The following is a 40,402-nucleotide window of genomic DNA, read 5'->3' on the forward strand; positions in this document are numbered from 1 at the left end:
GACAAACTGTTCGCCGAAGGTGCGGTCGCAACCCCGGACTCCAAGCGCAAGGAGTTGTACGAGAAGGCGCAGAAAATTCTGGTCGAGGACGTTCCGGTGGCGTGGATGCTGGAGCTGCAGTTCCCGACCATTACCAACTGCAAGATCAAGAACCTGATCACCACCGGCATCGGCGTCAATGACGGCTTCCGTGACGCCTGGATCGACAAGTAGGGCGATATGCGTGGCTTCCTGCAATGACGGGCGAGGATCTCTCCCCCGTCATTGCGTGGAGCCACTTGGCGACGAAGCAATCCAGGGGCCGCAAGTTCGGCAAGTCTGGATTGCTTCGTCGCTTCGCTCCTCGCAATGACGGGTAGAGGCCCGTTAAAATCCTGACAAAAATATTGGACCTCTGATGCTGTCATTTATTGCCCAGAGGATGGTGAAGGGCGTGTTCGTCCTGCTGGCGATCATCGTCATGAATTTTTTCCTGATCCGGCTCGCGCCGGGCGATCCCGCCGTGGTGATGGCCGGCGAAGCCGGCGCCAGCGATCCGGTATTCGTGGCGCAGTTGCGCGAGAAATTCTCGCTCGACAAGCCGCTGCCGGAACAGCTTTTGTCCTACGTCAAGGGCGTTGTTACGCTCGATCTCGGCTTCTCGTTCCGCCAGCAGATGCCGGTATCGACGCTGATCGCCGAGCGGCTGCCGGCGACTTTGCTGCTGACGCTGACGGCCTTCGCGATCTCGCTTTTGCTGGGCATCACCTTCGGCACGCTGGCGGCGCGGTTCGCCGGCACCTGGGCGGATACCGGGATCACGGTGATGGCGTTGCTGTTCTACGCGACGCCGATCTTCTGGGTCGCGCTGATGGCGATCCTGCTGTTCTCGGTGGTGCTGGGCTGGCTGCCGAGCTTCGGCTACGAGACCATTGGCGGCAACTACACCGGGTTCGACCGCGTGCTCGACATCGGCGCGCATCTGATCATGCCGGCGATGACCATCGGGCTGTTCTTCATGGCGACCTATGCCCGGATGACACGGGCTTCGATGCTCGAGGTGAAGCGGCTCGACTTCGTCAAGACCGCGCGTGCCAAGGGGCTGCGCGACAATGTCATTCAGCGCCGCCACGTGTTGCGCAACGCGCTACTGCCGGTAGTGACTCTGGCCGGCGTGCATTCCGGCACGCTGATCGGTGGCGCGGTGCTGACCGAGACGGTGTTCGCCTGGCCCGGCATTGGCCGGCTGCTGTACGAAGCCCTGCTGCAGCGCGACTACAACCTCCTGCTCGGCGTCTTCGTGGTTTGCTCCGCGATAGTGCTGATCTTCAATCTTATCACCGATCTGGTCTATCGGCTGGTCGATCCGCGGATTGAGTTCACGTCATGAAGAATTTCTGGAAGGCCATGCTGCGGCATCCGGGTGGGATGATCGGCCTGGTCATCGTCACGGTTGCGATCTTCATCGCGGTGTTCGGCCCGACCCTGTTCCCGACCTCGCCCTGGCGCATGGTGCAGCGGCCGTTCCTGCCGCCATTCGCCTCGCCCGCGGTGACGCTCGGCACCGACGCGCTTGGCCGCGACGTGTTTGCCGGGCTGATCTATGGTGCGCGGGTATCGTTGCTGGTCGGCATGGTGTCGACGCTGGTGGCGCTGATCGTGGGCGTACCGCTCGGCGCCATCGCCGGCTATTTCGGCGGTCGTATCGATGACGCCTTGATGCGCTTCACCGAATTCTTCCAGACCATTCCCAGCTTCGCGCTGGCCATCGTGCTGGTCGCGATCCTGCAGCCGTCGATCTATTCGATTGTGACCTCGATCGCGATCGTCAGCTGGCCGCCGGTAGCGCGGCTGGTGCGCGGCGAGGTGCTATCGCTGCGATCACGCGAATATGTCCAGGCCGCGATCGTCACCGGCCAGAGCAACTCCTGGATCATCTGGCGCGAAATCCTTCCCAATGCGATGTCGCCGGTGATCGTGCTGGCTTCGCTGATGGTGGCCAATGCGATCCTGCTGGAATCCTCGCTGTCGTTCCTCGGCCTTGGCGATCCCAATCTGATGTCGTGGGGCTACATGGTCGGCGCCGGCCGCACCGTGATCCGGCAGGCGTGGTGGATCACCGTGTTCCCCGGCGTCGCGATCCTGATCTCGGTGCTTGGCATGAACCTGGTCGGCGAAGGTCTCAACGACGCTCTCAATCCGCGCCTCGCCAAGGATGGCCGCTGATGACCGCGAACCCTGCCATTTCCATCCAAAATCTGAAAATCGCGCTGCCGAAAGGGGCCGAGCGGCCCTACGCGGTCGATGGCATCTCGATCGACCTGATCCCCGGCGAGATTGTCTGCGTGGTCGGCGAATCCGGCTCCGGCAAGTCGATGTGCGCGCATGCGCTGATGGGCCTCCTGCCCGACACCGTCTCGACCGAAACCGGGGCGATCCTGTTCGAGGGCCGCGACCTGCTGAAGCTCGACGAGGACGGCTGGCGCGATATCCGCGGCCGCCGGATCGCGATGGTGTTTCAGGAGCCGATGACCGCACTCAATCCGCTGATGCGGATCGGCGAGCAGATGATGGAGATGTTCGAGGCGCATGATCTGCTGACGCCGAAGGAGCGCCGTGCCAAGGCGCTGAGCCTGGCGCGCGAGGTCGGCCTGCCGGATCCCGAGCGCATCGTGCGCGCCTATCCGCACCAATTGTCCGGCGGCCAGCGTCAGCGCGCGATGATCGCGATGGCGCTGGCGCTGGAGCCGACCGTGCTGGTGGCCGATGAGCCGACCACCGCGCTCGACGTCACCACGCAGGCGCAGATCCTGAAACTGATCCGCGACCTGCAGCGCCGCCGCAACATGGCGGTGATGTTCATCACCCATGACTTTGGCGTGGTCGCCGATATCGCCGACCGCGTCGTGGTGTTGCGTCACGGCAAGGTGGTGGAGGAGGGGACGGCGGCAGAAGTTCTGACGCGGCCGCGGCACGACTACACCAAGGCGCTGCTCGCCGCGGTGCCGTCGATGCATCCGCCGCAGCGCGCGCCGCTGGATGGCCGGGCCAAGGCGGTCGAGGTCGTCGGCCTCGACAAGACCTATGTGACCTCCGGCGGCTGGTTCAAGCCGGATCGCTCGGTGCGTGCCGCCAATGAAGTCAGCTTTGATATTTTGCAGGGAGAGACGCTGGGTCTGGTCGGTGAATCCGGCTCCGGAAAATCCTCGGTGGCGCGGCTGGTGATGCAGCTGATCAAACCCGATCGCGGCACTGTTCGGATCGGCGATTCCGATCTGACCAAGCTGACGGGCAAGGCGCTGCGCGAGCAGCGCCACCGCATCCAGATGATCTTTCAGGATCCGTTCGCCTCGCTGAACCCGCGGCGCAAGGTTGGCCATATCATCAGCGACGGCCCGATCGCGCATGGCACCGAGCCGAAGCTGGCCATGCAGCGCGCGCGCGAGCTGCTTGGCCTCGTCGGCCTCGACGCCGGCGCGATGGAGCGCTATCCGCATGAATTCTCCGGCGGCCAGCGCCAGCGCATCGGCATTGCGCGGGCGCTCGCGCTCGATCCGGAAATCATTGTCGCCGACGAGGCGGTGTCGGCACTCGACGTCTCGGTGCAGGCGCAGGTGCTGCGGCTGCTCGAAGACCTCAAGGCGCGGCTTGGCCTGTCAATGCTGTTCATCACCCACGACCTTCGCGTCGCCGCCCAGATCTGCGACCGCATCGCGGTGATGCAGCGCGGCGTCATCGTCGAACTGAAACCGACGGCGCAGCTGTTCGCGTCGCCCGAACATCCCTATACGCGCGAACTGCTGGCGGCGGTGCCCGGCCAGAGCGCGCCACCGCGGGCCGCCTGAATCCATGAAGTGCGTTCTTCTCAGCGGAGGGTTTGACCTCCGCAAATATCTCGCCTCGGAAATCAAGCGCCTCGAGGGCCGCATCAGTTTCGTCGATCATCTCGACGGCAGTGATCCCGCCGAAATCCGGATGGCGGTGGGCTGGCATCCGCCGGCCGACGCGTTTGACCACTACCCCAATCTCGAAGTGGCCTGTTCGATCGGCGCCGGGGCCGACAACATCCTGAACTGTCCGAGCCTGCGCGAGGACATTCGGGTGGTGCGCATCGTCGAGCCGGCGCAGGCGCAGATGATGGCGGGCTTCGTGATCTTTCATGCGATCTGGCACCAGCGCCATTTTGCGACCTATTTCGCCAACCAGCGCGAGCGGGTCTGGAAGCGGATCGGTCAGCGCACCATGCAGGAAGTCCCTGTCGGCATTTTGGGGTATGGCGCGATCGGCGCCCGCGTCGCAGCCGATCTGGCGATGCTCGGTTTTCCGGTCAATGTCTGGAGCCGGAGCGCCAAACCAACACCTGCCGGTATCACCGGTTTTCATGGCGCTGACGGCCTTGATGCGATGCTGGCCGGCACTGAAATCCTGGTCAATTTGCTGCCGCTGACGGCGGAGACGAAAGGCATTCTGAACGGTGTATTGTTCGGCAAGCTGCGTCGCGGTGGCTATCTGATCCAGGTCGGCCGCGGCCCGCATCTGGTCGAGCAGGATCTGCTCGAGGCGCTTGACAGCGGCCAGCTCGCTGGCGCCGCGCTCGACGTCTTTCATGTCGAGCCACTGCCACCAGAGCATCCGTTCTGGGTCCACCCGAAGATCGTGCTGACACCGCATGACGCCAGCGACGTCAGCCTCGTCGCCACCGGCCAGACCATTCTGGCGACCGCCGAAGCGCTGCGGGCGGGGCTGCCGCCGAAGGATGCGGTGGATCGTAGTCGCGGGTATTGAACGAAGCCGGCATTGTGAGGAGCACTTGCGAGACCGGGCGGGCAAGTCACTCCACCGCGAGCCCGACCGCTGCTGCCGATGCTTCCAGCCAGTGCAGGAAGCTGCCGGCGTAGCTGCGCGCCACCGCGATGTGAATGGTCGGCACCTCGTCCACCTTCCACAGCGTCACGCCGATATGCGCGATCTGAGTCACCGCGACGCTACCGGCCGGAAACGAAGGTGCGGCGAGATCGATTGCGACGCCCTTGGCCAGTACTTCCAGCAACGCCGGGCCGGACAGCCGCAGCACCCCATAGCTGTCGGACTGGTCGACCACCGACGCCAGCCCGTCGAGCTGTATCGACAGGTCGTCGATGAAGCGCGGCGTGCGCGCATCATGGGTGACCAGCCAGCGGCCTGGCCCGGTGCCGAGGAATGACAGCAAATCATGGCCGGAGCCATGCGGCCCCGATGGCAGGGTGATGTCGAACTGCGCTTTTACAGCGGCCATCAGCGCCGCGGTCTGGCCCTTGCGGGCCATCACGGTGGCGATGGCGAGGCCGCTGCGTTCGCGCGCGACCACGCCACGGCCGCGGCCGACCGGGCGGAGAGCCGCGAAGGCGGAGAGGTGATTTAGATCAAGCACGCAGCCGCACCCCTTCCGAATCGACGAACACTGGCGACACCACTTCGAGCTCCAGATCGGCGCCGCGGATCGGATCCCAGCCGCGGATGATTTCGCCGATCCGCTCCGGCCCGCGTGCCAGCAGGCCAAGCCCGATCCAGTATCCCGCCGACGGACTGAACGCCGTCGAGGTGACGTGGCCGGCATGGTTGTCGGGCGACGGCGTGACGTCGCGTGCAAACAGCAGCGCGCCATTGCGCAGGCGCTGGCCGCGATCCACCGGTCGCAGTCCGACCAGCGTCGGGCGCGCCGGATCGACCAGCGCCTCGCGCGCCGCCATCGCGCGGCCGATATAGTCCTTTTTTTGTGACATCATCCCGCCGAGGCCGAGGTCGCGCGCCACGGTCTGGCCGTTGAGCTCGGAGCCGGCGACATGGCCCTTCTCGATCCGCATCACGCTGAGCGCCTCGGTGCCGTACAGCGTCGCGCCAAAGGCCTCGCCGGCGGCCATCAGCGCGCGCAGCAGCGCCTCGCCATAGCCCGCGGGCGCGGCGATCTCAAAGGCCAATTCGCCGGAGAACGAGACGCGGAACAGCCGCAGCGGAATCTCGCCAAACCATTTAAATGTCGCGCAGCCCATATAGGGAAACGCCTCGTTGGAAAGTTCGATGGCGTCGCCGAGTAGGGCCCGCAGCAATTCACGCGCGCGCGGACCGGCGACGGCATATTGCGCCCATTGCTCGGTCACCGAGACCATCTGCACGTCGAGCTCCGGCCACAGCACCTGATGGCCATATTCCAGATGCTGCATCACCCGGCCGGCGTTCACCGTGGTGGTGGTCATGACGTAGTGAAGCGGCGACAGCCGCGCCACGGTGCCGTCATCCAGCACAAAGCCATCCTCGCGCAGCATCACGCCGTAGCGCGTCTTGCCGACCGCCAGCGTCGAGAAGGTGTTGATGTAGATTCGATCGAGAAACGCGCCGACATCGGAGCCCAGAAGCGCGATCTTGCCCAGGGTCGAGACGTCGCAGATGCCGACGCTGGAGCGCACCGCCTTGACCTCGCGGGTCACGCTGGTCAGCCAGTCGCTCTCGCCCGGCGCATTGAACCATTGCGCCCGCATCCACGGACCCGCTTCGACGAAATTGGCGCCGGCGCCGGCGGCATAGACATGGCTCGCCGTCTGCCGGGTCGGCTTGAAATGTGTTCCGCGGTGCAGCCCGGCAAAGGCGCCGATCGCTACCGGCACGTGCGGCGGCCGCACGCGGGTGGTGCCGGTCTCTGCGATGGTCTTCTGAATCGCGCCGGCCAGAATGGCGAGGCCGTTGACGCTCGAGGTCTTGCCCTGGTCGGTGGCCATGCCGAGCGTGGTGTAGCGCTTCAGCTGCTCGACCGAGCGAAACCCTTCCTGCGCGGCCAGCGCGACGTCGGCGGCGGTGACGTCGTTCTGCAGGTCGACAAAGGCCTTGGCGCGCGATCCTGCGAACAGCCAGGTCGGCGTGACGCCGTAGGCCTCATCGCTGGCGGCGATCTGTTTCGGCGGCTGTGGCTCAAATCCCGCGCGCGTCGCGGCTTCAGCTCCGGCACGTGCGCCGTCGCGCAGCGCTTCGCCCAGCGTCCAGCGTGCCGACGCGGCGCCCGCGATCTGCAGGCCTGTTGGCGTGGTGTCACAAAGAAACGCCGAGGCTGCTTGAGACCAATTGCCCTTGCTGCCGAGGTGGGTGGCGATGCCGATGTTCGGCGTCCAACCGCCGCTGACGCCGAGTGTGTCGGCATGGATGCTCCGCGTTCTGCCGCTGCTATCGATGATGCTGATCGTGTTCAGCCGGCGATAGCCGGATGTGTCGGTGACATGCGCGCCACAGAATTGCGGGGCGTCGCCGGCGAGGTTTCGCACCCCGGACGAGACGTCGCCGCGCGCATCGATCACGGCGGCGATCTCGATGCCGGCCTGTCGCAGGTCGAAGGCGCTGCGCCAGCCGTCATCCGACGTCGTGAAGATCGCCACGCGCCGTCCGGCGGCGACGCCAAAACGGTTGGCATAGGTCCGCAGCGCCGAGGCGAGCAGAATGCCGGGCCGGTCATTGCCGGGAAACACCAGCGGTCGTTCCGTCGCACCCGCGGCGAGCACGCATTGGCGGGCGACGATCTTCCACAACCGCTGCCGCGGCGTGAATTCCGCCGGCACGGGCAGATGATCCGATACCCGCTCGATGGCGCCATATTCGCCGTCATAGGCGCCGAATACCGCCGTGCGTTTCAGGATACGCAGATTGGGCATCGAGCCCAGTTCGGCCTCTGCCAGCGCGGCCCACGAGGCTGCCGTGACGTCGTCGATGTGCGCCGTCTCGCTCAGCAACCGTCCGCCGAGTACAAAATCCTCTTCCGCCAGAATCACCCGCGCACCGGCACGGCCGGCGGCGAGCGCACTGGCCAGGCCCGCGGGGCCGGCGCCGATCACCAGCAGGTCGCAGAACGCGTGCGACTTCTCGTAACAGTCGGGATCGTCCTGTCCGCTCAGCGCGCCCAGCCCGGCGGAGGCCCGGATTGCCGGCTCGTAGTACTTTTCCCAGAACGACGCCGGCCACATGAATGTCTTGTAGTAGAAGCCGGCATTGAGCAGCGGCCCGGCCAGTTGATGCACGGCGCGCAGGTCGAAATTCGGCGACGGCCAGCAATTCTGGCTGCTGGCTTCCAGCCCGTCGAACAACTCGACAGTTGTGGACTTGGTGTTGGGTTCGGCGCGCGCGCCGGCGCGCAGCGTGACCAGCGCATTCGGCTCTTCTGGGCCGGCCGAGAAAATGCCGCGCGGGCGATGATATTTGAATGAGCGGCCGACCAGCATGACCTCGTTGGCGAGCAGCGCCGAGGCCAGCGTGTCGCCGGCATGGCCGCTGTAGTCCTTGCCGTCGAAGCGGAACGATTGTTTCCGTGTGCGGTCGATCAGCCCGCCGGCGGCAAGGCGGCTCATGACGTCGCCTCGCCATGCGCGAGTTCCGCGGCCAGAATTTCGTGGGTAGTCGTGTTGCGCGTCACGGTGAGCCAGGCATGGCAGCCGGCGGAATGGTACCAGTGCTCGCTGTGCTCGCCGGCCTTGTTATCGCGCAGATAGACATAGTCGTACATGCCGTCGACGCCGGGCGCCGGACGCGTCAGCGTGGCGTCGCCCTGATAGGCGAATTCGGTGATGTCGCGGAGACCGCAGAAAGGGCAGGGGATGCGCATATCAGCTCAATGCAAATTGGGTTGGGCGCCCTGGCCCTTTTCGTCGAGAATGGCGCCGATCCGAAAACGGTCGAAGCGCAGCCCGGCGGCGGCGGGATGCAGCGCATCCGTCGCCAGCAGATGTGCGAACACCAGCCCGGAGCCCGGCGTCGCCTTGAAGCCGCCATAGCACCAGCCAGCATTGAGATAGAGCCCGTCGACCGGGGTGCGGTCGATGATCGGCGAGCCGTCCATCGACATGTCGACCAGGCCGCCCCAGCTGCGCAGCATCCGCGCCCGGCCGATCGACGGCATCAAGGCCATGCCGCCCTCGCAGACATCCTCGGCCACTGGCAGGTTACCGCGCTGGGCGTAGGAGTTGTAGCCGTCGATATCGCCACCGAACACCAGCCCGCCCTTGTCGGACTGGCTGATATAGAAGTGCCCGGCGCCGAAGGTGATGACCCCGGGGATCACCGGCTTCAGCCCCTCGGACACGAAGGCCTGCAGCACATGGCTCTCGATCGGCAGCCGCAGCCCGGCCATCTCGGCGACCCGCGAACTGGACCCGGCAACGGCGAGGCCGATTTTCTTCGCTCGGATTTTTCCGCGCGTCGTCGTCACGCCGCTGACGCTACCATCGACGATATCAATGCCGGTCACCTCGCAGTTCTGGATCACGTCGACGCCGCGGCTGGAGGCTGCGCGCGCAAACCCCCAGGCGACGGCGTCATGGCGCACGGTGCCGCCGCGCTTCTGCAGTAGCCCGCCCTGGATCGGGAACCGGGCGGCGTCGAAATTCAGGAATGGATAGAGCTGGCGGACGCCGTCGCGGTCGAGCAGTTCGGCATCGACGCCGTTCAGCCGCATCATGTTGCCGCGCCTTGCATAGGCGTCGCGCTGGCCGTCGGAATGGAACAAATTGAGCACGCCGCGCTGGCTGACCATGGCGTTGTAGTTAATATCCTGCTCGAGCCCCTCCCACAATTTCAGCGACAATTCGTACAGCGAGATGTTCGGCGACAGCAGATAGTTGGAGCGGATGATGGTGGTGTTGCGGCCGATATTGCCTGACCCGATCCAGCTCTTTTCCAGCACCGCGATATTCTTCAGGCCATATTCCCTGGCGAGGTAATAGGCCGTCGCCAGGCCATGGCCGCCGCCGCCGACGATCACGATGTCATATTCGGCTTTTGGCGCGGCATCGCGCCATTGCGGCGCCCAGCCGCGGTGGCCGGACAGTGTCTGTGTGATGAGGGAGGTCAGCGAATAGCGCATCAGGGGATCCGGCGGCGGCAAGGTGCTCAATGTTGCCCGAAACGGCGGCGATGACTAGGCCCAAGGCCACATAGAGCAGTCCGTCCAGGCCATGCCTGCTATGGCCTGGCGAGCCAAAAACCGCCGACGACAAGAATCATGGCCAGGGCGACGATGATGCCGAGCACCGTGGCGCTGATGGCGAGCAGGCCGTGGGCTTCGAGCCAGCCGCGTAACGCTTTTTCCATGGTCCGATGAACCTCCCGCCGAATTGAATGTTGCTTTTGGCCTGCGCAGCGTATCAAACGGCCGCCGCGCCGTCCCCCTCGTCGAGACATTATCCGGAGATCATTATGGACCATCTGCACACCCAGGGCATCGACATGCCCAAACTCGGCCTCGGTACCTTTCGCCTGCAGGGTGATGCCTGCCGCGCGGCGGTGGAGAGCGCGCTGGGCCTCGGCTATCGCCACATCGACACCGCCGAGATGTATGGCAATGAGGACGGCGTCGGCGCCAGTATTGCTGCCTCGGGCGTCAAGCGCGACGATATCCACCTCACGACAAAAGTCTGGCACGAGAACCTGGCGCCGGATGCGATCCGGCGCGCCTTCGATGCCAGCCTGAAGAAGCTCAGGCTCGATTATGTCGATCTCTATCTGGTGCACTGGCCGTCGAAGGGCATGAACCTGCCCGCGATGTTCGAGACGCTGGTAAAACTGAAGGAGCAGGGCCGCACCCGCGCCATCGGCGTCGCCAATTTCACCGTGCCGCTGCTGAGGCAGGTGGTGGAAGAGATCGGCGCGCCGATCGCCTGCAATCAGGTCGAGTATCATGTGCTGCTCGACCAGTCGAAGGTGCTGGACTATCTGCGCAGCCATTCGATCCCGCTGGTCGCCTATTGCCCGCTGGCGCAGGGCAAGGTGGTCGACAACGCCGTATTGCGGAAGATCGGCGCCAAGCACCACGCCAGCGCGGCGCAGGTGGCGCTGAAATGGCTGCTCGACCAGGATGGCGTCGCGGCGATTCCGAAGGCGTCGCGTGCCGAGAGCCAGCAGGCCAATCTCGACGCATTGAAAGTGCCGCTCGACGATGAGGACCGGGCCGCGATCGCCGCGCTGCCGAAAGACCAGCGTCTGGTCAATCCGGCGGCCTTCGCGCCCGACTGGGACTAGGCTTTTCCCCTCCCCCTGCGTCTTCGCGGTGGGGAGGGTGGCCGGCCGTCAGGCTGGTTGGGGGGCTCGTGCCGCTTGCGCAACCCGAATTGACCGACCATCATCTTCCTAAAAGCAAAGCCTAGGGAGATGTTGATGCCCGCTTCCTCGCGTTCCGCGATGCGTCTTTCGCTGATCATTCGTGCCGGCCGATTTGGCGCGGCTGCGGTCCAGGCCGGCATCATTGTAGCAATGGGAGTGCTCATGTCGTCGGCCCATGCCGCCAGCTTCGTCTATGTCGGCAATGCCGACAGCCAGGATATCACTGTCCTCGAACTGAAACCGGACGGCGCGATGATTGCGTCGGAGACCGTGGCGGTGCCGGGACCGGCCAAGCCCGGCGGATCGCTGCCGCTCGTGATCAGCCCGGAAAAGGACCGGCTCTATGCCGGGCTGCGAAATGAGCCCTATTCGGCGGTTGCCTTCGGCATCGACGCGAAGTCCGGAAGGCTGACGTTCATTGGCGCGGGCCCGCTGACGGATTCGATGGCCTATCTGTCGATCGATCGCACCGGCCGCTTCCTGCTGGGGGCGTCGTATGGCGGCAACAAGGTCGCGATACATCCGATCGGGCCGAATGGCGTGCTCGCGTCGGCGCTGCAGGTCATCGCCACCGAGCCCAACGCGCATTGCATCATCTTCGATCCCACCAATCGCTACGTGCTGCACACCAGCCTCGGCGGCGACGTCATCTATCAGCAGAAATTCGATGCCGCGAAGGGCACGCTGTCGCCGAACGATCCGCCGACCGTCAGCGTCAAGGCCAAAGGCGGTCCGCGCCATCTACTGTTTTCGCCGGATCGCCGGTTTGTCTATCTGCTGAACGAGCTCGATGCCGCGATCTACGTGTTCCCGTGGAATGCAGCCACCGGCACGCTGAAGAAGGAAACCCAGATCGCCTCCGCCTTGCCGAAAGGCTTTGATGGCAAGCCGTGGGCGGCGGACATCCACCTCACGCCGGATGGCAAGTTCCTCTACGCCTCGGAGCGGACGTCGAGTACGCTGGCGGCGTTCGCCGTCGATGCCACGACCGGCGCGCTAGCGCCGATCGACTCTTACCCGACCGAAAAGCAGCCGCGCGGTTTTGCGATCGACCCGTCCGGCCGCTATCTGCTGGCGGTTGGGCAGCTCTCCAACAGCCTGACCAGCTACGCGATCGACAGAGCGAGCGGCAAGCTGACCGCGCTGGGGCAGTACCCGACCGGCAAGAACCCGAACTGGGTGGAGATCGTGAATCTGCCATAGCGGTAGTGGCAAGGGATCTCTTTATCCCGTCATTGCGAGGAGCCGTTGCGACGAAGCAATCCTGTTCTTCCGTGCCTAGAGTCTTGTGGATTGCCGCTTCGCAAGGGCTCCTCGCAATGACGGTGAGCTGGCGGCTTCCAGCAGGCGCCGTCCGCGCCACGCCAGTAATTTCCGCTTTGTCCGGGCTGGCCGCGCCCTTACAGTGCCGCCCGAACCGGACACTGGCAAAGCATGCACGATCTCATTCGCGATATCACGCTGTGTATTCTGTTTGCGTGGGGCATCGGGCTGCTGGCGCATTTCTTCAAGCAACCGCTGATCCTTGCCTATCTCGTCGCCGGCTTCTTTATCGGGCCGTACGGCGCCGGCTGGGTCAAGTCCGAGGAATCGATCAGCACGATCTCCGAGCTTGGCCTGATCTTCATGCTGTTCATGATCGGGCTCGAGATCGACCTCAAGAAGATCGTGCGCGCCGGCCGCGTCATTCTGTTCGCCGCCGGCGGGCAGCTGATCGGTGGCTGTGTGCTGGGCGCGCTGTTCTTCATGGCGATCGGCCTGCCGCTGGCCAATGGCAAGTTCGACGCGCTGTATCTGTGCATCGCCTGCGCGCTGTCCTCCACGGTGGTGATCGTCAAGGTGTTGTACGAGAAGCGCGAGCTCGACACGCTGCCCGGCCGCATCACGCTCGGCATCCTGGTGCTGCAGGATATTTTTGCGATCCTGTTTTTGGCGGTGCAGCCCAGCCTTGCCGACCTGCAGCTCACCGTCATCCTGCTGTCGATCGCCCGGGTCGGCGCGCTGGTGGCGACCGCGCTGATGCTGAGCCGCTACATTCTGCCGCATCTGTTTCACCAGATCGCGCGGCGGCCGGAATTGGTGCTGCTGGGCGCGCTGGCGTGGTGCTTTTTGATCGGCGAGATCGCCGAGCGGCTGCATCTGTCGCGCGAGATGGGCTCGCTGGTCGCCGGCGTATCGCTGTCCACCTTCCCCTATGCGCTCGATGTCACCGCGAAGGTGACAACGTTGCGCGATTTCTTCATCACGCTGTTTTTCGTCGCCGTCGGCATGACGATTCCGGTTCCCAATTTGTCGGTGATCGGGCTGGCGCTGATCATCGCCCTGTTCACCGTTGCCAGCCGTATCCTCACCACCTTCATACCGCTGTATCTGATGAAGCAGGGGCTGCGCGCCAGCCTGCTGCCGGCGCTCAACCTGGCCCAGATCAGCGAGTTTTCGCTAGTGGTGCTGCAGACCGGCATCGCGGCTGGCCACATCACCACCCGGACCTCCAGCGCCACCTCGTTTGCCTTCGTGATCCTGGCGGTACTCTCGACCTTTGCGATGCTGCGCAGCGACCAGATCACCCGGTGGCTGATAGGTCCGCTGAAGCGGATCGGGCTGCGCGATCTCGACCATGGCCAGGGGGCGGGCGGTGAGGCCGGACAAGCGGGTGACCACGGCGCCCGCCGCATCGTCATTCTCGGCTTTTACCGCGCGGCGTCGGCGCTGCTCAGCGAAATCCAGCGCCAGAACGAGTCGCTGCTCGAGCAGATCAGCGTGGTCGACTTCAACCCCCAGGTGTTCCGCACGTTGGTCGAGCGCGGCCAGCACGTGATCTATGGCGACATCAGCCATGTCGACACGCTGGTGCATGCCGGCGTCGGCCATGCCGAGATCATCATCCTCAGCGTGCCGGATTCGCTGCTGAAGGGGGCCACCAATGAGCGGCTGGTTCGCCATGTCCGCTCCATCAATCCGACCGCTCGGATCATTGCCTGTGCCGACCTGCTGAGCGACGTCCCGGACATTTATGCCGCTGGCGCCGATTACGTCACGGTGACGAGGCTCAGCGACGCCCATGCGCTGTATGAGGTGATCGACGCCGCCGATCAGGGCCTGCTGCCCGCCAAGCGCGCCGAACTGGACGCCCAGCTCGCGGAGCGGAGGGAAGTGCTGCCTTAGGGTTCTTCCTGCTTCCCCTTGCCCGTCCAGCAAAGCTTCGCTTCGCCGGTGGGCGAGGGAAAAAGGGCCTGAGCTGCATCCATATTCCGCACAGCGATCCCGCATGGCCCCATCCGGAACCGCGGGTTGCGTCCCCACCCGCTCTGCGCCATATGGACCATACCCGTTCACAGAGTGCGCGCCATGGCCGACCCGATTCCCGAAGTCCTGCAAGCCTTTGCCCTTGGCGAGATGGTTGTGGTTACCGATGATGACGACCGCGAGGGCGAGGGCGACCTGATCGTCGCGGCGTCGTTCTGTACCGCCGAGAAGATGGCCTTCATCATCCGCCACACTTCCGGCATCGTCTGCGCGCCGATCACGATCGACGACGCACGCCGTTTCCGGCTCGATCCGATGGTGACGAACAATGATTCCAACCATACCACGGCCTTCACCGTATCGATCGACTACAAGCCCGACAATGGCACCGGCATCTCCGCCGACGAGCGCGCCTCGTGCTGCCGCGCGCTGGCCAATCCCAATGCCGGCGCCAGCGACTTTTCGCGTCCGGGTCACATCTTCCCGCTGATCGCCCGGGAGGGCGGCGTGCTGATGCGCTCCGGCCATACCGAGGCCGCGGTCGACCTGTGCAAGCTCGCCAATCTCGCGCCAGTCGGCGTCATCAGCGAATTGATGAACGACGATGGCACCGTGATGAAGGGGCAGCAGGTCGTCGATTTCGCGGCCAGGCACAAGCTCAAGCACGTCACCATCGCCGACATGATCGCCTATCGCCAGGCGCGCGAGAAACTGATCGAGCGCGTCTCCAGCTTCATCACCGAAAGCCCGATCGGTCCGCTGCAGGGCTATTCCTATCGCTCGCCGTTCGATCCGATCCACCATGCCGCTTTCGTCTACGGCACGGTTGGGGACGGCAAGAATGTGCTGACCCGGTTCCATAAGCCGAACATCGTCAAGGACATTTTCTTCGGCCCGAAGAATATGCAGAGCGTTCTGCGGCACTTCGAAAAGGCCGGTAGCGGTGTGCTCGTTTATCTGCGCGATGGTGCCGCGGGTGTTCCCGTGGAACCGCTCGACGTTCCGAAATCGGCGGAAGCCGACCGCAACCGGCAATGGCGCGAAATCGGCGTCGGCGCGCAGATCCTGCGCGATCTCGGCGTCACCTCGATCCGCCATCTGACGTCATCGACGCATGACTACAAGGGGCTTTCCGGTTTCGGCATCGAGATCGCCTGCAATGAACAGCTTGATGGCGATCCGCCAAAGTCATAATGTGCCCGCCGGCGTCAGAGCGCCCGCGATTTGATCTGAAAAGGATATTTTGATGAGCGTTGCCACCAAGGCAAAGGACAAGCCGGCCGCCGCTGCGAATTTCCAGTGGGACGACGCGTTCCTGCTCGACGACCAGCTCACCGAAGACGAGCGCATGATCCGCGACACCGCGCGCGCTTACGCCCAGGACAAGCTGCTGCCGCGTGTCACCGATGCGTATCTTAACGAACATACCGACCGCGAAATCTTCAACGAGATGGGCGAGCTCGGCCTGATCGGCGTGACGCTGCCCGAGGACTATGGCTGCGCCAATGCCAGCTATGTCGCCTACGGCCTGGTGGCGCGCGAGATCGAGCGTGTCGATTCCGGCTATCGCTCGATGAACTCGGTGCAGTCGTCATTGGTGATGTATCCGATCTACGCCTATGGCGACGACAATCAGCGCAAGAAGTATCTGCCCAAGCTTGCCACTGGCGAATGGGTCGGCTGCTTTGGCCTCACCGAGCCCGATGCCGGTTCCGATCCCAGTGGCATGAAGACCCGCGCCGAGAAGGTGGCCGACGGCTACCGTCTCACCGGCTCGAAAATGTGGATCTCCAACGCGCCGATCGCCGACGTGTTCGTGGTGTGGGCGAAGTCCGCCGCGCATGACAACCAGATCCGCGGCTTCATCCTCGAGAAGGGTATGAAGGGCCTGTCGGCGCCAAAGATCGGCGGCAAGCTGAGCTTGCGCGCCTCGATCACCGGCGAGATCGTGATGGACGGCGTGGTGGTTGGCGAAGAGGCGCTGTTGCCCAATGTCTCCGGCCTGAAGGGCCCGTTCGGCTGCCTCAACCGCGCCCGTTACGGCATCTCCTGGGGCGTGCTCGGCGCCGCCGAGGACTGCATGGCGCGCGCGCGGCAGTACACGCTGGACCGCAAGCAGTTCAACCGTCCGCTCGCCGCCACCCAGCTGGTACAAAAGAAGCTCGCGGACATGCTGACCGAGATCACGCTCGGCCTGCAGGGCAGCTTGCGCGTTGGCCGGCTGATGGATGAAGGCAATTTTCATCCCGACATGATCTCGGTGATGAAGCGCAATAATTGCGGTAAGGCGCTGGATATCGCCCGCATGGCCCGCGACATGCACGGCGGTAATGGCATTCAGATCGAATACCATGTGATGCGCCACGCCCAGAACCTCGAGACGGTCAACACTTACGAGGGCACGCACGACGTCCATGCGCTGATCCTCGGCCGCGCCATCACCGGCATTCAGGCGTTCGGGTAACAAACGTCATTCCGGGGCGGGAGCGGCGCGAGCCGCGACCGAACCCGGAATCCCGCAATGGCCTGGCGCCATCGGATACTCCCATATCGGGATTCCGGATTTGCGATCGCCTGACGGCGCTCGCGCCCCGGAATGGCGAGTGACGCGGAACTGATCAAGCATGAGCGACAATGACGACGTCCCGTTCAACCGCGACTATCCGCTGCAGCCGGGCGTCGTCGACCATGTCCGGCCGGGCGTGCGCCGCATCCTGTGCAACAACCCGTCGCCCTTCACCTTCACCGGGACGAACAGCTACATTGTCGGCGAAGGCCGCGTCGCGATCATCGATCCCGGCCCGCTCAACGCGGCGCATGCGCAGGCGCTGCTCGATGCGGTCAAGGGCGAGACCGTCACCCACATCATCGTCACCCACACCCATAACGACCATTCGCCGAACACCGCGGCGATCAAGGCGGCCACCGGTGCCACCGTCTATGCCGAAGGCCCGCACCGCGCCTCGCGGCCACGCTTCGAGAGCGAGCAGCATTCGCCGGAATCCGGCGCCGACCGCGATTTCATGCCGGACGTGCGGGTCGCCGACGGCGAGGTGATCGAGGGCGATGGCTGGGCGCTGCGGGCGGTGGCGACTCCTGGCCACACCGCCAACCACATGGCGTTTTCCTGGGTGGAGAGGAAATATCTGTTCGTCGCCGATCACGTGATGGGCTGGTCAACCTCGATCGTGGCGCCGCCCGACGGCTCGATGATCGACTACATGGCGAGCCTGCATCGGCTAGCGGCGCGCCCCGAGGATCTTTACTTCTCCGGTCACGGTCCGGAAATTCCCGACGCGCCAAAATTCGTGCGCTTTCTGATCCGGCATCGGCAGGCCCGCGAGCAGTCGATCCTGCATCGCCTCGCCAAGGGCGAAGCCGACATCCCGACCCTGGTGCGCGCGATCTATATCGGCATCGACCCGCGCCTCACCGGTGCCGCCGGCTATTCGGTGCTGGCGCATCTGGAAGATCTCGTCGCGCGCGGCGTGGTGGCAACCTCCGGCGATCCGGTGATTTCGGGCAGCTACAGGCTGGCTAATTAAATACTCCGACCTATCTTCGTCATTGCGAGGAGCGAAGCGACGCGGCAATCCAGTCTTTGCTTCTGGATTGCTTCATCGCAAGGGCTCCTCGCAATGACGGCTGAGGGGACGCGCGCCTTACTTTTTCACAGCCTTCGGCAACGCCTTCGCCGGCGTCGGCGTTTTCTTCTGCGCCGGTGTGCTGTCGGCGGCCGTGTTGATATCCGCGATCAGCTTGGCGATACGCGCGGCATTGCTGCCGAGGTCGCCCTCGAAATAGCGCGACGACGATCGGATATCGACGCGTGAGCCTTCGCCGTCCGCCGTCACCCGGATCGTGACGTCCTCGCGAAATCCCATGATCGGCGTTCGCGCCACCGCCTCGATGCGGCCGACCAGGCGCGGCGGCTGCGGCGGGCGCTCGTCGATGATCAGCCACTTCCGCTTGGTGACGATGGCATGGGTCAGATCATAGGCGCGCTGCACTGGCACGTCCAAATCGACCGGCTCGATGTCGGGATAGGCGGCGCGCTGCAGTTCGGCGGAATACAGTCCGGCATAGACAGCGGAGTTAGCGCCGTCGCCATTGCGCAGCCGGGCCAGCGCCTCGAAGCGTGGCGGGTCGATCGGGTCGGTGGTGATGTCATGGATCGCAGGCAGCTTGCGGGACCGCAGCCCGAGATAGCCCGGGTAGGCGAGGATCACGATGTCCAGCATCAGTGCCAGCAGGATCAGGCTCATGCCGCGCGAACCGTTGCGCCAGATCGCAATGAAGCCGCACAAAGCCACCAGGATCGAAAGCCCGGCAAAACCAAGCGCGCCAAAAAACGTCATCAGCGCCGGTTTGACGTCGAGAAAGCCGAACCGCACGATGAAGATCGAGACGAGGGCTGCGATAGCGGCGAACACCGCCAGCCGCCGCGCCCACAGCGCCAGGCTGGACACCGGCTCCGACTGGTAGGCGGCGGAAAACCTGCGGGCCATGGTGGATTTCTGTCGAATTCGAGGTCAGCGGGGCGCGGGGCCGGGCGGCAATCCCTGTTTGAGACCATGAAGGCGCCGGAAATTCAAGGGACTTTGGCGGGCTGCCGGCATCGTCTAAGAAGGGCACGCTGGCCTGCAACCTCTCCGCATTCCAAGAAAGAGGTGAAGGCCGCAGGGAGCTGCCATGCTGACCGAAACCGCCGATTACGACAGCCTCTACCGCGATTTCCGCTGGCAGGTGCCGGCGCGCTTCAACATCGCGACGTCAGCCTGCGACCGCCATGCCGACGGCTCTGGGCGCCTGGCGCTGATCTATGTCGACGAGGATGGCGCCACCTCCCGCTTCTCCTTCGACCAGATGCAGTCCTTCTCGCGCCGTTTCGCGAATGTGCTCGCGGCCGACGGCCTCTTGCGCGGCGACCGGGTTGCGGTGTTCCTGTCGCAATCGGTGGAATTGCCGGTGGTGCATCTCGCCGCGTTCCGCTCGGGCCTGGTCTCGGTGCCGCTGTTCACTCTGTTCGGCCAGGACGCGCTGCAATTCCGGCTCGAAAATTCCGGCGCCCGTGCGGTGGTCACCGACGCCTCGGGCTGGGAGAAGCTGCGAAAGATCCGCGACCGGCTACCTGACCTCGCGCAGGTCTATGTCATCGCCGGCACCCCACCGGCTGGCACGCAATCGTTCTGGACGGCGATCAACGCCGCCTCGGAAGACTTCTGCACCGTCGACACCTCCTGCGACGATCCCGCCATCATCATCTACACTTCCGGTACGACGGGAAATCCCAAGGGCGCGCTGCATGCGCACCGGGTGCTGCTCGGCCATCTGCCCAATGTCGAGATGGTGCACGGCTTCTTCCCGAAACCGGACGATATCTACTGGACGCCGGCCGATTGGGCGTGGATCGGCGGGTTGTTCGACGCGCTGTTTCCGGCCTGGTATTTTGGCGTGCCCGTGGTCGGGCACCGTGCGAAAAAGTTCGATCCGGCCGCGGCGATGCAGCTGATGGCGGACCACCATGTGCGCAACGTGTTCCTGCCGCCGACCGCGCTGAAACTGATGCGCCAGGCCGACGTCAAACATCCCGGGGTGAAGCTGCGCAGCATGCTGACCGGCGGCGAGTCACTCGGCGCGGAACTGCTCGGTTGGGTGCGCTCGACCTTCGGCATCGACGCCCACGAGATCTATGGCCAGACCGAATGCAACCTGGTGATCGGCAACAATTCGGCGCTGTTTGCGATCCGGCCGGGCTCGATGGGCCGGCCGACGCCGGGGTTCGACGTCCGCATCGTCGACGAGCAGGGCGCAGAACTGCCGCGCGGCGAGCGCGGTATCGTCGGCGTGCGCCAGCCCAATCCCTGCACCATGCTGGAGTACTGGAGAAATCCGCAAGGCACCGTGAAGAAATTCGCCGGCGATTTCCTGCTCACCGGCGATCTCGGCGTGCAGGATGAGGATGGCTACTTCTGGTATGTCAGCCGCGAGGATGATGTGATCACGTCAGCCGGCTATCGTATCGGCCCGTCGGAAATCGAGCATACGCTGCTGAAACATCCCGCGGTCGCCAATGCCGCGGTGGTCGGCATCCCTGATCCGATCCGCACCGAGGCGATCAAGGCGTGGATCGTGCTGCGCCCGGGTTTTTCGCCCGATGACGCGCTGGCCCGCGAAATCCAGGATTTCGTCAAGGTTCAGCTCGCCGCGCATGAATATCCCCGCCACGTGCAGTTCGCCGAAACCCTGCCAATGACGGCGACGGGAAAAGTGTTGCGCCGGGAACTGCGCGCGCTGGGATAGGGCGCTGCTTCGTTACGCCGCCCGTACTTCCCGCAAAAATGTATCGACCTGGGTCTTCAGGTCGTCGCCGTTGCGCGCGAGATCGGCCGCCGACTCCACGACGCGGGTGGCGGCGATGCCAGTTTCGCGAGCGGCTTGATCGACGCCCACAATGTTCTCGGAGACCTCGCTGGTGCCGCGCGCGGCCTCGGCGACATTGCGGGCGATCTCCAAGGTAGCTGCGCCCTGCTGCTCGACCGCGGCGGCGATCGCGCTGGCGATCTCGCTGACCCGTCCGATCGTTGAGGTAATGCCGAGGATCGAGCCGACCGATGACCGGGTGGCGTCCTGGATCGCGCCGACCTGCGCCGAGATTTCGTCGGTTGCCCGCGAGGTCTGGGTTGCCAGCGCCTTGACCTCGGAGGCAACCACGGCGAAGCCGCGTCCGGCTTCACCGGCGCGCGCGGCCTCGATGGTCGCGTTAAGCGCCAGCAAGTTGGTCTGCGCCGCGATTTCGCTGATCAGCTTGACCACGTCACCGATTTTCTGCGCGGCTTCGGCGAGACTCTGGACTTCCGAATAGGTGGTGTTGGCTTGGGAGACGGCATCGCTGGCTATGCGGGCGGATTCGTTGACCTGCTGGGCGATCTCGCGGATCGAGGCGTTGAGTTGTTCGACGGCGGCCGCGACCGCCTGCGCGCTCTGCGTCGATTCGCCGGACGCCGCGGCGACGGCCGCGGTCTGGCGGGTGGCCTCCACGGCAGTGGTAGCCATCGTGTGCGCGGTGCTGCGCAACTCGCCGGCCGCTGAGCCGACGGCGCCGACGACGCTGCCGACGCCATTTTCAAAACGGCTGGCAAGCGCGTTCATGGTGTCGCGGCGCTCCAGCAGGGCCCGTTCCCGCTGTTGCTCCTGACCGGCGCGCATCTGCTCGGTCTCGATCAGGCCGTTCTTGAAAATCTCGACGGCGCCGGCCATCGAGCCGATCTCGTCCTGGCGGCCAGCGCCGGGCACTGCGATCGTGTGATGGCCGGCTGCGATGTCCCGCATCGCCGAGTCGAGCGCCTTGATCGGGCGGGCCATGCCGCGGCCCAGCAGGGTGGCGATGGCGCCGGCGAGCAACAAGACGCAGACCGATGCGACAGCCAGCCAGGTCATCGATGTGGTGGTCAGGGTACGATAGGCGCTGGAATCACGGACGATCTCGAACACCGCGACCGGGTCGCCGGAGAAGTTGCTGATCCGGCCGAAGCTGGTCGCGGAAGCGCGCCCGTTGAGTTCGCCGTGCTGGATGACGAGTTCTCCCGCCAGCGCGCGGCGGATCACGGCCGGGTCGGTCGCGGTGCCGGAGTAGGTCGATGCCAGCGTCTTGGCACGCTCGCCATCGAGCTGGTGGATGGCGACATCGACCTTGAAGCGGGCCTTCATGCTCTCGACAAAGCCGTTGCCAAACGGCGCACCGACATCAGCGACGCCGATCAGGGTGTCGCCTTCGATGACCGGCGCCGAGCCGAACACGTTGAGCACATCGCGTCCGGCTTCGATGCCGCCGAAAGATTTACGCGCACCTATCGCCTGTGCGAGCGTCTTGCGCCGCGTGGTCATATCGTCATCGAACACCATCGGATTGTGAATGCGCGCGAAAGCGATGCCCGGGGGTAATGCGATAGTCACAAGTTCAAGTCCGCGGAGCTTCAGACTCTGATAGGGCAGGGCGAGCAAGGCCAGCGTGGCCGCGCGATCCCGTGCGCGCATCGCGTCTTTCAACTGCGGCATCGCAGCCAGCGTCTCCGCGACCGACAATGTCGTGCGGGTCTCGGCATTCAGCGCGGCGGTCAAGTTGAGATAGTCATTCTGTAGTTCGCGCTCCAGCGCGGTTTCTACAATGGACTGTTGCTGCCACATGCTGAAGGCGGCGATGACACCGCAAGCACCTGCCGCTACCAGCGTGATCGCAAAAATCATGCGGGCTGAAATGGATTTCAGTGCGTGCATCGGTGTGCCCCTCGGCCGCGAGGCTCGTTGTGTCGCGCGGCTTGTTCCCTGCTCAAGCCATAGGGAATTCCCGTGAAGGAGCTGTTAATCATGGTGAAATGGCGCGGTGCCGCGACCTGAGTGGTATTTATTGCCACCTGATAAAGGCCACTCCGCGGGTCGCGCCGTCAGAGCTCCGGAGAGATGACGCTAGCCTCTGATGTCGTGCCGCCAGGCTTCGTCGCGGCCGCGGGGCGATCCAGACAGCGGGCAACGTGCGACAGTAGCACCGCGGATTTGAACGGCTTCCGCAGGCTGCAGAACGCGCCAAGCCGGGTCGACATCGACAGAAAATCCGGTAATCGCGCATTCTTCGTTGAAAAAGCATGGCCGGAGATCACGATGATAGGGACGTCGGATCGGTATTCATGCACCCGTTTCATGGTTTCAAGTCCATCCATTCCGGGCATGAAGATATCGACGATCAGCAGGTCAAACCTACCGTCACGAAACACCCGCAGCGCCGAAGGGCCATCGCCCGCGCAGGTGACTTCGTGGTTGTCGCGTTCGAGCAGCAGTTTGACGATGATTTGGACGGCCTTGTCGTCGTCGATAATCAGAATGCTCGCCATGGCCAATCCTCCGGATGGCGCGTTTTGGTAGCGGGGCGAACGCCAAGGCCCCATCGCCGGTGCGGAACCGGTCGGCGGATGCGCGCTATATACTTTGCTTATCAGTGCCGCTGCGATTGTGTGATTCGCTGCTCAAAAATGCTCAGCCAAAAAGTATGACAAAGTCACTTGGCAATTACCGCTGTCCGCCGCCTAGGCGTCCTCGCGCCGGATCTGCGGCTTGTCGTTAAGGACAGCGTTGAGCAGTGAGTTGTGCACTTCAATCTTACCATTGTAGCTGATGAATCCCAGCTTGCGGAACTTGTTCATAAAAAAGCTGACCCGTGACCGTGTTGTTCCAATCATCTCCGCCAGCGTCTCTTGACTGAGTTCGACCGCGATCGGTTGGGTAACACCTTCCTTGCCAAAATTGGCGAGAATGAGCAGCAAGCGAGCCAGCCGCTTTTCACTCGAGTTGAATAGCTGATCGATCAAGTCTTCCTCAACCCGGGAGTTACGAGTCAGGAGGTAGGCCATGAAGAGTTCGGAGAAGGCGGGCTCGTTATACAAGGTCGACATCATCGCAGCGGTCGTGATCGAGGTGATCACGCAGTCCTCAAGCGCCGTGGTCGTGGCGATGCGAAGCGGATGGCCATTCAGGCAGCCCTCGCCAAAGAACTGTCCAGCTTCCAGGATGCCAACGACGGCTTCCTTGCCCTGCTCGGACAGAACCGTGAGCTTGACCCTGCCTTTCTGGATATAAAATACCGACGTCGCCGTCTCGCCCTGACAGAAAATGTTCTGGTGCTTTTTGTATTCGCTGATCGTCTTTCCTTGTCCCACTCGCGCGAGAAAAGCTTTCGGATCGAAGGTATCCTTAAGGGCTGTGCCCACTGCCAATGACCTTTTGTTTATATCACAACATCCTAGCGTTATGTCCGGTATAGCACAAAGACATTCTTGGTTGTGTCGCCCCGTTGTCGTTGGAAAAGTGCCGGGGCGAGGCAACAAAAAAGAGCTCCGTCGGGGGGCGACGGAGCTCTTAACGCGCCCGGCAGACAAATGGGGCAAAATGCCAACCTTGACGCGACTTGGCAGGAGAAAATTATTCTCGTCCCGCTCTTGGATGAACTGCCCGTCGATTCAGCCTTACGCTGCGATACAGAGGCGGCGGACCCTGATCGCTGGCATTCAAACCCGAGCAAATTCATCGGTTACAGGGTGCAGCAGAGGCCAGTTATCGTCTGTCCAATTTTGATCAACCCATAATAAAACATACCGCGTCTCGATGATATTCTTGATGGAGCAATCGAGATTGATTTCGTCGAAATCCGTCGTTTTGGTTTGCGCGTTCACCGCGCTGAAACTAGTTGCGCCCATCCTACGAACGCGATGCAACATGCGGGTTGTCGAGTATTATGATCGAGCAGGATTTCGCCCTCGAATTGCGAGAGCTAACAAAACATTACGATCGCCCGGCGGTCGACGGCCTCAACCTTACGGTGCGTCGTGGCGAGTTCTACGCGCTGCTCGGTGCCAACGGCGCCGGCAAGACCACGACATTGCGAATGGTCGCCGGCCTGCTGCGGCCCGACGCCGGATCGGTCCGTATATTGGGGATCGATGCGCTCGGCGATCCCGTGGCGGCGAAGCAGATCACCGCGTGGGTTTCAGATGAACCGATGATCTACGACAAGTTGACCCCGCTCGAATATCTTGAATTCGTCGCCGGACTGTGGGGCTGTGACGCCAGGGCGGCAGAGCGGATGGCGCACGAGCTGCTGACATCTCTCGGCCTCGCAGCGCATTGGCACGAGCGTTGCGAAGGATTTTCTAAAGGCATGCGGCAAAAGGTAGCGCTGGCGGGCGCCCTGATCCACGAGCCACGCCTGATCATTCTCGATGAACCGCTGACCGGCCTCGACGCGGTCTCCGCGCGTCACGTCAAGGGTCTGTTGCAGGCGCGGGTCAGCGCTGGCTGCACCGTGATCATGACCACGCACATCCTCGAAGTCGCCGAGCGGATGGCAGATCGTATCGGGGTGATCTCGGCGGGACGGTTGATTGCCGAAGGCACGCTCGGGGAATTGCGCCAGCAGAACGGGCAAGGCGATACCAGCCTTGAGGACATGTTCGTGGCGCTGGTGGAGACTGCGCCGGTAGCGGCATGACTACGTCAGTGTCCGTGACCTGGTTTGCCCGCCATGAAATCCGGCTCGCGTGGCGCGAATTGCTGGGCATGCTGACCGCCGGCCGGCGCTGGCGCGCGCGCAGCGCCTCGATTGTGATGGTATTGTTTTTCGCGTTCCTGCATCTGCCGGCCTACGCGGTGGTCGGCCGCTTTGCCGAAGTGGAAATGCCGATTGAGCAGTCGACGCTGATTATCATGAGCGTCAGTTTGTTTCTCGCCTGGGCACTGATGCTCTCGCAGGCGATCGAATCGGTGACCCGGGTGTTTTATGCGCGGGCCGATCTCGACCGCATCATGTCCTCGCCGGTGCCTTTGACCAATGTCTTCTCGGTACGCATCGCCGCGATCGCCTTGACGGTTACGATCATGGCAATGCTGCTGGCGACGCCGTTCATCGACGTGCTGGTGCTCGGCGGCGGCGTACGCTGGTTCGTGGCCTATGCGGTGGTCATTGTCATCGGCCTGTCGGCGGCGGCGGTCGCCATTGCGGTGACGGTCGGGCTGTTTCAGCTTTGTGGTCCCGTCAGGACGCGCGCGGTGGCGCAGATTATCTCCGCCGTCACCGGCGCCGGCTTTGTGATCGCATTGCAGGTGGCGGCGATCCTGTCCTATGGCACGCTGTCACGCTTCGCAGTCTTGACGTCGGATGCCACGGCCGCCTTTGCGCCGGCCGATGACAGCGTGGTGTGGTGGCCGGCGCGGGCCATGCTTGGCGATATTGGGGCGCTGCTGCCGCTGCTGGCTGGCAGCCTGCTGCTGCTTGGCGTTACCATGGCGATCTTCGCGCCGCGCTTCAGCAATTATGTTGCCCGCGTGCTGCCGAAAACGAATATCCACAGGGCGACCAAACCTGCGCCGTTTCGCAGCGGATCACGTCAGGCGGCTCTGCGCCGCAAGGAATTCCGTCTGCTGTGGCGCGATCCGTGGCTGATGTCGCAGACCCTGATGCAGTTGCTGTATCTGCTGCCGCCGGCGCTGATGCTGTGGAACAGTTTCGGCGAGGGGGTTGGGGCTTTCATCGTGCTGGCGCCGGTGATCGTGATGGCGGCCGGGCAATTGGCGGGCGGGCTGGCCTGGCTGACCATCTCCGGCGAAGACGCGGCCGATCTGGTAGCAACCGCGCCGCTCCCGGAAGCCTCGGTCACACAGGCCAAGATCGAGGTAGTCCTGATTCTGATTGGAATTGTGCTCGCGCCACTGATCGTGGCGCTGGCGCTGGTCTCGCTGCGACTCGCAGCAGTAACCGCGGCAACCGCGATCATCGCGGCCGCCTCCGCGACCTCGATCCAACTCTGGTTCCGCGTGCAGGCGCGCCGCAGCCATTTCCGCCGGCGGCAAACTTCTTCCCGCATCGCGACGTTTGCGGAGGCCTTCGCCTCGATCGGTTGGGCGGCTACCGCCGCGCTCGCGCTGGTGGTGCCGGTCGCGGCGGCGGTGGCAGCGCTGATGACGGCGTCGGTGATCGCACTGGCCTGGAAACTCAGCCCGACACGGTTATGATAGCGGCCTCAGTCCGCCGGCTCAATTTATAAAACCGCGCTGGGGATGGCAAAGCCCGCTTTGCAATCCGCGGACTTTCGTTCGTTGGACACCGCGGTCTGGCCGGAGCCGGGCATCACGGATAGTGGATCGCATTATAATGGCGGACTGTATTAAGCCACCATCGAGATCGGAGCGACGGCAGGCGCATCCTCGTCGGTGATCTCGTCCGTGATCACCTTGAACCTCGCCAGTGGCGCCGGGCCAAAGGCGGTCGAGATTGCAACGTCGGCTGCATCCCGGCCGCGCGCCATGACAATACGTCCGATCCGCGGATGGTTGTGGCGGGCATCGAGCGTATACCATTGGCCATCGAGAAAGACTTCGAACCAGGCACTGAAATCCATCGGCGCCGGATCGATCGGAACGCCAATGTCGCCGAGATAGCCGGTGCAATAACGCGCGGGAATATTCATGCAACGGCATAATGTCACGGCGAGGTGCGCGAAGTCGCGGCACACGCCGATGCGTTCTTCATGACCTTCCCATGCGGTGCGGTCGTTGCGGGCGTGGTGATAGCCGAACTCGATACGCTCATGCGTGTAATCGGCGATCGCCTGCACCCGCTGCCATCCGGCGGGCACGTCGCCGAACATCGACCACGCCAGTTCTGACAATTTCTGGGTATCGCAATAGCGGCTGCCCAGCAGATAGACGAGCACATCATCGGGCAGCTGCGCGATCGGCGTCTGATGCGCATGGGATACAACAGCATCAGCAAGCCCGCTGTCCGAAATCAGAAACTGATTGTGGATTTCGATCACGCCGGGCGGGGCAATGATCCGCGTGCAGGTGTTGCCGAACATGTCGAGGTAGTCGCGCGCCTGGACGTCCTGGGCGAAGGTGATCCGATGAGGGGTTTGTAGGTCCTTGGCCCGCGAGGGGTGGATGCTGAGCATCAGGATCATGGGCGTTTCCTGAAAGCACTGGAACGCGATGTCGTATCCTGCCCGGATCTGCACTGCCGATCTCCATGTTCTGCAAATCGAATTAACGTTGCCAGATAAGTGTAGTGGCTGGACTTCGTTCCCGAAGACAGGAGGGTGAAAGTGCGGAAATTATGGGCCTTGTGCTGTAGCTCGAAGCAGATCGTCCCGGCCCTTTCGGGCCGGGACGATCATTCCGTGAACGCGCTCACAAGAGGGGACTAGTCTTTAAGCGACAGCAGCAGCAGCGAACGCCCGGTGACCTGGTATACATGGCCAAACGGAAAGTCCTCGCCAGTGGGCTTGTCGAGCATGTTGGTATCGACCAGTAATTCCCAGGCGGCCCCGGCGGCTGCCTCCGGCATCGTGAAGTCGACCAGTCCCTCGAAACCGTTCAGGACCATCAGCATGGTCTGGTCTTCGCCCCGCTTACGGATACCCGTCTTCTGGGCACGGCCGTCCAGCAACATGCCGAAGCATTTCATGTTGCCATCCGACCAGTGCTCATCCTGCATCTCGCCGCCATTGGCGTTGATCCAGGTCACATCCTTGACGTCGAGATGCGGGTCATGCTGGCCAGTCAGGAAGCGACTACGGCGCAGAATCGGATAGTCATTGACCAGCCGGATCAGCCGTTTGGTGAATCCAAGCAGATCCTTGCCGTCATCATCGAGCTTCCAGTTGAACCAGGAGATTTCACTGTCCTGGCAGTAGGCATTGTTGTTGCCGTTCTGGGTGCGGCCGAATTCGTCGCCGCCGAGCAGCATCGGCGTGCCCTGGGAAAACAGCAGCGATGCCAGCATGTTGCGCTTCTGCCGGTTGCGTAGCGCCAGCACCTCCTTGTCGTCGGTCGGGCCTTCGACGCCGCAATTCCAGGAGCCATTATTGGAGCTGCCGTCCTTGCCGTCTTCGCCGTTGGCTTCGTTGTGCTTGTCGTTGTAGCTGGCCCAGTCGTTCAGCGTGAAGCCGTCATGGGCGGTCACAAAATTGACGCAAGACCAGGCGCGCCGGCCATGATGGTTGAACATGTCGGCCGAGGCCGACAGCCGCGGCGCCAGCGCCGCCACCGAGGCCTCGCCACGCCAGAAATCGCGCATCGTATCGCGGAACTTGTCGTTCCATTCCGCCCAACCGGGCGGAAAGCCGCCGACCTGATAGCCGCCGGGGCCGATGTCCCATGGTTCGGCGATCAGCTTGACGGTGGTGAGCAACGGATCCTGATCGACCGCCTTGAGGAAACCGCTCTGCTCGTCGAAGCCATAGACTTCGCGCGCCAGAATGGTGCCGAGATCGAAGCGGAAGCCATCGATATGCATTTCGCGCACCCAGTAACGCAAGCTGTCATTGACCATCTGGATGACGCGGGCATGCGACAGGTTGACCGTATTTCCCGTGCCGGTGTCGTTGATGTAATGGCGCTTCTTGTCCGGCATCAGCCGGTAGTAGCTGGCATTGTCGATGCCCTTGAACGACAGCGTCGGTCCCAGTTCATTGCCTTCGGCCGTATGGTTGTAGACCACGTCGAGGATCACTTCGAGGCCGGCGGCATGCAATTTTGCGACCATCTCCTTGAACTCGCGCAGCGAGTTCGGGACGTCGGACGCATAGCGTGGGTCGGGCGCGAAGAAGCCGATCGAGTTGTAACCCCAGTAATTCGTCAGCTTTTTTTCGAGCAGATAATCATCATTGATGAAAGTGTGGATCGGTAGCAACTCTATTGAGCTGACGCCGAGCTCTTTCAGATAGTTGACCGACGCATCGCTGCCGAAGCCGGCATAGGTGCCGCGCAGCGCCTCGGGCACGTCGGGATGCTGTTTGGTAAAGCCCTTGACGTGGACTTCGTAGACGATGGTCTGGTCCCATGGCACGTTTTGCCGGCCGGCCTCTCCGGTCCAGTCGAAATTCTTGTCGACCACGACGCATTTCGGCATGAATGGCGCGCTGTCGCGCTCGTCGAACGTGGTATCGTCGCCGGTCTCCATCTTGTAGCCGAACACGGCCGGATTCCATTCCAGCTGTCCGGCATGGGCGCGGGCATAGGGATCGAGCAGCAGCTTGTTGGGATTGAAGCGATGGCCGTTCTCCGGCTCATAGGGCCCGTGGACGCGGTATCCATAGAAGGTGCCGGGGACGACATCGGGAAGATAGCCGTGAAAGACCTCGTCGGTATATTCCGGAAGTTCGATGCGGGTCTCGGTGTCGCCCTCAAACAGGCAGATTTCAACCTTGGTGGCATTGCCAGAAAACAGCGCAAAGTTGGTGCCGCTCCCGTCCCAATGCGCGCCCAAGGGATAGGGTAGGCCTTCTTCGACTGTTCTATTGGTCACGATTGCCCCGCTGATTGGAAAAGCCCGAAATCAAATTCGCTCTATAACTATCTGCGCGCCAATACGTTGCAGTGCAGCGTCACGCTTTTGGAAGTTATTTTCATATTTTCATCGCACCCGCTGGATTTCAATACCGTGTTCCGCGGTGGAACGCGCTGCTGGGTGGGACATTGTCCGCGGCCTGCGACCCATGATGAGCCCGATGCTGGAGTGTCGTCCATGATAGAGTTTTTTCCATACCGGCGGATCGCGCTATTGGGCGCACCGGTCGAGGTCGGAGCCTCGCAGCGCGGCACCCTGATGGGTCCGGCGGCGATGCGCACCGCCGGGCTCGGCACGCTGTTGCAGGAGCTCGGTTTCGCGGTTGAGGATCACGGCGACCTGGCGTTGCTGGACGCGTATCCGTCGATTGACATTCCGCCGGAAAATGCGAGGCACTACCGCGATATCCAGCGATGGATTCAGGCGCTGAGCGCGCGGGCCTACGCCCTGGCGCAGACCGGGGTACTGCCAATCTTTCTGGGCGGCGATCACAGCCTGTCGATGGGATCGGTCAATGGCATCGCCCGGCATTGGCATAAAAAGGGGCGCGAACTGTTCGTGCTGTGGCTGGATGCCCATGCCGACTACAATACGCCGGCTACTACCATCACCGGCAACATGCACGGCATGTCAGCGGCCTTTCTGTGCGGTGAGCCCGGGCTCGACGGTCTGCTCGGTGCCGAGCCGCGGGCTTCGATTACGCCCGCCCATCTCGATCTGTTCGGCATCCGCTCGATCGACCGGCTCGAGAAGGAGCTGGTACGCGAGCGACGGATCGCAGTCGCCGACATGCGGCAGATCGACGAATTCGGTGTCAGCGTGCTGATCCGCCGCGTGATCGAACGAGTCAGGGCGCGCAACGGCGTGCTGCATGTCTCCTTCGATGTCGACTTCCTCGATCCGGCGACGGCGCCGGGCGTCGGCACCCTGGTGCCCGGCGGCGCCACCTATCGCGAAGCGCATCTGATCATGGAGCTTTTGCACGATTCTGGACTGCTGTGCTCGCTCGATGTAGTCGAGCTCAACCCGTTCCTTGACGAGCGCGGCCGAACCGCCCGCGTGATGGTCGAACTGGTCGGCAGCCTGTTCGGCCAGCAGATTACAGATAGCCCGATGCCGAGCAATGCGATCCTGCCGCCGCGGTAATTTTCTGAATTATTCGCTTCTTCGGGACGATGGCAGCAGTGGCGGGAATATTGCGGAACTATCCCCGCGATACCGACTTTCCTAACAGATAGTTCATCCTCACAGGAGCACGCAGATGATCAAGCAGTTCGCAATCATGGCCGTTGCTGCGGCCGCCATTACGAGTGCAATTCCCGCCAAGGCCCAGGAAATCGGTGTTGGCGTCGGTCCCGGCGGCGTCACCGTGGGGGCTGTGCGCGGCGATCGGTATCGCGATCCGGACCGCGACTATTACCGCGATCGCCGAGATCGGGGAGATACCGTCGTGATCAAGCGCCGGGATCGTGACCGGGACTATGATCGCGGTGAGCGTCGCTCGGTTGTCATCGAGCGCGATTAGTCTGAGCCACGATGAAAAGCGGCCTTCCCGGGGGAGGCCGCTTTTTGTGTGGGTAAATATTCGCATGCGATACTGGTTTAATACTCGAACATGAATTCCGCAGCGACAGTGTGGTGGCAGGCCGGTACGATCTATCAGATCTACCCGCGCTCGTTTCAGGATTCCAATGGTGATGGGGTCGGAGATCTTGCCGGCATCATTGGCCGGCTGCCTTATTTGCGTCAGCTCGGCATCGATGCGATCTGGCTGTCGCCGATCTTTCCCTCGCCAATGGCGGATTTTGGTTACGATATTTCGGACTATCTCGGCATCGATCCGCTGTTCGGCAGCCCGGCAGATTTCGACGCGCTGGTCGTCGCCGCGCATGATCTGGGGCTCAAGCTGATTCTTGATCTGGTGCCGAACCATACGTCGGACCAGCATCCGTGGTTCATCGAGAGCCGCGCTTCGCGGCACAATCCCAAACGCGACTGGTATATCTGGCGCGACCCCAAGCCCGATGGTAGCGCGCCCACCAACTGGATGTCGGAATTCGGCGGCAGCGCATGGCAATATCACGAGCCGACGCAGCAATATTATTACCATGCGTTTCTTGACAGGCAGCCGGACCTGAATTGGCGGAATCCGGCAGTTCGCGCGGCGATCTACGACGTGATGCGATTCTGGATGCGCCGCGGCGTCGATGGCTTTCGCGTCGATGTGATCTGGCACTTGATCAAGGACGACGAATTTCGCGATAACCCGGCCAATCCCGGTTACGGCGTCGGGCGTCCGCCGCATGAATCGGTGCTGCCGCTGTATTCGACCGACCGGCCGGAGGCGCTTGATGTGGTGGCTGAGATGCGCCGCGTGGTCGACGAGTTCGACGATCGCGTGCTGATCGGAGAGGTCTATCTGCCGGTCGAACGGCTGGTAGCCTATTACGGCCGTGACCTGTCGGGCGCGCATCTGCCGTTCAATTTCGCACTGCTGTCGGCGCCGTGGAATGCGGCCCAGATCGGTGAAATGATCGCGCATTACGAGGCGGCGTTGCCGCTCGGCGCCTGGCCTAACTGGGTGCTTGGCAATCATGACCGGCCGCGCATCGCCAGCCGCGTCGGCGAGGCCCAGGCGCGGGTCGCAGCGATGCTGCTGCTGACCCTGCGCGGCACGCCGACGCTGTATTACGGCGACGAACTCGGCATGAAGCAGCTCGCGATTCCGCCTGACCGCGTGCGGGATCCATTCGAGAAGAACGTACCCGGCCTCGGTGTCGGCCGCGACGGCTGCCGCACCCCGATGCAATGGGGCGCCACGGAAAGGGCGGGATTCTCGACCGGCGAGCCGTGGCTGCCGCTCGCGGAAGATTATCTCACGCAGAATGCGTCGACGCTGGCGGCTGATCCGCATTCCATTCTCAGCCTGTATGTTCAACTGATCGACCTGCGGAGGCGATCGCCGGAATTGATCTTCGGCAATTATCGTCCGGTCGCGACCTCCGGCAGCCTGCTGGCCTATCAACGCGCCTATGACGGGCAGACGTTACTGATCGTGCTCAATCTTGGCGCCGATCCGGCCTCGCTTCATGTCGAGGCCGGCGAAATCCTGCTCGGAACGCAGCTCGACCGTCGCCACGAGAATGTCTCCGGCGCGCTGGAGCTGCGCGGCGACGAGGGGGTGATCGTGCGGCTGCGGATCGAGCCAGCATCCTGAAGCGCCGCCATCAGGCACGCGCTCAGGCTATCTGGATCAGTGCGAGCGCGCCAGGCAGAACGCGACGACCTGTTCGAGCGCGGTCTTCATCGGCGATGACGGAAACAGCGCCAGCGCGTCGACGGCCATCGCGCCGTAATGGTGGGCGCGGCTGATCGTGTCCTCCAGCGCGCGATGCTTGGTCATCAGGCCGATGGCGTGATCGAGATCGCCGTCCTCGATCTCGCCGCGCTCCAGCACCTTGCTCCAGAACGCGCGCTCGGCATCGTTGCCGCGGCGAAACGCCAGCACCACCGGCAGGGTGATCTTGCCCTCCCGAAAATCATCGCCGACATTCTTGCCGAGCTTGGCGGCCTTGCCACCATAGTCGAGCACGTCGTCGACCAGCTGAAAGGCGATGCCGAGATTCATCCCGACGGAGCGGCAGGCGGTCTGCTCGGCCTTCGGCCGGTTGGCGATCACCGGGCCGACTTCGCAGGCGGCGGCGAACAGCTCGGCGGTCTTGCCGCGGATCACGGCGAGATATTCGTCTTCGGTGGTGGCGGTGTTCTTCGCGGCGGCGAGCTGCATCACCTCGCCCTCGGCGATGGTCGCGGCGGCGGAGGAGAGAATGTCGAGCGCCCGCAAGGAGCCAACTTCGACCATCATGCGGAACGCCTGGCCGAGCAGGAAGTCGCCGACCAGAACGCTGGCCTCGTTACCCCACAGCATCCGCGCCGACAGCTTGCCGCGGCGCAGTTCGCTCTGGTCGACCACGTCGTCATGCAGCAGGGTCGCGGTATGCATGAATTCGACGGAAGCGGCGAGCTTGATATGGCCTTCGCCGGTATAACCGGTGAGATTGGCCATCGCCAGCGTCAGCATCGGCCGCAGTCTTTTGCCGCCTGAGGAAATCAGATGGTTGGCGACTTCCGGGATCATGGTCACTTCCGAGCCGGTGCGCGACAGGATGGTCGCATTGACGCGCTCCATATCGGTCGCGACAAGGCCCACCAGTTGATCTATCGATGCTGTCGAGGGGCTCTCGAAGGGAACAATCACCGCCACGCTTAAGTCTCCGGGTTCGTGAGCGCAATCAGGCAACCGCGGGCCGGTCGCACCAGAAGACGCTTATGGTCAAATAGGGCGGATTCAGGTTGAAAACAGGTGTCTTCACCGGCTGAATGGATATCGGCCGCACAATAGAAACTGCGAGCGGACGCGGCAAGGGCATCGGCCCTCGGGCTGGTCCCGGACATTTGACGGCAAACCGGTACGGGAGCGATCTGAAGTGCGCGAATTGCTGCGAACCAATGATGTGGTGCTGGTGTCGGCGGTGGGAGCGCTGCTTGATGGCGCCGATCTCCATTATCTCGTGCTGGACCAGAACATGAGCATCCTCGAGGGCTCGGCCGGGGTGATCCCGCGCCGGATTCTGGTGCATGAGGATGACGCCCGGGAAGCCCGGCAGGTGCTGACCGATGCGGGCCTCGCCCATGAGCTGCGGCTCGATGACTGAGACCGAGGACACTACGGAGGATGCCTTCCTCGGCGGCCAATTGCGGTTGCGGCAGCCGAAAACAGGCCACCGGGCCGGCCACGATGCGATTCTGCTGGCGGCGGCCACGTCCGCGCGGCCCGGCGCGCGGGTGGTGGATTTCGGCGCCGGAATCGGTACCGCCGGGCTGGCCCTGGCCCGTCGCGTCGATGGTATCGCGCTCACGCTGGTGGAGATCGATCCGCGGCTGGCCGGACTGGCGCGCGCGAATGCGGCGGCCAACGATCTGGCGGTCGATGTGATCACGCTTGATATTACCGCCAGCGCCGGGGCCTTTGTCGCGGCGGCACTGCCGCCCGACAGCGCCGACATCGTGTTGATGAATCCGCCGTTCAATGATCCTGCCCGTCACCGCGCCTCGCCGGACAAATCGCGGGAAATCGCTCACGTGGCTACGGCGGCGACCCTGCAAAGCTGGGTTCACGCGGCGCGGAGATTACTGAAGTCGGGCGGCGTGCTGATGCTGATCTGGCGGGCCGATGCAATCGCCGATGTGCTCGCGACGCTCGATCGCGGCTTCGGCAGCTTCGCGATCCTGCCGGTGCATGGCGACCCGGCGGCGCCGGCGATCCGAATCCTGGTGCGGGCTGTGAAAGGCGGGCGCGCGCCCGCGGCACTTTGGACGGCGCTGAACTTGCGGGATGCGGCAGGAGCGCCGGATCCCTATATCGGAAAGGTGCTGGCGGGCCAGGCTCAGCTGCCCTGGGCATCGCTATGAAAAAGCCGGTTACCGCGGCTGGGTTTCGGAGCGCTTTTGCGGCGTTGAGGTGAAATGTATCGCAGTAAGCAATGTGCCGATAATCAGCATCAAAAGATAAATCTTCATGTCTTTCTCCGCTGGGGGCGCTTCGGCCTGTTGAAATTGCAACGCTGTTAACGTCACCCGGTTCAATGACACCCGCGTGATAAAATACGGTTAATTCCGAGGAAATCTAAATGATCAAATCCAACTTCTTGATGCGGCTATTGCCGGCGCGGTTTGTCCGAAATGCGGCAGTGGTGCCGGTGGTGCGACTTTCCGGCGTCATTGGCGCGGCGACACCGTTACGGCCTGGCCTGTCGCTCGCCGGCGTTGCAAAAACACTGGAGCGCGCCTTCGCCACCAAGAATGCCAAGGCGGTGGCGCTGGTGATCAATTCGCCTGGCGGGTCGCCGGTGCAATCGCGGCAGATCTATCTGCGGATTCGCGCGCTGGCTGACGAGAAGAAACTGCCGGTGCTGGTGTTCGTCGAGGATGTCGCGGCGTCGGGCGGTTATATGATCGCCTGTGCCGGTGATGAGATCTTTGTCGATCCGTCCTCGATCGTCGGCTCGATCGGCGTGGTTGGCGGTACTTTCGGCTTTACCGAACTGATCAGGAAGATCGGCGTCGAGCGCAGGCTCTACACAGCGGGCGAACACAAGGCGACGCTGGACCCTTTTCTGCCGGAAAATCCGGACGACGTGGCCCGCATCAAGGCGCTGCAACGGGAAATCCACGCCATCTTTATCGCTTTGGTGAAGGGCAGCCGCGGCGCCCGGCTGAAAGGCGCCGAGGACGCGCTGTTCTCCGGCGAATACTGGGCCGGCGAGAGTTCGATCGCGCTGGGCCTCGCCGATGCCGTGGGCGACCTGCGCTCGGTGCTGCGTGCCCGCTTTGGCGACAAGGTGCAGACGCCGGTGATCTCACAGCCGACCGGCCTGCTGTCCGGCCTGCTGGGCCGCAAATCGGGCGCCGGCTCACAACTCGCGCTGGATGGTCTGTCAGGTCTGCCCGAGCAGTTGATCTCGGCGATGGAAACGCGGGCGATCTGGGCCAAATACGGCTTCTGAAGCCGGGATTCACGGTGTCTGGTCCCGTAAAAGTCAATTGCGGGACGGTTGGGCTTGGGCGACACTGGCGCCAGCAAAGGGTGAGTCATGACCGACAAGGATCGCGCAATGCCGCCGCTGGTCGCCATCGCGGGCGCTCTCGGGAGCGCCGCCATTATTCGCTGGGCCTACCGGACCGCGAAACGCATCAATCACGATCTGGATGAGGCGCGGTTGGCGCGGGTCAGCGAACAGGCCGATCCGGCCGAAGTCCGCACCCTGCGCCGTGATCCCGCCACCGGCGCCTATCGGCCGGGGTAAACCTTTCGGCCGTCATTGCGAGCGAAACGAAGCAATCGAGAAGCGCGGGCTGGATTGCTTCGTCGCAAGCGCTCCTCGGAATGACGTGGAGAGGTCCTTCAACTCAACCCACGCAAAAATGGCCTCCAACATGTTTGCGCCGGTCTGAGGATGGGGCACCATCCTCGAAACCGGCGAGCAAACGTTGGAAGCCTGGGCAAAACTTGGAGGTCTTGTGGTTCCGGCAGTTCGGCGTGTTGGTCGCGCTGCCATTCAAAAGGATAACCGGCAGCGGCCAAGTTCGTTCCGCACTCACGCCAAGTTAAAAGCCAATTCCTAACACCGCCCAGCCGCAACCGTCCGGTCGTCGACCATGGTTACCGCCGGGTTAACGTGATCCGATCCAGCGCACTGCCTTGATTCCCGGAGGCCCGGCCGATACGGTCCGCGCGCCCTGACGCCGGCGACTCCAGCCCATTGACCGAGATCGTGACCCCAACGTGACCCAAGACGTGACCGTGGATTCCTTGCCCCCTCATATGCGCCCGGAACGTTCGTTCCAGGGCTTCATCCTGGCGCTGCAACGCTTCTGGGCGGATCAAGGCTGCGTGATCTTGCAGCCCTATGACATGGAAATGGGGGCGGGCACCTTCCATCCAGCCACCACTTTGCGCGCGCTGGGGCCGAAACCCTGGAAGGCCGCCTATGTGCAGCCCTCGCGGCGGCCGAAAGACGGCCGCTATGGCGAGAACCCCAACCGTCTGCAGCATTATTATCAGTTTCAGGTGATCATCAAGCCGTCGCCGCCGGACCTGCAGGATCTCTATCTGCGTTCGCTGCGGGCGATCGGCATCGACACCGCGCTGCACGACGTTCGCTTCGTCGAGGACGACTGGGAGAGCCCGACTCTGGGCGCCTGGGGGCTCGGCTGGGAGTGCTGGTGCGACGGTATGGAAGTCAGCCAGTTCACCTATTTCCAGCAGGTCGCGGGCGTCGAATGCGCGCCGGTGGCCGGCGAACTCACTTACGGCCTCGAGCGGCTGGCGATGTATGTGCAGGGCGTCGACAATGTCTACGACCTCAACTTCAACGGCCGCGACGGCGCCGACAAGGTGACCTATGGCGACGTCTTCCTGCAGGCCGAGCAGGAATATTCCCGGCATAATTTCGAACATTCCGACGCCGACATGCTGTTCAGGCAGTTCGTAATGGCGGAACAGGCCTGCAAGAAATATCTCGATGCCGGCTGGCGCGATGGCAAGAAGGAAGCGCATTTGATGGCGCTGCCGGCCTATGACCAGTGCATCAAGGCCAGTCATGTCTTCAATTTGCTCGACGCCCGTGGCGTGATCTCGGTCACCGAACGCCAGAGCTATATCGGCCGCGTCCGCGACCTCGCCAAAGCCTGCGGCGAAGCTTGGATCCACACCGAGGCGGGCGGCGCTTCGTGATACAGTTGCTGTTGCGAACTACACGTGAAACGCCGACGTTCCAGCTCCCCTCCCCCCGTCTTCGGCGGGGAGGGGCCGGGGGTGGGGGGACGATGCCAGATCGTACGCCACGGCCAGTCGACAAGCGTGTGCGCCGCGCGCGCGCGCTTCGCCGCGACCCGACCGAGGCCGAAAAGAAGCTCTGGATCCATCTCAGGGACATCTTTCCAGGCAAGTCGCACTCTCGACGGCAGGTCACGATAGGTTGGTATTTCGCCGACTTCGCCTGCCATCAAACGAAAATTGTGATTGAGGTCGATGGTGGCCAGCGCGCCGGTAGCCTGAGCGACGAGCGTCGTACGGCCTATCTCGGGTCGCGTGGATATCGCGTTCTTCGCTTCTGGAATAACGACGTGCTGAGCAACATCGAAGGCGTGCTGGAATCGATTTGCGGCAGCATCGGCGTTGATGGCAGCCCCCCACCCCCGTCCCCTCCCCGCCGAAGGCGGGGGGAGGGGAGCAACAGCGATTCAAATCTTTCCTCGGCGCGACGAGGCCGAGAGGAAACTTAAAATGCCCGATCTCCTGCTCGAATTGTTCTCCGAAGAAATCCCCGCGCGCATGCAGGCCAAGGCAGCGGAGGATCTGCGCCGCATGGTCACCGACCGGCTGGTCGCCGAGGGCCTCGTCTATGAAGGCGCCAAGGCGTTTGCGACGCCGCGGCGGTTGACGCTGACGGTGCACGGCATTCCGGCCCGGCAGTCGGACCTCAAGCAGGAGCGCAAGGGGCCGCGGGTCGGCGGCGCCGAGGCCGCGATCGCCGGCTTTCTGAAAGCCACCGGCCTCGCCTCGCTGGACGAAGCAAAGATCCAGCGCGATCCGAAGGGCGATTTCTATATCGCGCTGACCGAAAAACCCGGCAAGCCGACGGTCGATGTGCTGGCGGAGATCCTGCCGCTGATCATCCGCACCTTTCCGTGGCCGAAATCGATGCGCTGGGGCACGGCCTCGGCGAAATCCAGCGCGCTGCAATGGGTGCGGCCGCTGCATTCCATCGTCGCCACCTTCGGCATCGATACCGAAGAACCGGAAGTGGTGCCGTTTGAACTCAACGGCATCAGCTCGGGCCAGACCACGCGCGGCCATCGCTTCATGGCACCGGCGGAAATCGCGGTGCGCCGCTTCGACGACTACGTGGCCAAATTATACGCGGCCAAGGTCGTGCTCGATCCCGCGCGGCGCCGCGACATCATCCTCGCCGAGGCCAGGACCCTTTGTGAGGCGCAGAATCTGGCGCTGGTGGAGGATGCCGTGTTGCTCGACGAGGTGTCCGGACTGGTCGAGTGGCCGGTGGTGCTGATGGGCTCGTTCGACGAGGCCTTTCTCACCATCCCCGGCGAGGTGATCCGCGCCACCATCCGCAACAACCAGAAGTGCTTTGTGGTCAGCGACCCCGCGACCGGAAAGCTCACCAACAAGTTCGTGCTGACCGCCAATATCGAGGCGAGCGACGGCGGCCTCGCGATCGTCGCCGGCAATGAGCGGGTGATCCGCGCACGGTTGTCGGACGCCAAATTCTTTTATGAGAGCGATTTGAAGACGCGGCTGGAAGACCGGCTGCCGAAATTCGACAATATCGTGTTTCACGAAAAGCTCGGCACCCAGGCGGAGCGCATCGCGCGCATCGGGCGCCTTGCCGCCGAGATCGCGCCGCTGGTCGGCGCCGATGTCGAGAAGACAAAACGCGCGGCGCTGCTGGCGAAGGCCGATCTGGTGACCGAGACGGTCGGCGAATTCCCCGAGCTGCAGGGCCTGATGGGCAAGTACTATGCGCTGGCGCAGGGCGAAGACGTCTCGGTGGCCGCTGCGAGCGAAGAGCACTACAAGCCGCAGGGCCCGGC

The 40,402-nt window shown here is 63.4% G+C and carries 35 protein-coding genes and 1 pseudogene; 24 read left to right on the top strand and 12 right to left on the bottom strand.

Annotation, left to right across the window (positions count from 1 at the left end; all coding sequences use genetic code 11):
* From Q0S16_RS09035 to Q0S16_RS09055, 5 genes and pseudogenes are all read left to right on the top strand, one after another.
* Nucleotides 1–213: pseudogene (locus tag Q0S16_RS09035) on the top strand (ABC transporter substrate-binding protein); the annotation flags it as partial.
* Between the two features lie 184 nt (nucleotides 214–397).
* A complete protein-coding gene (locus Q0S16_RS09040; protein WP_295847241.1) occupies nucleotides 398–1,369 on the top strand; it encodes an ABC transporter permease in 972 nt (323 codons plus the stop codon).
* The gene (locus tag Q0S16_RS09045; protein WP_295847242.1) at nucleotides 1,366–2,205 is read left to right on the top strand and encodes an ABC transporter permease; all 840 of its coding nucleotides are present in this window, start codon (nucleotides 1,366–1,368) and stop codon (nucleotides 2,203–2,205) included. The genes Q0S16_RS09040 and Q0S16_RS09045 overlap by 4 nt, the downstream gene beginning before the upstream one ends.
* Entirely contained in the window at nucleotides 2,205–3,824 is a 1,620-nt protein-coding gene (locus tag Q0S16_RS09050) for an ABC transporter ATP-binding protein (protein ID WP_295847244.1), read from the top strand. Before Q0S16_RS09045 ends, Q0S16_RS09050 begins: the two co-directional genes overlap by 1 nt.
* 4 nt (nucleotides 3,825–3,828) lie before the next feature.
* On the top strand, nucleotides 3,829–4,764 hold the full coding sequence (locus tag Q0S16_RS09055) for a glyoxylate/hydroxypyruvate reductase A (RefSeq protein ID WP_295847247.1): 936 nt from the start codon (nucleotides 3,829–3,831) through the stop codon (nucleotides 4,762–4,764).
* A 46-nt stretch (nucleotides 4,765–4,810) separates the two neighbouring features.
* Here Q0S16_RS09055 and Q0S16_RS09060 read toward each other — a convergent pair whose 3' ends face one another.
* The 5 genes from Q0S16_RS09060 to Q0S16_RS09080 all read right to left on the bottom strand — a co-directional run bounded on the left by Q0S16_RS09060 (nucleotide 4,811) and on the right by Q0S16_RS09080 (nucleotide 10,080).
* Nucleotides 4,811–5,389, bottom strand: a complete 579-nt coding sequence (locus tag Q0S16_RS09060; protein WP_295847251.1) for a sarcosine oxidase subunit gamma family protein — start codon at nucleotides 5,387–5,389, stop codon at nucleotides 4,811–4,813.
* Nucleotides 5,382–8,342: a sarcosine oxidase subunit alpha family protein gene (locus Q0S16_RS09065; RefSeq protein WP_295847255.1), complete on the bottom strand. Its 2,961-nt coding sequence runs from the start codon at nucleotides 8,340–8,342 to the stop codon at nucleotides 5,382–5,384. The genes Q0S16_RS09060 and Q0S16_RS09065 overlap by 8 nt, the downstream gene beginning before the upstream one ends.
* Nucleotides 8,339–8,596, bottom strand: coding sequence for a sarcosine oxidase subunit delta (locus Q0S16_RS09070; protein WP_295847258.1), 258 nt, complete (start codon nucleotides 8,594–8,596; stop codon nucleotides 8,339–8,341). Before Q0S16_RS09070 ends, Q0S16_RS09065 begins: the two co-directional genes overlap by 4 nt.
* Before the next feature lie 6 nt (nucleotides 8,597–8,602).
* The gene (locus Q0S16_RS09075) at nucleotides 8,603–9,853 is read right to left on the bottom strand and encodes a sarcosine oxidase subunit beta family protein (protein ID WP_295847259.1); all 1,251 of its coding nucleotides are present in this window, start codon (nucleotides 9,851–9,853) and stop codon (nucleotides 8,603–8,605) included.
* Between the two features lie 98 nt (nucleotides 9,854–9,951).
* Nucleotides 9,952–10,080 carry a hypothetical protein gene (locus tag Q0S16_RS09080; RefSeq protein ID WP_295847261.1) on the bottom strand — a complete coding sequence of 43 codons (129 nt, stop codon included), beginning with the start codon at nucleotides 10,078–10,080 and terminating at the stop codon, nucleotides 9,952–9,954.
* Nucleotides 10,081–10,185: 105 nt separating this feature from the next.
* Here Q0S16_RS09080 and Q0S16_RS09085 point away from each other — a divergent pair, with 105 nt between their 5' ends.
* From Q0S16_RS09085 to Q0S16_RS09110, 6 genes are all read left to right on the top strand, one after another.
* Nucleotides 10,186–11,007 carry an aldo/keto reductase gene (locus Q0S16_RS09085; protein ID WP_295847264.1) on the top strand — a complete coding sequence of 274 codons (822 nt, stop codon included), beginning with the start codon at nucleotides 10,186–10,188 and terminating at the stop codon, nucleotides 11,005–11,007.
* Between the two features lie 135 nt (nucleotides 11,008–11,142).
* Nucleotides 11,143–12,291 carry a beta-propeller fold lactonase family protein gene (locus Q0S16_RS09090; RefSeq protein WP_295847267.1) on the top strand — a complete coding sequence of 383 codons (1,149 nt, stop codon included), beginning with the start codon at nucleotides 11,143–11,145 and terminating at the stop codon, nucleotides 12,289–12,291.
* Between the two features lie 231 nt (nucleotides 12,292–12,522).
* The gene (locus tag Q0S16_RS09095; protein ID WP_295847269.1) at nucleotides 12,523–14,253 is read left to right on the top strand and encodes a cation:proton antiporter; all 1,731 of its coding nucleotides are present in this window, start codon (nucleotides 12,523–12,525) and stop codon (nucleotides 14,251–14,253) included.
* Between the two features lie 183 nt (nucleotides 14,254–14,436).
* Nucleotides 14,437–15,528, top strand: coding sequence for a 3,4-dihydroxy-2-butanone-4-phosphate synthase (gene ribB, locus Q0S16_RS09100; protein ID WP_295847270.1), 1,092 nt, complete (start codon nucleotides 14,437–14,439; stop codon nucleotides 15,526–15,528).
* Between the two features lie 52 nt (nucleotides 15,529–15,580).
* Complete coding sequence (locus Q0S16_RS09105) at nucleotides 15,581–16,798, top strand: acyl-CoA dehydrogenase (RefSeq protein ID WP_295847272.1); 1,218 nt, start codon at nucleotides 15,581–15,583, stop codon at nucleotides 16,796–16,798.
* 160 nt (nucleotides 16,799–16,958) lie between these two features.
* Complete coding sequence (locus Q0S16_RS09110) at nucleotides 16,959–17,879, top strand: MBL fold metallo-hydrolase (protein ID WP_295847273.1); 921 nt, start codon at nucleotides 16,959–16,961, stop codon at nucleotides 17,877–17,879.
* Between the two features lie 117 nt (nucleotides 17,880–17,996).
* Here the strand turns inward: Q0S16_RS09110 and Q0S16_RS09115 are convergent, their stop codons facing one another.
* Entirely contained in the window at nucleotides 17,997–18,842 is an 846-nt protein-coding gene (locus tag Q0S16_RS09115) for a DUF1499 domain-containing protein (RefSeq protein ID WP_295847277.1), read from the bottom strand.
* A gap of 184 nt (nucleotides 18,843–19,026) precedes the next feature.
* On the opposite strand from Q0S16_RS09115, the gene Q0S16_RS09120 reads away from it, so the two are divergent.
* On the top strand, nucleotides 19,027–20,637 hold the full coding sequence (locus Q0S16_RS09120) for an acyl-CoA synthetase (protein WP_295847280.1): 1,611 nt from the start codon (nucleotides 19,027–19,029) through the stop codon (nucleotides 20,635–20,637).
* A gap of 12 nt (nucleotides 20,638–20,649) precedes the next feature.
* Here the strand turns inward: Q0S16_RS09120 and Q0S16_RS09125 are convergent, their stop codons facing one another.
* The 3 genes from Q0S16_RS09125 to Q0S16_RS09135 form a co-directional block, all read right to left on the bottom strand.
* On the bottom strand, nucleotides 20,650–22,611 hold the full coding sequence (locus Q0S16_RS09125) for a methyl-accepting chemotaxis protein (RefSeq protein ID WP_295847299.1): 1,962 nt from the start codon (nucleotides 22,609–22,611) through the stop codon (nucleotides 20,650–20,652).
* A 167-nt stretch (nucleotides 22,612–22,778) separates the two neighbouring features.
* Nucleotides 22,779–23,222 carry a response regulator gene (locus Q0S16_RS09130; protein WP_295847304.1) on the bottom strand — a complete coding sequence of 148 codons (444 nt, stop codon included), beginning with the start codon at nucleotides 23,220–23,222 and terminating at the stop codon, nucleotides 22,779–22,781.
* Nucleotides 23,223–23,414: 192 nt separating this feature from the next.
* Nucleotides 23,415–24,095: a Crp/Fnr family transcriptional regulator gene (locus Q0S16_RS09135; protein WP_295847311.1), complete on the bottom strand. Its 681-nt coding sequence runs from the start codon at nucleotides 24,093–24,095 to the stop codon at nucleotides 23,415–23,417.
* A 524-nt stretch (nucleotides 24,096–24,619) separates the two neighbouring features.
* Between Q0S16_RS09135 and Q0S16_RS09140 the strand changes: the two genes are divergently transcribed.
* Both Q0S16_RS09140 and Q0S16_RS09145 read left to right on the top strand, forming a co-directional pair.
* Entirely contained in the window at nucleotides 24,620–25,372 is a 753-nt protein-coding gene (locus Q0S16_RS09140; RefSeq protein WP_295847318.1) for an ABC transporter ATP-binding protein, read from the top strand.
* On the top strand, nucleotides 25,369–26,892 hold the full coding sequence (locus Q0S16_RS09145; RefSeq protein ID WP_295847322.1) for a permease: 1,524 nt from the start codon (nucleotides 25,369–25,371) through the stop codon (nucleotides 26,890–26,892). The genes Q0S16_RS09140 and Q0S16_RS09145 overlap by 4 nt, the downstream gene beginning before the upstream one ends.
* A gap of 152 nt (nucleotides 26,893–27,044) precedes the next feature.
* Here the strand turns inward: Q0S16_RS09145 and Q0S16_RS09150 are convergent, their stop codons facing one another.
* Nucleotides 27,045–27,893 carry a transglutaminase family protein gene (locus Q0S16_RS09150; RefSeq protein WP_295847323.1) on the bottom strand — a complete coding sequence of 283 codons (849 nt, stop codon included), beginning with the start codon at nucleotides 27,891–27,893 and terminating at the stop codon, nucleotides 27,045–27,047.
* 185 nt (nucleotides 27,894–28,078) lie between these two features.
* Complete coding sequence (glgX, locus tag Q0S16_RS09155; protein WP_295847329.1) at nucleotides 28,079–30,184, bottom strand: glycogen debranching protein GlgX; 2,106 nt, start codon at nucleotides 30,182–30,184, stop codon at nucleotides 28,079–28,081.
* Nucleotides 30,185–30,403: 219 nt separating this feature from the next.
* Here glgX and rocF point away from each other — a divergent pair, with 219 nt between their 5' ends.
* The 3 genes from rocF to Q0S16_RS09170 all read left to right on the top strand — a co-directional run bounded on the left by rocF (nucleotide 30,404) and on the right by Q0S16_RS09170 (nucleotide 33,443).
* The gene (gene rocF / locus Q0S16_RS09160) at nucleotides 30,404–31,372 is read left to right on the top strand and encodes an arginase (RefSeq protein ID WP_295847338.1); all 969 of its coding nucleotides are present in this window, start codon (nucleotides 30,404–30,406) and stop codon (nucleotides 31,370–31,372) included.
* 115 nt (nucleotides 31,373–31,487) lie between these two features.
* Complete coding sequence (locus tag Q0S16_RS09165) at nucleotides 31,488–31,751, top strand: hypothetical protein (protein ID WP_295847344.1); 264 nt, start codon at nucleotides 31,488–31,490, stop codon at nucleotides 31,749–31,751.
* A 90-nt stretch (nucleotides 31,752–31,841) separates the two neighbouring features.
* Nucleotides 31,842–33,443: an alpha-amylase family glycosyl hydrolase gene (locus tag Q0S16_RS09170; protein ID WP_295847347.1), complete on the top strand. Its 1,602-nt coding sequence runs from the start codon at nucleotides 31,842–31,844 to the stop codon at nucleotides 33,441–33,443.
* 36 nt (nucleotides 33,444–33,479) lie between these two features.
* Here Q0S16_RS09170 and Q0S16_RS09175 read toward each other — a convergent pair whose 3' ends face one another.
* Nucleotides 33,480–34,490, bottom strand: a complete 1,011-nt coding sequence (locus tag Q0S16_RS09175) for a polyprenyl synthetase family protein (RefSeq protein WP_295847349.1) — start codon at nucleotides 34,488–34,490, stop codon at nucleotides 33,480–33,482.
* Between the two features lie 223 nt (nucleotides 34,491–34,713).
* On the opposite strand from Q0S16_RS09175, the gene Q0S16_RS09180 reads away from it, so the two are divergent.
* The 7 genes from Q0S16_RS09180 to glyS all read left to right on the top strand — a co-directional run.
* The gene (locus Q0S16_RS09180; protein ID WP_295847352.1) at nucleotides 34,714–34,941 is read left to right on the top strand and encodes a DUF2007 domain-containing protein; all 228 of its coding nucleotides are present in this window, start codon (nucleotides 34,714–34,716) and stop codon (nucleotides 34,939–34,941) included.
* Nucleotides 34,934–35,698 carry a methyltransferase gene (locus Q0S16_RS09185; RefSeq protein WP_295847353.1) on the top strand — a complete coding sequence of 255 codons (765 nt, stop codon included), beginning with the start codon at nucleotides 34,934–34,936 and terminating at the stop codon, nucleotides 35,696–35,698. Before Q0S16_RS09180 ends, Q0S16_RS09185 begins: the two co-directional genes overlap by 8 nt.
* 218 nt (nucleotides 35,699–35,916) lie before the next feature.
* On the top strand, nucleotides 35,917–36,792 hold the full coding sequence (locus Q0S16_RS09190; RefSeq protein ID WP_295847358.1) for a S49 family peptidase: 876 nt from the start codon (nucleotides 35,917–35,919) through the stop codon (nucleotides 36,790–36,792).
* A 108-nt stretch (nucleotides 36,793–36,900) separates the two neighbouring features.
* A complete protein-coding gene (locus Q0S16_RS09195) occupies nucleotides 36,901–37,092 on the top strand; it encodes a hypothetical protein (RefSeq protein WP_295847369.1) in 192 nt (63 codons plus the stop codon).
* Between the two features lie 497 nt (nucleotides 37,093–37,589).
* Nucleotides 37,590–38,522 carry a glycine--tRNA ligase subunit alpha gene (locus Q0S16_RS09200; RefSeq protein WP_295847360.1) on the top strand — a complete coding sequence of 311 codons (933 nt, stop codon included), beginning with the start codon at nucleotides 37,590–37,592 and terminating at the stop codon, nucleotides 38,520–38,522.
* Between the two features lie 92 nt (nucleotides 38,523–38,614).
* Nucleotides 38,615–39,073, top strand: a complete 459-nt coding sequence (locus tag Q0S16_RS09205) for an endonuclease domain-containing protein (protein WP_295847362.1) — start codon at nucleotides 38,615–38,617, stop codon at nucleotides 39,071–39,073.
* Nucleotide 39,074: 1 nt separating this feature from the next.
* A partial coding sequence (gene glyS / locus Q0S16_RS09210) for a glycine--tRNA ligase subunit beta (RefSeq protein WP_295847366.1) occupies nucleotides 39,075–40,402 on the top strand: 1,328 nt, incomplete at its 3' end.

The sequence above is a fragment of the Tardiphaga sp. genome (assembly GCF_025356345.1).
Taxonomy (GTDB): domain Bacteria; phylum Pseudomonadota; class Alphaproteobacteria; order Rhizobiales; family Xanthobacteraceae; genus Tardiphaga.

Bases quoted from the DNA above. Each gene is read 5' to 3' on its own strand.
- rocF (WP_295847338.1), top strand. From the start codon at position 30,404: ATGATAGAGTTTTTTCCATACCGGCGGATCGCGCTATTGGGCGCACCG.
- Q0S16_RS09085 (WP_295847264.1), top strand. From the start codon at position 10,186: ATGGACCATCTGCACACCCAGGGCATCGACATGCCCAAACTCGGCCTC.
- Q0S16_RS09055 (WP_295847247.1), top strand. From the start codon at position 3,829: ATGAAGTGCGTTCTTCTCAGCGGAGGGTTTGACCTCCGCAAATATCTC.
- Q0S16_RS09090 (WP_295847267.1), top strand. From the start codon at position 11,143: ATGCCCGCTTCCTCGCGTTCCGCGATGCGTCTTTCGCTGATCATTCGT.
- Q0S16_RS09140 (WP_295847318.1), top strand. From the start codon at position 24,620: ATGATCGAGCAGGATTTCGCCCTCGAATTGCGAGAGCTAACAAAACAT.
- Q0S16_RS09045 (WP_295847242.1), top strand. From the start codon at position 1,366: ATGAAGAATTTCTGGAAGGCCATGCTGCGGCATCCGGGTGGGATGATC.
- Q0S16_RS09040 (WP_295847241.1), top strand. From the start codon at position 398: ATGCTGTCATTTATTGCCCAGAGGATGGTGAAGGGCGTGTTCGTCCTG.
- Q0S16_RS09065 (WP_295847255.1), bottom strand. From the start codon at position 8,342: ATGAGCCGCCTTGCCGCCGGCGGGCTGATCGACCGCACACGGAAACAA.
- Q0S16_RS09050 (WP_295847244.1), top strand. From the start codon at position 2,205: ATGACCGCGAACCCTGCCATTTCCATCCAAAATCTGAAAATCGCGCTG.
- Q0S16_RS09145 (WP_295847322.1), top strand. From the start codon at position 25,369: ATGACTACGTCAGTGTCCGTGACCTGGTTTGCCCGCCATGAAATCCGG.
- Q0S16_RS09170 (WP_295847347.1), top strand. From the start codon at position 31,842: ATGAATTCCGCAGCGACAGTGTGGTGGCAGGCCGGTACGATCTATCAG.
- Q0S16_RS09165 (WP_295847344.1), top strand. From the start codon at position 31,488: ATGATCAAGCAGTTCGCAATCATGGCCGTTGCTGCGGCCGCCATTACG.
- Q0S16_RS09120 (WP_295847280.1), top strand. From the start codon at position 19,027: ATGCTGACCGAAACCGCCGATTACGACAGCCTCTACCGCGATTTCCGC.
- Q0S16_RS09070 (WP_295847258.1), bottom strand. From the start codon at position 8,596: ATGCGCATCCCCTGCCCTTTCTGCGGTCTCCGCGACATCACCGAATTC.
- Q0S16_RS09195 (WP_295847369.1), top strand. From the start codon at position 36,901: ATGCCGCCGCTGGTCGCCATCGCGGGCGCTCTCGGGAGCGCCGCCATT.
- Q0S16_RS09095 (WP_295847269.1), top strand. From the start codon at position 12,523: ATGCACGATCTCATTCGCGATATCACGCTGTGTATTCTGTTTGCGTGG.
- Q0S16_RS09125 (WP_295847299.1), bottom strand. From the start codon at position 22,611: ATGCACGCACTGAAATCCATTTCAGCCCGCATGATTTTTGCGATCACG.
- Q0S16_RS09105 (WP_295847272.1), top strand. From the start codon at position 15,581: ATGAGCGTTGCCACCAAGGCAAAGGACAAGCCGGCCGCCGCTGCGAAT.
- Q0S16_RS09080 (WP_295847261.1), bottom strand. From the start codon at position 10,080: ATGGAAAAAGCGTTACGCGGCTGGCTCGAAGCCCACGGCCTGCTCGCC.
- Q0S16_RS09190 (WP_295847358.1), top strand. From the start codon at position 35,917: ATGATCAAATCCAACTTCTTGATGCGGCTATTGCCGGCGCGGTTTGTC.
- Q0S16_RS09110 (WP_295847273.1), top strand. From the start codon at position 16,959: ATGAGCGACAATGACGACGTCCCGTTCAACCGCGACTATCCGCTGCAG.
- Q0S16_RS09130 (WP_295847304.1), bottom strand. From the start codon at position 23,222: ATGGCGAGCATTCTGATTATCGACGACGACAAGGCCGTCCAAATCATC.
- Q0S16_RS09185 (WP_295847353.1), top strand. From the start codon at position 34,934: ATGACTGAGACCGAGGACACTACGGAGGATGCCTTCCTCGGCGGCCAA.
- ribB (WP_295847270.1), top strand. From the start codon at position 14,437: ATGGCCGACCCGATTCCCGAAGTCCTGCAAGCCTTTGCCCTTGGCGAG.
- Q0S16_RS09115 (WP_295847277.1), bottom strand. From the start codon at position 18,842: ATGGCCCGCAGGTTTTCCGCCGCCTACCAGTCGGAGCCGGTGTCCAGC.
- Q0S16_RS09205 (WP_295847362.1), top strand. From the start codon at position 38,615: ATGCCAGATCGTACGCCACGGCCAGTCGACAAGCGTGTGCGCCGCGCG.
- Q0S16_RS09075 (WP_295847259.1), bottom strand. From the start codon at position 9,853: ATGCGCTATTCGCTGACCTCCCTCATCACACAGACACTGTCCGGCCAC.